This window comes from Cyanobium sp. ATX 6F1, assembly GCF_024346315.1.
Taxonomy (GTDB): Bacteria; Cyanobacteriota; Cyanobacteriia; order PCC-6307; family Cyanobiaceae; genus ATX-6F1.
The window spans coordinates 1-55,722 of record NZ_JAGQCS010000009.1 but is presented as its reverse complement, the minus strand read 5'-3'; the positions used below and the strand labels follow the sequence as shown (position 1 = coordinate 55,722).

General features: G+C 65.6%; 51 protein-coding genes, 1 tRNA gene and 2 pseudogenes (1 of these 54 only partly in view). 23 read left to right on the top strand and 31 right to left on the bottom strand.

Going from position 1 to position 55,722, the window contains the following annotated elements:
- The 3 genes in view from sufC to KBZ13_RS13015 are tightly spaced (at most 2 nt apart) and all read left to right on the top strand, a layout consistent with a single transcriptional unit that may run on beyond the window.
- Window positions 1-271, top strand: the 3' portion of a protein-coding gene (gene sufC / locus KBZ13_RS13025; RefSeq protein ID WP_255009782.1) for a Fe-S cluster assembly ATPase SufC. It extends 548 nt beyond the left edge of the window; the window shows 271 of its 819 coding nt (coding positions 549-819); its start codon lies off the left edge, out of view; its stop codon occupies window positions 269-271.
- Between the two features lie 2 nt (window positions 272-273).
- Window positions 274-1,539, top strand: coding sequence for a Fe-S cluster assembly protein SufD (sufD, locus tag KBZ13_RS13020; RefSeq protein WP_255009780.1), 1,266 nt, complete (start codon window positions 274-276; stop codon window positions 1,537-1,539).
- Entirely contained in the window at window positions 1,536-2,825 is a 1,290-nt protein-coding gene (locus KBZ13_RS13015; RefSeq protein WP_255009779.1) for a SufS family cysteine desulfurase, read from the top strand. The genes sufD and KBZ13_RS13015 overlap by 4 nt, the downstream gene beginning before the upstream one ends.
- 30 nt (window positions 2,826-2,855) lie before the next feature.
- Here the strand turns inward: KBZ13_RS13015 and KBZ13_RS13010 are convergent, their stop codons facing one another.
- Window positions 2,856-3,227: a VOC family protein gene (locus tag KBZ13_RS13010; RefSeq protein WP_255009777.1), complete on the bottom strand. Its 372-nt coding sequence runs from the start codon at window positions 3,225-3,227 to the stop codon at window positions 2,856-2,858.
- A 93-nt stretch (window positions 3,228-3,320) separates the two neighbouring features.
- Here KBZ13_RS13010 and mtnA point away from each other — a divergent pair, with 93 nt between their 5' ends.
- Window positions 3,321-4,394 carry an S-methyl-5-thioribose-1-phosphate isomerase gene (gene mtnA / locus KBZ13_RS13005; RefSeq protein ID WP_255009775.1) on the top strand — a complete coding sequence of 358 codons (1,074 nt, stop codon included), beginning with the start codon at window positions 3,321-3,323 and terminating at the stop codon, window positions 4,392-4,394.
- A gap of 62 nt (window positions 4,395-4,456) precedes the next feature.
- The gene (locus KBZ13_RS13000; RefSeq protein WP_255009773.1) at window positions 4,457-5,635 is read left to right on the top strand and encodes a UDP-2,3-diacylglucosamine diphosphatase; all 1,179 of its coding nucleotides are present in this window, start codon (window positions 4,457-4,459) and stop codon (window positions 5,633-5,635) included.
- A 74-nt stretch (window positions 5,636-5,709) separates the two neighbouring features.
- Here the strand turns inward: KBZ13_RS13000 and KBZ13_RS12995 are convergent, their stop codons facing one another.
- The 11 genes and pseudogenes from KBZ13_RS12995 to KBZ13_RS12950 form a co-directional block, all read right to left on the bottom strand.
- Window positions 5,710-6,132 (bottom strand): cytochrome c oxidase assembly factor Coa1 family protein, encoded by a 423-nt coding sequence (locus KBZ13_RS12995; protein WP_255009772.1) that lies wholly within the window; start codon window positions 6,130-6,132, stop codon window positions 5,710-5,712.
- A gap of 59 nt (window positions 6,133-6,191) precedes the next feature.
- Window positions 6,192-7,061, bottom strand: a complete 870-nt coding sequence (locus KBZ13_RS12990) for a PhzF family phenazine biosynthesis protein (RefSeq protein ID WP_255009770.1) — start codon at window positions 7,059-7,061, stop codon at window positions 6,192-6,194.
- 3 nt (window positions 7,062-7,064) lie between these two features.
- Entirely contained in the window at window positions 7,065-8,432 is a 1,368-nt protein-coding gene (locus KBZ13_RS12985; protein WP_255009768.1) for an APC family permease, read from the bottom strand.
- Between the two features lie 73 nt (window positions 8,433-8,505).
- Complete coding sequence (locus tag KBZ13_RS12980) at window positions 8,506-9,033, bottom strand: gamma-glutamylcyclotransferase family protein (protein ID WP_255009766.1); 528 nt, start codon at window positions 9,031-9,033, stop codon at window positions 8,506-8,508.
- 76 nt (window positions 9,034-9,109) lie between these two features.
- Complete coding sequence (locus tag KBZ13_RS12975) at window positions 9,110-10,267, bottom strand: multicopper oxidase domain-containing protein (protein WP_255009763.1); 1,158 nt, start codon at window positions 10,265-10,267, stop codon at window positions 9,110-9,112.
- Between the two features lie 361 nt (window positions 10,268-10,628).
- Window positions 10,629-10,907 (bottom strand): BrnA antitoxin family protein, encoded by a 279-nt coding sequence (locus KBZ13_RS12970; protein WP_255009761.1) that lies wholly within the window; start codon window positions 10,905-10,907, stop codon window positions 10,629-10,631.
- Window positions 10,894-11,097 (bottom strand): annotated as a pseudogene (locus tag KBZ13_RS15825) (BrnT family toxin); the annotation flags it as partial. The gene KBZ13_RS12970 and the pseudogene KBZ13_RS15825, both read right to left, overlap by 14 nt.
- Before the next feature lie 230 nt (window positions 11,098-11,327).
- Window positions 11,328-11,636, bottom strand: coding sequence for an addiction module antidote protein (locus KBZ13_RS12965; RefSeq protein WP_255009759.1), 309 nt, complete (start codon window positions 11,634-11,636; stop codon window positions 11,328-11,330).
- Window positions 11,636-11,938 (bottom strand): type II toxin-antitoxin system RelE/ParE family toxin, encoded by a 303-nt coding sequence (locus KBZ13_RS12960; protein ID WP_255009757.1) that lies wholly within the window; start codon window positions 11,936-11,938, stop codon window positions 11,636-11,638. Before KBZ13_RS12960 ends, KBZ13_RS12965 begins: the two co-directional genes overlap by 1 nt.
- A gap of 156 nt (window positions 11,939-12,094) precedes the next feature.
- Window positions 12,095-12,697: a PIN domain-containing protein gene (locus KBZ13_RS12955; protein ID WP_255009755.1), complete on the bottom strand. Its 603-nt coding sequence runs from the start codon at window positions 12,695-12,697 to the stop codon at window positions 12,095-12,097.
- A 310-nt stretch (window positions 12,698-13,007) separates the two neighbouring features.
- Window positions 13,008-13,976: an integron integrase gene (locus tag KBZ13_RS12950; RefSeq protein WP_255009754.1), complete on the bottom strand. Its 969-nt coding sequence runs from the start codon at window positions 13,974-13,976 to the stop codon at window positions 13,008-13,010.
- Between the two features lie 116 nt (window positions 13,977-14,092).
- On the opposite strand from KBZ13_RS12950, the gene KBZ13_RS12945 reads away from it, so the two are divergent.
- A complete protein-coding gene (locus KBZ13_RS12945) occupies window positions 14,093-16,189 on the top strand; it encodes a bifunctional aldolase/short-chain dehydrogenase (RefSeq protein ID WP_255009752.1) in 2,097 nt (698 codons plus the stop codon).
- A 2-nt stretch (window positions 16,190-16,191) separates the two neighbouring features.
- Here the strand turns inward: KBZ13_RS12945 and KBZ13_RS12940 are convergent, their stop codons facing one another.
- Together KBZ13_RS12940 and KBZ13_RS12935 are read right to left on the bottom strand one after the other, a co-directional pair.
- A complete protein-coding gene (locus KBZ13_RS12940; protein ID WP_255009750.1) occupies window positions 16,192-17,586 on the bottom strand; it encodes a sodium/glutamate symporter in 1,395 nt (464 codons plus the stop codon).
- A complete protein-coding gene (locus KBZ13_RS12935) occupies window positions 17,583-19,607 on the bottom strand; it encodes a S9 family peptidase (protein ID WP_409995659.1) in 2,025 nt (674 codons plus the stop codon). The genes KBZ13_RS12940 and KBZ13_RS12935 overlap by 4 nt, the downstream gene beginning before the upstream one ends.
- A gap of 51 nt (window positions 19,608-19,658) precedes the next feature.
- Between KBZ13_RS12935 and def the strand changes: the two genes are divergently transcribed.
- The 5 genes from def to KBZ13_RS12910 all read left to right on the top strand — a co-directional run bounded on the left by def (window position 19,659) and on the right by KBZ13_RS12910 (window position 21,857).
- Window positions 19,659-20,264: a peptide deformylase gene (def, locus tag KBZ13_RS12930; protein WP_255009749.1), complete on the top strand. Its 606-nt coding sequence runs from the start codon at window positions 19,659-19,661 to the stop codon at window positions 20,262-20,264.
- 4 nt (window positions 20,265-20,268) lie between these two features.
- Window positions 20,269-20,466 (top strand): hypothetical protein, encoded by a 198-nt coding sequence (locus KBZ13_RS12925; protein ID WP_255009747.1) that lies wholly within the window; start codon window positions 20,269-20,271, stop codon window positions 20,464-20,466.
- A 352-nt stretch (window positions 20,467-20,818) separates the two neighbouring features.
- The gene (locus KBZ13_RS12920) at window positions 20,819-21,421 is read left to right on the top strand and encodes a DUF3747 domain-containing protein (protein ID WP_409995658.1); all 603 of its coding nucleotides are present in this window, start codon (window positions 20,819-20,821) and stop codon (window positions 21,419-21,421) included.
- A gap of 54 nt (window positions 21,422-21,475) precedes the next feature.
- The gene (gene rpsU, locus KBZ13_RS12915) at window positions 21,476-21,646 is read left to right on the top strand and encodes a 30S ribosomal protein S21 (RefSeq protein ID WP_010304532.1); all 171 of its coding nucleotides are present in this window, start codon (window positions 21,476-21,478) and stop codon (window positions 21,644-21,646) included.
- A gap of 70 nt (window positions 21,647-21,716) precedes the next feature.
- Window positions 21,717-21,857, top strand: coding sequence for a hypothetical protein (locus KBZ13_RS12910; protein WP_255009745.1), 141 nt, complete (start codon window positions 21,717-21,719; stop codon window positions 21,855-21,857).
- Window positions 21,858-21,863: 6 nt separating this feature from the next.
- On the opposite strand, the gene KBZ13_RS12905 is transcribed toward KBZ13_RS12910, so the two are convergent.
- Window positions 21,864-23,393: a YifB family Mg chelatase-like AAA ATPase gene (locus KBZ13_RS12905; RefSeq protein WP_255009743.1), complete on the bottom strand. Its 1,530-nt coding sequence runs from the start codon at window positions 23,391-23,393 to the stop codon at window positions 21,864-21,866.
- A gap of 65 nt (window positions 23,394-23,458) precedes the next feature.
- On the opposite strand from KBZ13_RS12905, the gene KBZ13_RS12900 reads away from it, so the two are divergent.
- The 3 genes from KBZ13_RS12900 to KBZ13_RS12890 all read left to right on the top strand — a co-directional run bounded on the left by KBZ13_RS12900 (window position 23,459) and on the right by KBZ13_RS12890 (window position 26,112).
- The gene (locus KBZ13_RS12900; RefSeq protein ID WP_255009879.1) at window positions 23,459-23,830 is read left to right on the top strand and encodes a histidine triad nucleotide-binding protein; all 372 of its coding nucleotides are present in this window, start codon (window positions 23,459-23,461) and stop codon (window positions 23,828-23,830) included.
- A gap of 70 nt (window positions 23,831-23,900) precedes the next feature.
- Complete coding sequence (locus KBZ13_RS12895) at window positions 23,901-25,892, top strand: ABC transporter ATP-binding protein/permease (RefSeq protein ID WP_255009742.1); 1,992 nt, start codon at window positions 23,901-23,903, stop codon at window positions 25,890-25,892.
- A 7-nt stretch (window positions 25,893-25,899) separates the two neighbouring features.
- Window positions 25,900-26,112 carry a chlorophyll a/b-binding protein gene (locus KBZ13_RS12890; protein ID WP_255009739.1) on the top strand — a complete coding sequence of 71 codons (213 nt, stop codon included), beginning with the start codon at window positions 25,900-25,902 and terminating at the stop codon, window positions 26,110-26,112.
- Window positions 26,113-26,145: 33 nt separating this feature from the next.
- On the opposite strand, the gene KBZ13_RS12885 is transcribed toward KBZ13_RS12890, so the two are convergent.
- From KBZ13_RS12885 to psbX, 4 genes are all read right to left on the bottom strand, one after another.
- Window positions 26,146-26,637: a TolB family protein gene (locus tag KBZ13_RS12885; RefSeq protein ID WP_255009737.1), complete on the bottom strand. Its 492-nt coding sequence runs from the start codon at window positions 26,635-26,637 to the stop codon at window positions 26,146-26,148.
- Entirely contained in the window at window positions 26,634-27,191 is a 558-nt protein-coding gene (locus tag KBZ13_RS12880; protein ID WP_315859636.1) for a Tol biopolymer transporter periplasmic protein, read from the bottom strand. The genes KBZ13_RS12885 and KBZ13_RS12880 overlap by 4 nt, the downstream gene beginning before the upstream one ends.
- 2 nt (window positions 27,192-27,193) lie before the next feature.
- Window positions 27,194-28,135, bottom strand: coding sequence for a Ycf66 family protein (locus tag KBZ13_RS12875; protein WP_255009735.1), 942 nt, complete (start codon window positions 28,133-28,135; stop codon window positions 27,194-27,196).
- A 95-nt stretch (window positions 28,136-28,230) separates the two neighbouring features.
- A complete protein-coding gene (gene psbX / locus KBZ13_RS12870) occupies window positions 28,231-28,353 on the bottom strand; it encodes a photosystem II reaction center X protein (protein ID WP_255009733.1) in 123 nt (40 codons plus the stop codon).
- A gap of 76 nt (window positions 28,354-28,429) precedes the next feature.
- On the opposite strand from psbX, the gene KBZ13_RS12865 reads away from it, so the two are divergent.
- The gene (locus tag KBZ13_RS12865) at window positions 28,430-28,780 is read left to right on the top strand and encodes a YggT family protein (protein ID WP_255009731.1); all 351 of its coding nucleotides are present in this window, start codon (window positions 28,430-28,432) and stop codon (window positions 28,778-28,780) included.
- Between the two features lie 29 nt (window positions 28,781-28,809).
- Here the strand turns inward: KBZ13_RS12865 and accC are convergent, their stop codons facing one another.
- Window positions 28,810-30,171 carry an acetyl-CoA carboxylase biotin carboxylase subunit gene (accC, locus tag KBZ13_RS12860; RefSeq protein WP_255009728.1) on the bottom strand — a complete coding sequence of 454 codons (1,362 nt, stop codon included), beginning with the start codon at window positions 30,169-30,171 and terminating at the stop codon, window positions 28,810-28,812.
- A 108-nt stretch (window positions 30,172-30,279) separates the two neighbouring features.
- Here accC and KBZ13_RS12855 point away from each other — a divergent pair.
- From KBZ13_RS12855 to msrB, 3 genes are all read left to right on the top strand, one after another.
- Window positions 30,280-30,361, top strand: a tRNA-Leu gene (locus KBZ13_RS12855).
- Between the two features lie 70 nt (window positions 30,362-30,431).
- Window positions 30,432-31,727: a glycosyl transferase gene (locus tag KBZ13_RS12850; RefSeq protein WP_255009727.1), complete on the top strand. Its 1,296-nt coding sequence runs from the start codon at window positions 30,432-30,434 to the stop codon at window positions 31,725-31,727.
- Window positions 31,728-31,754: 27 nt separating this feature from the next.
- Entirely contained in the window at window positions 31,755-32,225 is a 471-nt protein-coding gene (gene msrB / locus KBZ13_RS12845; RefSeq protein ID WP_255009725.1) for a peptide-methionine (R)-S-oxide reductase MsrB, read from the top strand.
- Between the two features lie 28 nt (window positions 32,226-32,253).
- Here the strand turns inward: msrB and KBZ13_RS12840 are convergent, their stop codons facing one another.
- Together KBZ13_RS12840 and smc are read right to left on the bottom strand one after the other, a co-directional pair.
- Window positions 32,254-33,567, bottom strand: coding sequence for a PRC-barrel domain-containing protein (locus KBZ13_RS12840; protein WP_255009723.1), 1,314 nt, complete (start codon window positions 33,565-33,567; stop codon window positions 32,254-32,256).
- A gap of 28 nt (window positions 33,568-33,595) precedes the next feature.
- Window positions 33,596-37,219 carry a chromosome segregation protein SMC gene (gene smc, locus KBZ13_RS12835; RefSeq protein ID WP_255009722.1) on the bottom strand — a complete coding sequence of 1,208 codons (3,624 nt, stop codon included), beginning with the start codon at window positions 37,217-37,219 and terminating at the stop codon, window positions 33,596-33,598.
- A 101-nt stretch (window positions 37,220-37,320) separates the two neighbouring features.
- Between smc and KBZ13_RS12830 the strand changes: the two genes are divergently transcribed.
- Window positions 37,321-37,737, top strand: a complete 417-nt coding sequence (locus KBZ13_RS12830; protein ID WP_255009720.1) for a glycine zipper domain-containing protein — start codon at window positions 37,321-37,323, stop codon at window positions 37,735-37,737.
- Window positions 37,734-38,093 carry a phage holin family protein gene (locus tag KBZ13_RS12825; protein WP_255009718.1) on the top strand — a complete coding sequence of 120 codons (360 nt, stop codon included), beginning with the start codon at window positions 37,734-37,736 and terminating at the stop codon, window positions 38,091-38,093. Before KBZ13_RS12830 ends, KBZ13_RS12825 begins: the two co-directional genes overlap by 4 nt.
- Here KBZ13_RS12825 and KBZ13_RS12820 read toward each other — a convergent pair.
- The 4 genes from KBZ13_RS12820 to KBZ13_RS12800 all read right to left on the bottom strand — a co-directional run bounded on the left by KBZ13_RS12820 (window position 38,090) and on the right by KBZ13_RS12800 (window position 41,627).
- Entirely contained in the window at window positions 38,090-38,455 is a 366-nt protein-coding gene (locus KBZ13_RS12820) for a type II toxin-antitoxin system VapC family toxin (protein ID WP_255009717.1), read from the bottom strand. The two genes, KBZ13_RS12825 and KBZ13_RS12820, sit on opposite strands and share 4 nt — an antisense overlap.
- Before the next feature lie 7 nt (window positions 38,456-38,462).
- Window positions 38,463-38,660, bottom strand: coding sequence for a type II toxin-antitoxin system VapB family antitoxin (locus KBZ13_RS12815; protein WP_255009715.1), 198 nt, complete (start codon window positions 38,658-38,660; stop codon window positions 38,463-38,465).
- 133 nt (window positions 38,661-38,793) lie between these two features.
- Entirely contained in the window at window positions 38,794-39,969 is a 1,176-nt protein-coding gene (locus KBZ13_RS12810) for a class I SAM-dependent RNA methyltransferase (RefSeq protein WP_255009714.1), read from the bottom strand.
- A gap of 794 nt (window positions 39,970-40,763) precedes the next feature.
- Entirely contained in the window at window positions 40,764-41,627 is an 864-nt protein-coding gene (locus KBZ13_RS12800) for a hypothetical protein (RefSeq protein ID WP_255009712.1), read from the bottom strand.
- Window positions 41,628-42,250: 623 nt separating this feature from the next.
- Between KBZ13_RS12800 and KBZ13_RS12795 the strand changes: the two are divergent.
- Window positions 42,251-42,352, top strand: a pseudogene (locus tag KBZ13_RS12795) (excalibur calcium-binding domain-containing protein); the annotation flags it as partial.
- Between the two features lie 84 nt (window positions 42,353-42,436).
- Window positions 42,437-42,997, top strand: a complete 561-nt coding sequence (locus tag KBZ13_RS12790; protein WP_255009710.1) for a hypothetical protein — start codon at window positions 42,437-42,439, stop codon at window positions 42,995-42,997.
- Window positions 42,998-43,373: 376 nt separating this feature from the next.
- Here the strand turns inward: KBZ13_RS12790 and terL are convergent, their stop codons facing one another.
- From terL to KBZ13_RS12770, 4 genes are all read right to left on the bottom strand, one after another.
- Window positions 43,374-44,900, bottom strand: a complete 1,527-nt coding sequence (gene terL / locus KBZ13_RS12785; RefSeq protein WP_255009708.1) for a phage terminase large subunit — start codon at window positions 44,898-44,900, stop codon at window positions 43,374-43,376.
- Window positions 44,901-44,925: 25 nt separating this feature from the next.
- On the bottom strand, window positions 44,926-45,390 hold the full coding sequence (locus tag KBZ13_RS12780; protein WP_255009706.1) for a hypothetical protein: 465 nt from the start codon (window positions 45,388-45,390) through the stop codon (window positions 44,926-44,928).
- 93 nt (window positions 45,391-45,483) lie between these two features.
- Window positions 45,484-47,982, bottom strand: coding sequence for a virulence-associated E family protein (locus tag KBZ13_RS15750; protein WP_255009703.1), 2,499 nt, complete (start codon window positions 47,980-47,982; stop codon window positions 45,484-45,486).
- Window positions 47,983-48,843: 861 nt separating this feature from the next.
- Window positions 48,844-49,875 (bottom strand): site-specific integrase, encoded by a 1,032-nt coding sequence (locus KBZ13_RS12770; protein ID WP_255009701.1) that lies wholly within the window; start codon window positions 49,873-49,875, stop codon window positions 48,844-48,846.
- Between KBZ13_RS12770 and KBZ13_RS12765 the strand changes: the two genes are divergently transcribed.
- A complete protein-coding gene (locus KBZ13_RS12765) occupies window positions 49,874-50,077 on the top strand; it encodes a hypothetical protein (RefSeq protein ID WP_255009700.1) in 204 nt (67 codons plus the stop codon). The two genes, KBZ13_RS12770 and KBZ13_RS12765, sit on opposite strands and share 2 nt — an antisense overlap.
- A 370-nt stretch (window positions 50,078-50,447) precedes the next feature.
- Here KBZ13_RS12765 and KBZ13_RS12760 read toward each other — a convergent pair whose 3' ends face one another.
- Window positions 50,448-55,355: an autotransporter outer membrane beta-barrel domain-containing protein gene (locus KBZ13_RS12760; protein WP_255009698.1), complete on the bottom strand. Its 4,908-nt coding sequence runs from the start codon at window positions 55,353-55,355 to the stop codon at window positions 50,448-50,450.
- Window positions 55,356-55,722: the final 367 nt, after the last annotated feature.

The window sequence follows — 55,722 nt, the reverse complement described above, 5'->3', positions numbered from 1 at the left end:
CCTCGACATCGATGCCCTGCGCATCGTGGCTGGCGGCGTCAACCACCTGGCCAGTGCCGACAACGCCACCCTGCTGATCACCCACTACCAGCGTCTGCTGGATGTGATCACCCCCGATTATGTGCACGTCATGGCGGCGGGCCGCATCCTGCGCACGGGCGGCAAGGAGCTGGCCCTGGAACTCGAGGAGCGCGGCTACGACTGGGTCGATGAAGAGCTGGCGGCCCTGGAGCTTTCCGAGAACGTCCGCACACCCTTGGAGGTGGCCTGACCATGGCGCTGGCGACCGAGACCTGGAGTGGGCGCCTGCTTCAGGAACTGCCGCCCGCAGCCGGTGCGTTGGCGGAGGTGCAGCGGCGGGGTCGCGCGGCCCTGGCGGCCCTGCCCCTGCCCCGCCGGCAGCAGGAGGATTGGCGCTTCACCGATCTGGGGGCGCTGACGGCCCTGGCTCCCCGTTGGGATGCCGGCGCCACGCCGGTTCCCGTCGACCTGCCCCCGGTGGCCCCTGGGGTCACGCGCCTCTGGCTCGATGGCCGCGGCGATCCCCTCGCTGGGGTTGAACTGCCGCCCGGCCTGCGCCCCCTGGCGCCGTTGGAGCTGAGCCAGGCTCTGGGCCACACCCTGGCGGCCGTCGGCGCCGAGCACCACTGGCCCGTGGCCTTCAACCACGCCAGCGCCGGCGATTGCCTGGCCCTGCGCGTGAGCGGGCGTGAGCCCGTTCAACTGGAACTCGTCAGTGCTGCTTGCAACGAACAGGCGGTGCTCCCCCTGCGCGTGCTGCTGCTGGTGGAGGAGAAGGCCCAGCTGGAGCTCACCCAGGTGCTGCTGGGCTCGGCCGCCAGCCTCACCAGCCTGATTCTTGAGTTGCATCTGGGCCGTAAGGCCGCGGTCAACCACGGTCTGCTGGCCTTCGGGGAGGCCCCGGCCAGCCTGCTGGCCCATCTGGCCGTGGAGCAGGAACCCCAGAGCCGCTATCAGTTCACCAGTGCCTCCCGCGGCTGGGCGCTCTCGCGCCTGGAGCCCCGCATCAGCCAGGTGAGCGGCGCGGCCCACACCCAGCTGGCGGGCCTGCAGCTGGCGGAGCAGCATCAGGTGGCGGACACCCACGCCTGGGTGCGCTTCGAGGGGCCCGATGGCAGCCTCGAGCAGCTGCACAAGGCGATCGCCGATGACCACGGCCGCAGCATTTTCAATGGTGCCGTGCGCGTGCCCCGGGCGGCCCAGCGCACCAACGCCGCCCAGCTGAGCCGCAACCTGCTGCTCTCCAACCTGGCCCGGATCGACACCAAGCCCGAGCTGGAGATCGTCGCCGACGACGTGCGCTGCGCCCATGGCGCCACCGTGAGCCGGCTGCAGCTCGATGAGCTCTTTTATTTGCAGAGCCGAGGCATCGACGCCGAGCTCGCCGCCAGCCTGCTCAAGCGCGGCTTCTGCGCCGAAGTGCTCAAGGGTCTTCCCGCGGCCGCCGCCGTCTGGGAGCCCCTGGCGAGGGTGCTGCAGCCGGGCTCTGCTTTGAGCGCTCCGGAGCGGCGGCCATGACCAGCCTGGCCCTCCCACCGCTGATCCCCGCGATCGAGCCGGCCGAGAACCTGGCCTTGCTGACGCGTCCGGATTTCCCGCTGCTCGATCAGGTGGCCTGCCTGGGGGAGCCGCTGATCTATCTCGATTACGCCGCCACCAGCCAGAAGCCCCGTCAGGTGCTCCAGGCCCTGCAGCACTACTACGGCCATGACAACGCCAACGTGCACCGCGGCGCCCACCAACTGAGTGGCCGTGCCACCGAAGCCTTCGAGGCGGCACGCACCAAGACGGCGGCCTTCATCGGTGCCGCCAGCCCCCACGAGATCGTCTTCACCCGCAACGCCACCGAGGCGATCAACCTGGTGGCCCGCAGCTGGGGCGACGTCAACATCCGCCCCGGCGATGAGATTCTGCTGTCGGTGATGGAGCACCACAGCAACCTGGTGCCCTGGCAGCTGCTGGCGGCCCGCACGGGCGCCGTGCTGCGCCATGTGGGGCTCACCCCCACCGGGGAGCTGGATCTCGACGACTTCAAGGCCCAACTGGGGGAGCGCACGAGGCTGGTGAGCCTGGTGCAGGTGAGCAACACCCTCGGCTGCCTCAACCCGATCGCCGAGATCACCCGCCTGGCCCACGCCGCCGGTGCGTTGGTGCTGGTGGATGCCTGCCAGAGCCTCCCCCACCTGCCGCTGAACGTGGCCGATCTCGGCGCCGATTTCCTGGTGGGCTCCTCCCACAAGCTGTGCGGGCCCACGGGCATGGGCTTTTTGTGGGGACGCGAGGCACTGCTGGAGGCGATGCCCCCTTTCCTGGGGGGCGGCGAGATGATCGAGGAGGTGCAGCTGGGCTCCAGCACCTGGGCGTCGCTGCCGCACAAGTTCGAGGCGGGCACACCGGCCATCGGTGAGGCGATCGGCATGGGTGTGGCCCTCGACTATCTACGCGGCCTGGGGCTCGAGCGCATCCACGCCTGGGAGCAACAGCTCACCCGTCAGCTGTTTGCAAGGTTGCAGGCGATCGAGGGGGTGCGGATCCTCGGCCCCACGCCCGAGCAACAACCGGATCGCGCCGCCCTGGCGGCGTTCACGGTGGAGGGCCTGCACGCCAACGACATCGCCGCCCTGCTGGATTCCGCGGGCATCTGCATTCGCAGCGGCCACCACTGCACCCAGCCCCTGCACCGCCACTACGGCCTGGCCGGATCGGCCCGGGCCAGCCTGGGATTCACCACCAAGCCTGAGGAAATCGACCGCTTCGCCGAGGAACTCCAGGGCACCATCGGCTTTCTGCGGGAGCACAGCTGAAGCTGGAACGGCTCCGAGTCAGGCCAGCCCTCAGGCGAGTGAGTGCAGGCCGATGGGGTTGCCTTCCGTGTCGAGCACCACCGAGATGAAGCCGAACTCGCCGATGGCCATTTTCGCTCGGCACACTTGGCCGCCCGCTGGCACCACGCGACTTTCCTCCACCGCGCAATCCCCACAGCTGAAATACACCATCGTGCCGCCCTTGCCGGGCTCACAGCCCTCCATCTGCATCAGCGCGCCGCCAGCCCCTGCCTTTGTGTCGTCCATCGGGAAGCACCAATAGGCCATGCCCGGATTCGAGAGGTCCTCGAACTCCACCTGGAACACGGCCCCATAGAACGCTTTGGCCCGCTCCATGTCAGACACGTTGATCTCGAACCAGGTGATGGGATTGGTGGCCATGACGGGAAGGTTGGCGCGTTTGGCAGAAGATAGGTCTGCTGAAGTGAGCCCTCCAGCGGCTTGGGATGATCGTCACGCTCCCCTTCTTCCACCATGAACATCGACGGCAAGGCCTGGCGCACGATCTGGCTGGAGCAGGGCGGTTGCTCGGTGGGGGTGATCGATCAGACCCAGCTGCCCCACCGCTTCGAAACCCGTTCGCTCGCCACGCTCGATCAGGCCGCCGAGGCTATTGCCACCATGGTGGTGCGCGGTGCACCGCTGATCGGGGTCACCGGCGCCTATGGCCTGATGCTGGCCCTGCAGGCGGATCCAGGCGATGCCTCGCTCGCCGCTGCCTTCGAGCAGCTCAACGCCACCCGTCCAACGGCCATCAACCTCCTCTGGGCCCTGGAGCGGGTGCGTGATCGGGTGGCGCCGCTCCCGCCTACCCAGCGGGCCGCCGCCGCTGCGCTGGAGGCCGCCACCATCGCTGATGAAGACGTCGCCATGTGCGAGGCGATCGGCGACCACGGGCTCGCGATCTTCCAGGCGATCGCCGCCGCCCGCCCGGCCGAACGCCAGGGGGAACCCCTGAACGTGCTCACCCACTGCAATGCCGGCTGGCTGGCCACGGTGGATTGGGGCACCGCCCTGGCGCCGATCTACAAGGCCCACCGGGCCGGGATCCCGATTCATGTGTGGGTGGATGAAACGCGTCCGCGCAACCAGGGCGCCAGCCTCACCGCCTTTGAGCTGGGCCGCGAGGGTGTGCCCCACACCGTGATCGTCGACAACGCCGGCGGCCACCTGATGCAGCACGGCCTGGTGGATGCGGTGATCGTCGGCACCGACCGCACCACCCGCACGGGGGATGTCTGCAACAAGATCGGCACCTACCTCAAGGCCCTGGCAGCCTTCGATAACGGCGTGCCCTTCTACGTGGCCCTGCCCGCCTCCACCATCGACTGGACGATCGACGACGGCGTGGCCGAGATCCCGATCGAGGCCCGCTCCGCCCGCGAGGTGACCCACATCGGCACTCTTTCGCTCACGCCCGAGGGCAGCGGCGCCTTCAACCCCGCCTTCGATGTCACCCCGGCGCGGCTGGTGACGGCCCTGATCACCGAGCGCGGTGTGGCGCCGGCCAGTGAAGAGGGGTTGCGATCGTTGTACGGCAGGGCCTAAGTTCCGCGCGCCTGAGGCCTTTCAAGGTTAAGGGAAGGTGAACAACCAAGCGGTGATCTGTCGTGCTCGATTGTGCCGCCCTGTTCATCTCCGACCTGCATCTGGGATCGAATCAGTGCGAGGCCAAGGAGCTGAGTCGCTTTCTGGCCTTGATTCGCCCCCAGGTGCTCTATCTGGTGGGCGATGTCATCGACCTGGAGGCGATTCGCATCAATGCCAACGTCAGTGAATCCTTCCTGGCGGCCAGCGTCGATCGGGCTTTTCAAGCCGGCTCTGTTGATCCGCTCGAGAAGGGCGTCTTCGGCAGCCGCAAACTGCTGCGCCACACCCACCTGCAGGTGCTTCGCGATCTCCGTGATCTCAGCCGCTCAGGCGTGAAGGTGGTTTATGTGCCCGGCAACCACGACGCTTATCTGCGCAAGTACACCGGTCTGGAAACTGAGTTCTTCGCCATTCGCCGCGAGGATCTCTACACCACCCCGGATGGCCGGCGCCTGCTGGTGCGCCATGGCGACGAATACGACGGAGTGATCCATTTCCACCAGAGCCTGGCCTCTCAGCTCACACGCCTCACGGAGCACTACAGCCAGTTGATCGGCCTGTTCCGCTCCGCCGCTGAGGCCCTACGGCCCAGTGCGCCTTTGGCCAGCTGGAATCCGGAGGCGATTCTTGAGAGTGCTGTGGAGCTGCTGGCTCAGCCCTGGGACTGGCCGGTACCGGCGGCAAGGGGGCTGGAGTCGTCGGAGTTTTCGCTGGCCTTCGCCCTCGAGCGGGCGATCAAGACCCGCACCGGCCATGACCGCGTGCACAAGCGGCTGATGACCCAGCACCTGTTCCGGGAGAACCGCGCCGGCCAGCAGCTCCATGGGCTGATCAACGGCCACACCCACATCCCCGAGGTCACCGGCTTCGAATCGCCCCCCGCTTCACCGGGTGATCCGGCAGCGCCCTGCCACATCACCACCTACAACGACGGCAGCTGGGCGCGTAGCCAGCGGCAGCTGGGCCGCACCGCCCTGGTGGTGGCCCACGACGGCACGATCGGCATGATTCGCTTCGATCGCGAGCGCGGCATCGTGCCCTTTCTGCCGCCGCGTTTTCCCTTCAACAGTTATCCAATGCGCCCCTGTTCCGTGTGTGGCACACCGGTGGCTGATCTCAACAAAACCGATCAGGGCGGCGATGGCATTCAGCTCTCCATGGAGGAGCCATCACCTGTTGCCGAAAGCGTCGGGGTTTGATCCACGAGCGGACGATCCAGTGGGCCATCGATCAAGCGCCGGAGCATGGCCTTCGGCCCCTGAAACGGCGAGGGTCAGAGCGCATCCCCGATCAACTTGATGGGGGCGCCGGGACCGTCGGGCTGCACTTCCAAGGTGGAGTAGGTCCACTCCCCTCGGGCTTTGCGCGCCTGCACCACCAGCGTGCCCGAGCCCTTCGGGCCGCTGATCGGGATCGCCAGGTTGGCGCTGCCGCCGGCGCCGTTCGTGCTCACCTGGCCGGAGAGGAACAGGCCGCCTTGGAGGGGTGACCCCAGGCGGCTGCGCACCAGCGGATCGGCCTGGGCCCGCCCCAGGGCTTCCTTGTAGGGAGCGGAAGACTTCATCAGGCCGAACACGCCGAAGACCAGCAGGGCGATGAAGCCCAGCACCGACCCCAGGCTGCCGGCGCAGCCCAGGGGCACCACCCAGGGCCAGTTGCGCTGCCACCAGTTCCGGCTCGGGCTGTCACCGGTCATGGCCGTTCCGCTGGGTCGGGCCCAGGCTAAAGACCCCGTCCAGGAGACCTGGAGCCCATCTAAGGCGTGGTCAGCGCCACGGCGGTGCCGCTCACCACGATGCCGCCCGTCGCCGGAATGGTCACCTCCAGACGGCTGGGGCGCCCCATCGCTTCCCCCTGCAGCACCGTGATCCGCCCGCCGGGGGGCACCTGAGCCAGGGCGCGCAGGTAGCCGCCGAGGGCGGCGGCGGCCGATCCGGTGGCGGGGTCCTCGCGTAGGCCGCAGCTGGGGGCGGGGTTGCGGGCCTGGAACAGGGCCGGCTGGGCGCGCCAGATCAGCTGCAGGGTGAGCAGCCCCTCGGCCAGCATCAGCTCCCGCAGCACCTCAAAGGGGTAGTCGAGCCGCGCCAGTCGCCCGGCATGGCGGGCCGCCAGCACCAGGTGCCAGGAGCCGGCGAACGCCTTCAGGGGCGGCAGCTCGGGGTCGAGCTCGCCGGCGCCCCAGCCCAGGCAGGCCAGCACCGCCGCCACCAGCTCGGTGCTGGCGGGCTCCTGGCGGGGCTCGACGGAGGTGAGGGCGGCCACGGGGCGGCCGTTCTCCAGGCGCACGCTCACGGGCACCAGCCCCACGGGGGTCTGCAGCCGGTAGGTGCCCATGCCGCTCGACGTTCCCAGCACGACGCCACTGGCGATGGTGGCGTGGCCGCAGAAGGGCACTTCGCAGCTGGGGCTGAAGTAGCGGATCGTGCGCTCGTCTCCAACCAGCGGCGCCAGGAAAGCGGTTTCCGAGTAGCCCAACTCGGCGGCGAGCTGTTGCATCGCCTCCACGGGCGGCAGGGCCGGCCCGTTCCAGACCCCGGCGGGGTTGCCACCGGCCGGGTCGTCGCTGAAGGCCGTGAGCCGGTGCAGCGTGCCGGCGTCGATGGCTGGGTGGGCGTCGGGCTTCACCGCTCAGGCCCCCTGGCCGGGGGCCGCCGAGCCCCAGCGCCGCTGGGCCCACTGCAGCGGCAGGCTCAGGGCGATCAGTGCCAGGGCCAGCAGGCTGTTGGTGGTGTCGCTCAAGGAGGCGGCCACCAGGAAGGCCATCGAGCCCAGGGCCACGATGGCGGCGGCCCAGATCCCGCCCGGGGCCTTGAAGGGCCGCGGCAGTTCAGGCTCCTTCCAGCGCAGCACCAGCATCGAGACCATGCCGGCCAGATACAGGAGCACGTAGAGCAGCGCCGCCACCCCCAGCAGGCGCTCGAAATCAGCGAACAGCACCAGCAGGCCCGTCAGCAGGGTGGTGGCGATCAGGGCGTTGACGGGGGTGCCGCTGGGGCGCACCTGGGCGAAGGCGCCGAGGAACAGCCCGTCGCGGCTGAGGCCGAACAGGATGCGGGGCGCACACATGATTGAGGTGTTCACCAGGCCCAGGGAGGAGATCAGCGCCAGCACCAGGATCACCCGGCCGCTGAGCGGCCCGAACAGGGTTCTGGCGGCATCGGCCAGGGGCAGATCGGAGCCGGCCAGCTCCGCGATCGGCAACACCTTCAGCAGGGCCAGGTTCACCAGCAGGACCAGAGCGATCACCACCAGCAGCCCGCCGATCACCGAGCGGGGCAGGTCCTGGGCGGGTTCGTTGAATTCTTCAGCGAAGTAAATCGGACTCTGCCAGCCGTCGTAGGTGGTGATCACGGCCTGCAGGGCGAACACCGCCGCCACCACCAGGGCTGTTGCGCCCGCCGGTGGCGACGGCCCACCGGCCCCGGCCAGCTCGGGGCCATGGCCCGGGCTGAGCAGCAGGCAGGCGCTGATCAGGGCCAGGAAGGCGAGGGCCTTCACAAGGCTGAGCAGCTCCTGGCTGAGCCGGCCGGCCTCCAGGCCGATCAGCTGGATCAGGGCAAAGAGCAACAGCACCACCAGGGCGATGCCGGTGCCATGGAGGGGGATGGAGGGGATCAGGGCGGTGGTGTAGGCACCGATGGTGACCACCACCCAGGCCAGGCCAGCGCAATGGCCGATCCAGTCGATCCAGCCAACGGCGAAGCCGGCCTGATCCCCCAGGGCGCGGCGGGCGTAGATCGTCCAGCCACCGGCCCGGGGCATCGCTGCCCCCAGCTCCGCCACGGCCAGGGCCCCGAGCAGCACATAGAGCCCCCCGAGCGCCCAGGCAGCGAGGATCAATGGTCCGTTGCCCAGCTGGGCGGCCACCAGACCGGGGGTGCGCAGGATGCCGGCGCCGATCGAGCCCCCCACCGCCCCGGCGATGCCGAAGCCCACCCCGAGGATCGAGAGCAGTTGGCCCGACGGTGCGGCGTTCGCCGCTGGGCTCGGTTTCATGGCGGGCCTCCCATGGCCGGAGACTAGGGCTCAGGTTTGCCGCAGGTAGGCCGGTGCCTTGGGGTGGTGCCCATCAAGGCAGGTCGGCCTCCAGCCAGGGTTGAGCGGCCCGGATCAGGGCGTCATGGATGGCCTGCCGCTCAGGGTCCGGGTCGTGGATGGCGGCAACGGCCTCAATCCCTTGGATGTAGGCGGGTGGCAGCCTGTGTTCGCGGGCGCCGGCGAGCACGAGCGCTCGATACCAGCTGAATGGTTGGATCGAAGGGTCGATGTGGGTGGGGGTGGCGACATACACCTGGGCCTGGAGGATGTGGCCGTTGCATGTCACCTCGATCACCTGGTCGTCGTAGCCGACGCCAAGCCCCTCGGCGTGATCCAGCCGTGGCTTCTCGGTGGCGGCCAGTTCAAAGAGCACACCATGGACCTGCGCCTCCGCCCGGTCCGTGGCCCACACATCGCACTTCCCGGAGCCGTCCTTGCCGCGCTTGTGCCAGCGCAACTCGTAGCCCCGGAGCACGGCCCGCCCCAGGGGCATCGCCGAGGGGACGCGCTCCCGCAGACGTCGAACGAGCATGTTGGAGCCGTAGGCGAAATTCAACACGGCGGGCTGGGGAATCAGGCAGACCTGATGGCTGAACTGGATCAGGACGCCGGAGAGGCAATGGCTCGGTTCAGCGTCAGCGGGGATCCACTCGGAACAGGGCCTGCATCCCCGCCACCATGTGATCGTTCACATGGCAGTGCATCATCCACACCCCGGGCACATCAGGGACCATGTCCAGGGTTCGGCTCGTGGCGGGGAAGATGTCGGTGGTGTCGATGCGCCGGCCATTCTCCAGCAGTGTTGAGCCATGCCAGTGGGGCGTGTGGAGGTCCGTTTCCGTTCCCATCGCCAGCAGATACCAGCGAACATGCTCGCCCTGCCGCATGGTGAGTCCAGGAAGATCCGCATAGACGAAGCCATTGATGCCATGCATGAGGTTGCTTTCGATGAACTCCTCATCGCTGCGGTCGATGGATTCGTTGTTGATGAACTCAGCAATATTGGAATCTAGGAACAGGCTCTGGTTTTCATCGGTGATGGCGTAAAGCCCCACGAATTCATGATCCACTCCCTTGGGAAGCCTGCGATTCTCATCCAGCTGGCCTTTCCTGTGAATGATGATCGGTCCCACCAATCCGGCGCTGGTGTCGGCCACTTCGTTGACGTGGGAGTGGTAGGGCCACACGATGGAATCTGGATCAGCGGGCCCAGGGCCGGCGCGCTCTGGAACCTGCCATTGGTAGGTGTGGGAAGCACCTGGTGGCACGTCATCATCCGTACGATCTTTTGGCGAAGACCCATCGGCATAGGGCGAACCTTCGCTGGCCTTGTCGTAGAGAACACCGTGGGGATGAAGGCTCACCGGGAAGCGGGTTTGATTCCGCAGATGAACAACGAGGGTGTCCCCAACCTCCGCGCGCAGGATCGGGCCAAGGTTCCCCAGGTGCTCCTCACGGGATCCTGGCCTGCGCAGAGGCGATGCATCAGCACCAGGTTCGGCTTCTTGCACTCCCCTGGGGCCGTCAAGAATTGCGCCGTAGCCAGCGCTGTAGGAGCGGAAGACCGCCTTGCGGTAGACCCGGCCGATCCGCCCGGCTCGTCGCTCAACGAAGGTGTTCTCCTCAGCTCTGAAGGGCATCCCCATCATCCTGTTGATGGGATAGGAGGGGGCGTAGTCCCAGAGGATCTCCTCCGCTTGAATCCAGTACTCGCGCTGGTGTGAACGCCCGTTGACCGCAAGGGCAAGCCCGAGGATCAAGGCAAGCCCCAGAAGCAGCGACAGCAAAGCCAACCATCGACGCGCCATTCTCTGCTGGTTGATCTGCTGATCCGATCGGCACCTTTCCAGCGAAAGCTAGGCGCAGCCATGCCAGACACCGCAGACGAATGACACGGTCCGTTGTGATCGATGTCACACGAGCGGGGCGCTTGCAACGATGGCCTCTGTGGTCCTATGGCGCTTTTGACGGCAAAGTGAGCTTGCATGAGATCAGCCTTTCAGGCATTAATAGGCGGCGATCACTGGTAGTAGGAACAATCCTGGGTGACGGATTGTGATGTGGGGTTGCTGACCGCCTAACGCTCAAGATCAGAAGCGGGCAGTCGCTTTGGCAAAGGAGACAGCCTCCGGTCACGTCTTCTGAATCTTGATGTTAGGCACCCTTCGCATCGACAGTGGCGTGAGCTTCGACATATTCCTTAAGCACAGCATCCATACGGGCTTGCCAGCCAGCTCCAGAAGCTCTGAAATAGTCAATAACTTCAGGACTATATCGGATTGAAACCAGCTGCTTTTTATATGCCAACTTTGGACGGCCGCGCAGCACTCGCATGGGGACCATCGCGCTCATCTGTTCGTCTGTAAGCGGAAGGGCATCAGGATCTGATTCCGCTGCCTCTGTAATCAACTGATCCTCCTCAAGTGTCGGCATCTTCAGGTTGACCTTCCTTAATGGCTCTGACATAGTGATTGACCTCACGGCAATTGGCTCTGCGTAGGCTAATAATTCTCCTTGCTGGCTCGCGTTCTACAAAGGCTACAAATAAGAGTATGTCTCCAATTGGAGCCAAGGCAATCATCGTTACTTCTCCATAGTCAGCCCGGTCATCAATCCAGACGAGTGCTGCATCCCAGCTGAGCTAAGCTGCGGCCGCCAAGGAGAGGCCGTGCTTGCTCAGGTTGGTCGCGTCCTTGCCAGGGTCGAAATCGAACTGCACGCTTTATCGTAGCTACGGAAAGTCCGGCCGTCAACTTCGACTAAACAAGCAGTCTTCAGGTGGGCCTAACGCTTTTTCGAAGGTGTCGCTTCTCAACAGGCAACCATTGCGGACCTTTGCATCGCCAGCAGAGCTCAAGTCAGCTCCTCTTCGCTTCTCACACTCGCGCTCAACTTCAGACCCAGAGCCGTGACCACCTTCAGGATGGTGTCAAAGCTAGGGCTGCGCTCTCCAGACAAAGCCTTGTAGAGGCTCTCCCGGGAAAGTCCTGAGTCTCTGGCCACCTGGGTCATCCCCTGGGCCCGTGCAATATCGCCCAGGGCCTTGGCAATGAAGGCAGCATCTCCATCCGCCTCCTCGATGCAGGCTTCCAGGTAGGCCGCCATCTCCTCAGGTGTTCGGAGTTGCTCGGCAACGTCGTACGGGATGGTCGTGGTTTTCATCAGGTCTCCTCTGTCAGGTTGTCTGCCAACAGAAGAGCCTCATCAATGTCCTTGGCTTGTGAGCTCTTGTCTCCGCCAGCCAAAAGGATGATCAACTCGGTTCCCTTCTGCAGGTAGTAGACCCTGTATCCAGGGCCGTAGTTGATCCGCAATTCCGACACGCCAGCCCCAACGGGCTTGACGTCACCAGGATTGCCGCCGATGAGGCGCTCGATCCTGGCCTGAACCTTCGCCCGGGCTCTCAGATCACGGAGACCCGCAAGCCATCGGACGAACCGCTCTGTCTGGCGGACCTCAACCATCCACCAACTGTAGCCTGTTGGCTACGGCGACGCAACGCTGCCTTGCTGGGGCCCTTCAAGGTCGCCACATCCTTCGAACGTTCGCGATCACCTGGCCGCAAGGAGTAAATGCTGAAACAGGACTTCTGATGGAGGCGACTTAGGTGGATCGCAGTATTAGGAATCCATGATGAGCTTGTATGAAACCTTTTCATCCGTCAGTGTAACGAATCCAGCCTTGACCATCTGGTCAATCACGGCTTGTACGTCTGGCTCCCCAACCTGCTTGAAGAGGATAGCGTCTATTGAAGAGCTTAGAGAAGCCAGCGTCCGAGGTCTTGAGTTTCCGGATTTTAATCGATCAACAACCAGCCCCATGCGTTCCTTCGGGGTCTTTGCCGTTGATGCTCGAATAATGGGAATTTCGCCAATCGTCTCGCTCCGGACCGCAAACACCTTTCGCTCCCTTAAGTGCTCAATTAGCGGATCAAAACCCTTATCCTTAGATATGATATGAAAGAAAGCATCTGCATCGGTTGCGCCAATTTGTCCTATGTAAAATGCAATATGAAAGTCAAGGGCGTTGGGCCCCGCACCGGAGATCTTTATGTACTTTGCGCGCTCACCAAGGTCTTGAATAGCAGACACGGTCTCAAATGAGAGTCTTGTCTGCACCTTTCCCACAAAGACATAGGCGACAAAGCCATCTCTATTTAACAGCTCAAGCTGGCTGGGTTGAACACTCTCGTAATCTATGAGGACATAATTGGTTCTCTTCATTATGGATGGCAAGGGAATTGATCAGCCTTGGACAACATGATCGTACGAACTGCGCTATTGCTCTTGCATTATCGCGATGCTTTGGGGCTTTGCAACCTCACGTGTCGAGCGGGCTTACTGAGGTTTAGAGGAATGCCCAACAATAATTGGGCGGGTCCTTGGTCCCTTCTACATGCTCCCTATTCAACCGCATAAAACCATAGTGCCCTGCCCTGTAGGAGCTTAGATCCCTTTCAGGCCTACCGATCACAGGGGCCTTCGCGGCTTGTTCTGACCTTTAGCCGGGTCTGAGAACCAACTGTTCGTCAGGTTACAGAAGATCAGCCGGGCTTCGAACGCCGAGTGTGCCGTGGTTCAGTACATGGGTGTAGATCATGGTGGTCCTCACGTCGCTGTGACCGAGTAATTCCTGGATCGTGCGGATGTCCTGCCCGCGTTCGAGAAGGTGGGTCGCGAATGAATGGCGGAGGGTGTGGCATGTAGCTGGTTTGCTGATGCCCGCCGCCATTACATCCCGCCGGACTGCTTTCTGGATCAACGAAGGATCCAGGTGATGTCGACCTTCCTGGCCTGTGGCTGGATCGCGCCAGCGCTTGTGCTGCGGGAACACCCAATGCCAGCCCCATTCCACTGGTGCGTTGGGATACTTTCTGGCCAGAGCATGGGGCAGAAGAACTCGGCCCCAGCCTGAGGCAAGATCGGCCTGGTGAATCTGGCGCAAGCCATTCAGGTGCTGCCAAAGGGCAGCAGTCTGGCTTGATGGCAGGAGCGCTCTGCGATCCTTGTCACCCTTGCCGGAGCGCACCATCAGTTCATGGCGCCCAAAATCCAGATCATGAACGCGAAGGCGCAGCGCCTCCTGCAGCCTCAGTCCGCTGCCATACAGGAGTCCCGCTACCAGTGCCTCAGCGCCGCTGAGCCGTCTCAGCACGGCGCGTACTTCTTCCACGGTGAGCACCACCGGTAGACGTTGTTTCGTTCGCGCCCGTGCCACGCCATCAAGTTCCACATCTCTCTCCAGCAGCACGCGGTACAGGAACAACAGTGCTGCCAATGCCTGGTTCTGCGTCGACGCGCTCACCTGCAGATCGACCGCCAGATGGGTGAGGAAGGCTTTCACCTCGGCGCTGCCCATCTCGCGCGGATGGCGCATCTGGTGAAAATGCAGGAAGCGTCTCAGCCATTGCTCGTAGGTCTTCACCGTGCGCCTGGCGTAGTGACGCACCACAAGTTCCTGTCTGTACCGCTCCATCAGCCGGGGCGGCCGGTTTGTCGTCATCCCAAGGGCGTCGTCGTCGCTTCAGTGTTCCCACGGCACGGCTGCGTCTGATTCCCGGCTCTTCATTGCCCCCGCCCCCCGTAGCCTCCAGGCGCCACCACCGCACCCCTGCGCCCATGCCCGCCCGTAACCGCTGGTCGGACGCCGGCGCCGCTGCGGCCGTTGAGCGCTATGGCGCCTCCGGAATTTCCGAGGCCCTGGCGCTGCGCACCTTCACGGCGCGGCTGCTGGGGTCCGATCCGGAGCTGGTGCTGCACGGCGGCGGCAACACCTCGGTGAAAACGAGCGTCTCGGGGCTGCTGGGGGAATCGATTCCGGTGCTGTGCGTCAAAGGCTCCGGCTGGGACCTCGCCACGATCGAGCCCCCCGGCCATCCCGCCGTGCGCCTGGAGCCGTTGCTCGCCCTGCGCGCCTTGGCGGCTTTGAGCGATGAGGACATGGTGGCGGCCCAGCGCCAGAACCTGATCGACCCGGCTGCCCCCAACCCCTCGGTGGAGGCGCTGCTGCACGCCTTCCTGCCCCATCCTTTCGTGGACCACACCCACTCGATCGCCCTGCTGGCGCTGGCGGATCAGCCCGACGCCGAAGCGGTCTGCCGCCGGATCTACGGCGATCGGGTGGCGATCGTGCCCTATGTGATGCCCGGTTTTGCCCTGGCCAAGGCGGCCGCGGAGGCCTATGAGGCGGCCGCGGCCCGGGCTGCTGAGCAGGGCCTGGAGCTGGAGGGGATGGTGCTGCTGCAGCACGGCCTCTTCTCCTTTGGATCCACGGCCAAGCAGAGCTACGAGCGGATGATTGCGCTGGTGGGGGAGGCCGAACGCGCCCTGGGCCAGGTGGAGCGCTCGTTCCAGCCGCTTCCCCTGCTGAGCCCCGCCGCTCCTGCGGCGGCGTTGCTGCCGTTGTTGCGCGGGGCCCTGGGCCGGGCCGCCGGCGCCGCAGGCCTCCGCTCCCACTGGCTGTTGGATCTGCGCGCCGATGGGCCCGCCCTCGCTGTGGTCAACGACCAGCGCCTGGCTGACTGGGCCACCCGGGGCGTTGCCACCCCCGACCACGTGATCCGCACCAAGGCCCGCCCCCTGGTGCTGCCGCCCGCACCGCCCGCCGGCGACGCCGAGGCCTTAACTGCCTGGGCCGCCGCCGCAGAGCGGGCCCTGGCGGCTTACATCCCCGACTACCAGGCCTACTTCGCGCGCCAGAACGCCCGCGTCGGCGGGATCAAAAAGCCCCTTGATCCCCTGCCCCGGGTGCTGGCCCTGCCGGGGCTGGGCCTGATTGGGGTGGGGGCCAGCGCCGCCGCCGCTTCTGTCACCGCCGACATCGCCGGCGCCTGGGCCGCCACCCTGCTGGCCGCCGAAGCCCTTGGCTCCTTTCGGCCCGTGGGCGAAGACGACACCTTCGACATGGAGTACTGGAGCCTGGAGCAGGCCAAGCTAGGCAAGGGCTCCGAAAAACCCTTGGCCCGTCAGGTGGTGCTGGTCACCGGCGGGGCCGGCGGCATCGGCGCCGCCACCGCCCGGGCCTTCGCGGCCCACGGGGCCGATCTGGTGGTGCTCGACCTCGATGGCGAAGGGGCAGGGGCCACGGCGGCCGCCTGCGGGCCGCTGGCCCTGGGCCTGGGGTGTGATGTCACCAATCCGTTGGCGGTGCGCGCCGCCTTCGCCGCCGCCTGCGCCCACTTCGGTGGCCTCGACATCGTCGTTTCCAACGCCGGGGCCGCCTGGAGTGGCCCGATCGCCCAGCTCCCTGACAGCGACCTGCGCGCCAGCTTCGAGCTCAACTTTTTCGCCCACCAGCACGTGGCCCAGGCGGCGGTGGCGGTGTTCGAAGACCAGGGCTTCGGCGGCCAGCTCTTGTTCAATGTCTCCAAGCAGGCCCTCAACCCCGGCCCCGCGTTCGGCGCCTACGGCATCGCCAAGGCGGCCCTGCTGGCCCTCATGCGCCAATACGCCCTCGAGGGTGGCCCCAAGGGGATCCGCGCCAACGGCCTCAACGCCGATCGCATCCGCTCCGGCCTGCTCGACGACACCATGATCCAGGAGCGCGCCGCCGCCAGGGGTCTCACGGAGGCGGACTACATGGGCGGCAATCTGCTCGGCCAGGAGGTGCGCGCCAGCGATGTGGCTGAGGCCTTCGTGGCTTTGGCGCGGATGGAACGCACCACCGGCGCCCTGCTCACGGTCGACGGCGGCAACGTGGCGGCCATGGTGCGTTAGCGCTAGCGGCGGGCCAGCCACAGCCCCAGGCTGATCCAAGTCACCACCAGCACCAGGCAGAGCGCCGTCCAGGCTGGCAGCCCGATGCTCATCACCGCCAGCGGTGCGCCCACCGTGATCACACCGCCGGCGATCAGGGGCTGCAGGATCAGCTGCTTGATCGAGAACGCTGGCAGAGCGTCGGAGTCATCGGCGGGGTCGGCCATGCGCAGCAACAGCAATCCGCTGGCGGCCACCCCCGTGCCCTGGCCGAACTCCACAATCCCGCGCTCAAACCAGGGGGCCGGCAGGATCCTTGGCGCCAGCAGCAGCAGCACCCCCAGATTCCAGGCCAGCCCCACCGTCGCCAGCACGGTCAGAGGTAGCCAGTCGTGCCGCAAGAGTGAAAGATCCAGGCAGGCGGTGGCCGCTGTGATCAGCAGATCCGCCGCCAGGGTGCTCACCAGGCTCTGAATCGGCGCCGAGGTCCAGTGCCCCTTGCCGGTCTTCTCCAGCACCAACCGCACCAGCAGCGAACCCGCCAGGGCCAGCGGGAACACCGGCAGGGCATCGATCACCAGCTTGAACCCACCCCCCAGCTGATCCGCCACCAAGCCCAGGGAGGTCCAGAGCAGGTAGCCCATCACCACCGCCACCCCGGTCAGGGCCAGGTTCACCGCCCAGCGCTCGGCGCTGCCGGGGCTGGACACAGCCTGAGCTGATGGCTTGGCGATCGCAGCAGCCTCTGCCGGTAGGTCGTTCGAGACCGGAACGACCACAGGCTCCTGCCGGTCTGCCAGCAGCCAGCCTCGGGCGCGCCCCAAGACAACCACCAGCCCGCCTACCAACGTGGCCGCCAGGAGCCCCACCGTGGAGAGCGCCAGCCCCAGGGCCTCGCCCCCCGGGAAGCCCAGATCGGCGTAGATCGGCCCCATCGCCGCGGCTGAGCCGTGGCCGCCCTCGTAGGCCACCTCAATGAGGCAGGCCATCAGCGGACTCACCCCCAGCCAGGGTTGCAGCAGCAGCAGAACCACCAGCCCGGCTACCAGGTACTGGCCGAAGGCGAGGGTGAGCGCCATCAGCACCTGCGCCGATAGCGGCCGCCACAACCCCGCCGGGTTCGGCAGCGGCTTGCCCAGCAGCAGGCAGGCGAACACCAGCGTCAGCAGCGCCGTGGGCAGCTCCGACCACAGGGCGATCACCGGTTCGGGCACCAGCGGCACCAGGCCCGTGGGTGCCACCGCCAGTCCGATCGCCCCGGCCAGCAGAGCTTCGGGGATGCCCAGCAGGTGCAGCCCCAGGGCGTTGCCGAGCAGTCGCCCCAGAGCCAGCAGCACGGCCAGGCCCGCCACCGCCACCAGCACGGTGGCTCCCCAGGTCTGCCAGGCCGCCAGGAGCATGGGGGCGAGATCGTTCATGGGAGAGCGGGGAGGCCGAACTGGCGGCGGAAGAAGGCTTCGCTGGCCTCCAGCACCTGGCGTTGCACCGCTCCGCTGCGGAAGCCGTGGCCCTCCCCGGGGAACAGGTGCACCTCCGCCTCGATGCCGTTGGCCCGCAAAGCGGTGGCCATGCGCTCGGTCTGCTCGGGTGGCACCACCTGGTCGTCGAGGCCCTGGAAGAAGATCACCGGGCAGCGGATCCGGCCGGCGTGCTCCAGGGGTGAACGTTGCGCATAGAGCTCCCTGGCCGCGGGCCAGGGTCCCACAAGCCCATCCAGGTAGCGCGCCTCGAAGCGGTGGGTGTCTTCGGCCATCGCCGCCAGATCGGCCACGGCGTAGCGGCAGGCGCCGGCGCGGAACACGTCGGTGAAGCAGAGGGCCGCCAGCACCGTGAAGCCCGCGGCGCTGCCCCCCTCGATCGCGATCCGCTCCGGGTCCGCCTTGCCGGCTGCCACCAGGGCCAAGGCGGCGGCGGCGCAGTCGACCACATCCACCACGCCCCATTGGCCATCGAGCCGCTCGCGGTAGGCGCGCCCGAAGCCCGTGGAGCCGCCGTAGTTTACATCCACCACTCCCCACCCCCGCGACGTCCAGTAGGGGATCACGGGGTTCAGGCCCGTGCGCGCCATGGCCGTGGGGCCGCTGTGCCCCTTCACCAGCAGGGGCGAGCCTGAATGCGCGCCCCCGAGGGGCGGGTGGTACCAGGCGTGGGTGGGCGCGTTGCCGTAGCCCGCGAACCAGAGGGGCTCGGGTGGGCTGATCAGTTCCGCCGGCAGGGGCTTCGCACCGGCAGGCCGATGGCTCCAGCGGCCCGTGGCCAGCTCCAGCGCCAGCAGTCCCTGGCCCGCCGTGGGACCACTGGCGATGCAGGCCAGCCGACCGCCTTCGGCGACCACATGGGCCAGATCGTCGAAGGGCAGCTCCAGGGGCTGCCAGCGGCCGCTGGCTCCAGGGGCTTCAGGAAGGACGATCCGTCCCAGCTCCCAGCGGCCCTGCCTGCAGGCGGCCGCCACCAGCTGCTCCCCGTCCCAGGCGGTGGTGGCCATGCCGTAGACCCACTGGGGCATGGCGAATTCGGCCTCCACCTCCAGCAGCGGCTGCCAGATGGTGGGGACCGTCTCCAGCCGGTCGGCGGCCTTCAGCCCATCAGCCCCCGCCAGGCGCTCCAGGTTCCACCAGCCGCTGCGGTCGTTGGCCACCACCAGATCCCCGTTCGGCAGCCACAGGGGTTGGAACACGGAGATCCCATGGCGGTCTGCTTCCCCCGATCCGGCGATCACCCGGGCCTCCACCAGGGCGCCGCTGGCCTCCAGTCGGCCCAACCACAGCTGGCTGCGCTCCCAGGGCATGAACGGCTGCTGCCACTCCACCCACACCAGGTGCCGGCCGGAGGGGCTGAGGGCGGCGTAGCCGCAGAAATCGGCAGGGGTGTGCAGCCGCACCGGTTCCCCCCCCGCCAGGTCCACCGCCACCAGCTGGTCGCGGCCGCCTTCTTCCATCACCCCGATCCAGCGCCGGCGGGCGCCATCGATCAGGCCATCGGCGAAGGCGCGCGCACCCGGTTGGGTGAGTCGCTGGGGTTCCGGTGGCGCATGGCCCTCGGCCTTGCCTGGGCCGCCGGCGAGGGTTGGGCCCAGGTCAAGACGCCAGAGGCAGCGGTCGCCGTCGTGGACGAACACCGCCAGGGGCTCCGCCAGACGTTCCGGTTCCTTGCTGGCCCCGTGCCACTCACCGAGGGCATAGACCCCGCCGCCGTAGTCATGCACGCGGCTGCGCAGGTTCCAGGGTCCCGGTGTCAGCTCCACCGCCTCGGCATCGGGGCGCTGGCGCACAAGCAGGGTGGTGCGGCCCTGCTCCTGGGGTCGCTGCTCCAGCCAGAACAGCCGGCCCTGGAGCCAGTGGGGTTCCTTCAGCGCCGGGGTCAGGCCCACCGCCAGCTCGATGGGCAGCGGCCGGATCCCGGCGCTGGGGGCCGCCCGTGGCTTGCGCCCGTCGCTCAACTGGCCCTCCGGCACGGCTCCTACAATCGATCCATCGTTTCAGGTGGTGTCGTGGCCAGCCTCTTCGCCCAGATGGCCCGCACCGCGGAGCAGACCAACCGGGGCGTGCAGGTGTCCAAGGAACCCCTCGACAGCCCGCCCCTGCGCATTCACACCCTGGGGGAGCAGTCCCTGCGCGCGCCCGCCAAGCGCATCAGCAAGGTGGATGAGTCGGTGCGGGAGCTGGCCCGGAACATGCTGCTGAGCATGTACGCCGCCCGCGGCATCGGCCTGGCCGCCCCCCAGGTGGGGGTCAACAGGCAGCTGCTGGTGATCGATCTGGATCTGGAGAACGCCGCCACCCCGCCCCTGGTGCTGATCAACCCGGAGATCACGACCACCAGTGGTTCGCTCGAAACCTATGAGGAAGGCTGCCTGAGCATCCCCGGGGTCTACCTCAATGTGGTGCGGCCCAGCGCCGTGGAGCTGAGCTTCCGCGATGAACAGGGCCGCCCCCGCCGCCTCAAGGCCGACGGTCTGCTGGCCCGCTGTGTTCTCCACGAGATGGACCACCTCACCGGTGTGCTGTTCGTGGACCGGGTCACCGATGAACTCAGCCTCAATGAGGAGCTGCAGGAGAGGGGCTTCGACCGCACCCACGTCCGCTCCATCCGCTGAACCGATGCCGATGAAACCCTTGGCCGGCCTGTTCCTGGCCCTGGCCTGCGTACTCGGCATCGCCGCCACCGGATCGGTGTTCGAGCTGGCCTACGGCGACCCTGATCTGGGGGTCACCCTCACCGGGCTGATCCTCGGGCTCAGCCTGCCCGGCACTGCCATAAGCCTGCTGGTCGCAATTCGTCTCAACAACCCGGTCTGAGCCCCCTGGCGCTGGGCGGGAGCACTTCTACGATCTCCCCATCGCCGTCCCTGTTGTCGTGAAACGCACCGTTCCTCCCGTGTTGCTCCCCCTGGCCATGGCCGTTGTGGCGACGGGATTCGTGGGCGCGGAGGCCCCGCGGGCCCTGGCCCAGGCCGTCAAGACGCCGGTTCCTGCCGTTGCGGTGACTCCCCTGGCGGACGCTGGACCGGCGAAGGCTGTTCCCCCAAAGGCTGTTCCCTTAAAGGCTGTTTCCACTGAACCTGTTCCCGTTACAGCTGCTCCTACAAAAGCTCTCCCGCTAACAGCTGTTCCTCTGAAGGCTGCCCCGTCGAGCGCCAATCCGGCAGCCGTGGCACCAGGTGCCGCTGGCCTCCCCTCCCCCGCGGTGGCGAAGACCATGCCGGTGGTGGTCTCCCAGGGGGCCTTGTTCGACGCCCGCGACGTGCTCCAGGAGCGTTTCGTGCTGGTGGCGGCCCCGATCGGCTCGGGCGAGCGGGCCCAGCTCAACATCTATGAGCAGGTCAGCAATCGGCGCCCCTGCTTCGCCACCGCCGGCGCCGCCCCCGCCCAGGTGGATCCGTTGCTGGGGAGCTTCGATTTCACCGGCATCTGCAATCGCTTCATCGATGGCAACGGCTACTCCCTGCGGGTGGGCGGCAGTGATCTGGGCACCGTCTACCGCCTGAGCGTGGTGCGCCAGGCGAATGACACCTTCCTGCTGGCCTCGCCGACCAAATCCAATCCAGGACCCGAGATGGTCGTGGCCCGCACCGGCGGCCCCGGTTCCGGCTTCCTGCAGCTGGTGCCCGAGCCGGGTTGGAAGCTGATGCGCCGGCACTTCGGTGCCCGCGCCCTGGGCCACGTCTACGTCTACCGCGATTCCTGGCCCACCGAGGCCCTCACCCAGCAGCCCCCGGTGCCCCCCACGCCGCCCACCCGTCCCGCCAGTTGAAGTCCCAGGAAGGGCGCTTGCTACCATCGTCCATCTCGGCCTTATCCCTGCTTCATGACCCAGGTCACCGTCGGCGAAAACGAAGGAATTGAATCCGCTCTCCGGCGCTTCAAGCGCCAGGTGTCGAAGGCGGGCATCTTCGCTGACCTCAAGCGCCTGCGTCACCACGAAACCCCGGTCGAGAAGTACAAGCGCAAGGCCCAGCAGCGCCGCCGCCGCCGCTGAACGGGTGTTTTCACCCATCCCCGGCTGAGGCTGGAATGATCAGCATGGAGATGTTCCCCGGAGCATGGCCATGGGCCACCTGATCCGTGATTTCACCCACTGGTTCGCCAGCGCGCTTGGCTACACCTTCGGCCATCCCCACCCGGGCGAAGCACCGCCTCCGCCGTTGGTGGGGGTGCAGCCCTACCGCGACCATCCCCGTCGACGCTGAGTTGGCTTAGGGGCGATCGAAGGAGCGAAAGGTGAGGGCCTCGGCCACCGCTTCGGCGCCGATGGAGCCTTCGCCGTTCAGGTCGGCGATCGTGCGCGCCACCCGCAGAAGCCGCTCGGCGGAGCGGGCGCTCAGGCGCCGCTGACGGATCGCCCCCTCCCAGAGCGCCAGGGCCTTGGGGATCAGATGGCTGTGGCGGCGCAGGTCGGCGCCGCCCAGCAGGCTGTTGGCGCAGCCCCCGGGGTTGCGCTGCGACATCCTTGCGCGGGCCTGCCGCACCCGCTGGGCCACCAGTCGGCTGCTTTCGCTCTGGTGGCCGGGGCTCGCTCGGGGCTCGAAGTCCGCCACCAGCTGCTCCGCCTCCAGCCGGCGCACGATCACCTGCAGATCGATGCGGTCCAGCAGCGGCCCCGACAACCGCGACCAATAGCGTTCGCGTCGCTGCTCGCCGCAGCTGCAGACCCGCTCCGGATCCCCGAACCAGCCGCAGGGGCAGGGGTTGGTGGCGGCCACCAGGGCCACCTGGGCCGGGAAGCGGCTGCGCTGCCGCGTGCGGCTGATCCACACCTCCCCCTCCTCCAGGGGCTGCCGCAGCTGGTCGAGCACGTCCCGGCGGAATTCCGCCAGTTCATCGAGGAACAGCACCCCGCAGTGGGCCAGCGACAGTTCCCCGGGGCGGGGGATGGCGCCGCCGCCGATCAGGGCCGCCCCGGAACAGCCGTGGTGGGGGGCGCGGAAGGGCCGTTGGCTCAGCAGGCTGCCATGGCCGCCCAGCAGCCCCGCCACCGAATAAAGCTGGGTGAGCTCCAGCATTTCGGGTTGCTCCAACGGCGGCAGCAGCCCCGGCAGGCGCCGGGCCAGCATCGTCTTGCCGCTGCCAGGGGGACCCACCAGCAGCAGGTGATGGCCGCCCGCGGCGGCGATCTCCAGGGCACGGCGGCCGTGGGGTTGGCCCTTCACATCGGCGAGATCCAGGGTCGGCGGCACCCCCTGGGCAGGCAAGGGCCTGCAGGGGCTGGCCTGGGCGGGATCCGCCAGCAGCGCCACCACCTGGGCCAGGCTCCCGGCGCACCACACCGTGAGCCCCTTCACCAGGGCGGCCTCGGCCCCGTTGGCGGCCGGAAGCACCAGGGCCCGCGCGCCACAGCGCCGGGCGGCCAGGGCCAGGGCCAGGGCTCCGCGCACGGGCCGCAGGCGGCCATCGAGGCCCAGTTCACCGGCGCACCAGATGCCCGCCAGTTGCTCTGCCGGCAGCTGGGCGCTGGCCACCAGCAGCCCCAGGGCGATCGGGAGGTCGAAGGCGGGGCCCTCCTTGCGCAGGTCCGCCGGTGCCAGGCTCACCACCACCCGGGTGAGGGGCACCCGGAAACCGCCGTTGCGCAGGGCGGCCCGCACCCGCTCCCGCGATTCCTGCACGGCCGCATCCGCCAGTCCCACGATCGACAGCCCCGGCAGCCCCGGGGCGATGTCCACCTCCACGCTCACCTCGACCCCGTCGAGGCCCTGGAGGGCGGCTCCGCTGCACCGTGCCAGCATCGAATCAAGGTCTCACTGCCCTTTCCAGTGCCACCTTCTGTCCCACCGACCGCCTCGCCGGCGCCATGGCCGACCCCAGCCCCACCGCATCGAACGCCCCCAGCGACACGATCTTCGGCCGCATCCTGCGGGGGGAGATCCCCTGCGATCCGGTGCACAGCGATGAGCTCTGCCTGGCCTTCCGCGATGTGAATCCCCAGGCGCCGGTGCACGTGCTGGTGATTCCGCGCCAGCCCCTGGTGAACCTGGCCGATGCCAGCGATGACGACGCACCCCTGCTGGGCCACCTGCTGCGGGTGGCGGCGAAGGTGGCCGCCGCCGAGGGGCTGAGTGGCTGGCGCACGGTGATCAACAACGGCGCCGGGGCGGGCCAGACCGTGTTTCATCTGCATGTGCACGTGATCGGCGGGCGCCCCCTGGCCTGGCCCCCCGGCTAGCCGCCTGGGTAGCCCGTTGGGCCGCAGCCCGCACCTCCAGCGGCGACAATGGCGCCACATGCAGCGGTCCATGGGTCCCCTGAAAGCCTTCCGCGACCAGCTCGGCAAGCTGCAGCGCCTGGCCCAGCCCTATTTCCTCCCCGTTGAGGACACCAGCCCCTGGCAATTCCTGCTGCTGGTGGTCGCCCTGCTGGCGGTGGTGGTGGGCCTCACCCTGCTGCTGCTCACCGGCACCGTGGCCGCCACCGGCGCCCTGATCCCGGAGCTCCGCGGCCGTTTTCTGCCCGGTGTGCCCGAGCAGGTGAGTGCCCTCTGGCGTGGCCCCATCGGTCCAGGGGTCCTGGCGGCCTTCGTGGCCGGTCTTCTGGTGTTCGGCAGTCAGCGCTCCAAGCTGCGTCAGGGCCGCTGGCTGCCCTGGGTGCTGCTGGGGGTCATCGCCCTGCTGATCCTGGTGATCAACGGCATCAACGTCGGCATCAGCTTCATCGCCCGAAACGTCGACAACACCCTGGTCGCCTACGACAGGGATGGGTTCTGGAAGACCGTCGCGATCTATGCCTTCTGCCTGGTGCTCGCCCTGCCGATCCGGGCGATCCAGAGCTATCTGATTCCCAAGCTGGGGCTGCTGTGGCGGGAATGGCTGAGTGGACGCCTGATCACCCGTTACCTCTCGAACCGGGCCTACTACGTTCTCGATCCGAACGATGAATCGTTTTCGGAGATCGACAACCCCGACCAGCGGATCTCCCAGGACACGGCCAGTTTCACCAGCACCAGCTTGAGCGTCACCGTTGAGATCCTCGCGGCGCTGCTCACCTTTTTCAGCTTCATCATCGTGCTCTGGAGCATCAACTCCAAGCTCGCCCTGCTGCTGCTGGCCTATTCCGTGGGCGGCACGGCGCTGATCGTGTTCGCCAGCCGCAAGTTGGTGAAGCTCAACTTCCAGCAGCTCAAGTTGGAGGCCGACTTTCGCTACGGCCTGGTTCACATCCGCGACAACGCCGAGTCGATCGCCTTCTACCGCGGTGAGAAGCAGGAGGCCCAGGAGGCGGAGCGGCGGCTGGGGGGGGCGATCCGCAACTACAACGGCCTGATCATCTGGGAGGCGCTGATCCAGGTGATTCAGCGCTCCTACGACTACTTCTCCCGCTTCCTGCCCTGGCTGGTGATCGCGCCGATCTACTTCGCCAAGGAGGTGGATTTCGGCGTCTTCGGTCAGGCCAGCATCGCCTTCTCCCAGGTGCTGTTTTCGGTCAGCTACATCGTCAACAACATCGATCGACTGGCGGCCTTTTCAGCCAGCATCAGCCGTCTGGAGAGCTTCCAGGGCCGGGTGGAGGAGATCGCCAGCCAGGCCAGCAGCGACGCCGCCATCGCCCTGGAAGCCGCCGGCGACGGCCCCGCTGTCGATGCGATCGTCGTCCAGCACATCGACCTGGTGCCCCCCGGCAGCGGCCGGGTGCTGATCCACGACCTGAGCGTCGAGGTGACCCCCCAGGAGCGGCTGCTGGTGGTGGGGCCGAGCGGCTGCGGCAAGACCTCTTTCCTGCGGCTGGTGAGTGGCCTGTGGGCGCCGGCGGCGGGCAGCATCCAACGGCCGGCCCTGGCCGATCTGCTGTTCATTCCCCAGAAGCCCTACATGATCCTGGGCAGCCTGCGGGAGCAGCTCTGCTACCCGCTGCAGCCCGATCGCTTCAGCGACGACCACCTGCGCAACGTGCTCGAGGAGGTGCGTCTGGGCGAGTTGGTGAACCGCTATCCCAACCTCGACATCAAGCTCGATTGGCCTCGGCTGCTGTCGCTTGGGGAGCAGCAACGGCTGGCCTTCGCCCGCCTGTTGCTCAATTCGCCCCGCTTCGTGGTGCTCGATGAGGCCACCAGCGCCCTCGATGTGAGCACCGAGCGCCACCTCTATGCCCTGCTGCGGGATCGGGAGATGGCCTTCGTGAGCGTGGGCCACCGCCCCACCCTGGCCGATTTCCACACCCGCGTGCTGGCCCTCGATGGCAACGGCAGCTGGCGGCTGGTGCCCGCTGCCGAGCATGACTTCACCCAGAACTGAACCCACCATGAGTCCCTCCCCCAGCGACGATCCCTCCGCGCCAACAAAGGAGACCCCGGCCACCAGCGCCACCACCGGCGATGTGCCGGCCTTCGGCTGGAGCGCCTACGCCGAGCGTGTCAACGGCCGTTTCGCCATGGTCGGTTTCGCCGCCGTGCTCCTGATCGAAGCGCTCAGCCACCAGAGTTTCCTGAGCTGGGCGGGTCTTGTGCCGTCCTGACAGGCGTTGTTGGGCCACTTCAGGGCAGCCCGTTCAGGGCAACTCGATCAGGTCCACCTGCCAGAGGCCGCCCCGGCTCACCTGCACCGCCAGCAGGCGCCCATTGGCGCTGAGTTGCACCTGGCGCGGCACGCCCGGAGGCTCCATCGGCAAGGGCTGCAGGGTCTGCAAACTGCGGCGGTAGAGCACCAGTTCGGTGCGTCCATCCAGTTGGCGCACCAAGGCCAGCCGTTCGCCGCGCCCATCGACGCTCACGCTCAGGGGCTGGGCGTCCGGTCGATTGAGACCCGGCAGGGGCACCGGGGCGCCACGGCTCAGTTCCACCAGCTGCACCTGCTCGCGGCCCGCACGGCCACTGATCCAGGCCAGCCAGCCAAGGCCCAGCGAGGGAGCGCGGCCGTTGCCGGCGCGCTGCAGTTGCTCGTTGAGGCCACCCATGGGCTGGAGCGGCGTGCCGCCGCAGCCCGCGAGCAGCAGCAGCAGCGCCGCGCTCGTCAGGGCCTGTTTCACGGTGTCACCCCTCATGGGGGCGAGCCGCTCAGGCCCTGCCCCGGGGCCAGGTCCGGCTCCAGCAGCGCCCCCAGATCGAACACCTCCACCCGCGAGCGGCCCTGGTCAAGGAGCTCGAGGGCGATGCGGCGACCATCCGGGGCCAGGCTCAAGCGCTCGGGTTCCAGATCACCCGGCAGATAGAGCGGATGGCGTGCCCCGGTGGCCCGGTCTTCGATCAGGGCCAGCCGCTTGGCGCCCTGCTGGACCACCACCGCCAGATAGCGCCCGTTCCAGCTCAACGACGGGGAGCTGTGGGGCTGCTGGCCCCCGAGGTGGCGCAGGGGCAGGATTCGGCCGCTCTGGCGTTCCTGCAGCAGCACCGTGCGGCGGCTACCGCGTTCCACCACGCTGGCCAGGTAGCGGCCATCGCCGCTGAGGGCGGGGTCTTCGCGGCCTTCGATCCCCAGACCCAGCGGCGCCGCCGCCTGGCGTCGCACTCCAGTGAGCAGAGCGCAACTGGAGAGCGTAAGGCCGAGGGCCAGCAGGAGCAGACCGGAGGCGGCCCTATGAGGCCGCGGCGCTGGCACGGTCAGTCGTCGAAGCGGGAGCTGTTGTCACGCAGGCCACCGGCGGGCGGCTCACTGGGGCGGGAGGCGGCTCCACCTGGGCGGGGGCCCTGGGCTTCCGGCCGTGGGGCACCGGGGCGGGAGCTGGGGCGCACCGGGGTGAAATCGGCGTCGCTGATCGGTGAACCCTGGGGCACACCGGAGGCCCCCAGGCCCGTGCCGCGACCGGGGCTGGGCTCGCCGCCAGGGCCCCCTCGGCGGCTGGAGCGGGGCAGGTTGTCGGCACTGGCCACCGGGCGGCTGCCGCGGCGAGGTTCGTCGCGCTCCCGGCGGCGGGTGCCGAAGGCGGATGGGCCCGAGGTTGCCTCAGCGGAGGCTCCCGCGCTGTAGCGGCTGGCGCGGGGTTCGTAGGTGGGCTCGGGGCGAGCGGGGGGCCGGCTGCCGGGGGTGTCCCAGTCATCGGCGGGGCGGGGGCCACGGCTGGCGGCCCGCTCGGGGATGGCGGTGCGGGCCGGCCGCCTGGGCCGGTAGAGGTCGTCATCGGGGAGCTCCTCACCGCGGGAGCGGATGCGGCGGCGCAGGGGCTCCGGCTCATCGAAGCGGTCGTTGTCGGTGCCCCACTGGTCGCGGCCGCCGCCCATGCGCGGCCCGGGACCGGGCTCGTCGTCGTCGAGGAAGGAGGAGCGGCGGGCCTGTTCGGTGGTCACCCCGCGCAGGCGCACGCTCTCATAGGCGAAGAACACCGTGGTGCCCGCCAGCAGGAACTGGCCGAACTGGAGGATCGGATCCAGGCGCCAGCCCTGGAAGAAGAGGATGCCGCCGCAGAGCAGGCCGATGGCGGCGAAGAAGACGTCGTAGTCGCGGGCGAGGGCGGGCTTGAAGCTGCGCATGAAGTACAGCAGCGCTCCCCCCACCGCCAGCACAATGCCGACGATGCTGGCCCAATTCAGGCTGGCATTGACCACGGCTGAAGCTCCTCAGGCAGAACGCTTGATCACGTTCTCCGCAAGGAGAACCCGTTAGGACACTTTAGGGACCCTGGCGGCCGAAGCCAGCGGCTTCAGAGCTTCCGGTCAACCTGATCTTTCTGGCTGATGAACACCAGGGCGACAGCGATGGGCACGACCACGATCACGGCGCCCCAGGCGAGGCTGTTCAGGAAACTGGCGAGGGAAGGGGTCATGGCGCACTCAGCTGTGCTGAAATCCTAGGTAGGCAGGGCCACTTCCTACGATGAAGCCCCCTGCGCTTAGGGCTTTGTGACGGGTGATCGTTCGTTGCCTCTCGAGCGGCTGCTGGCCGTGCTCCCGGCCCTGCAGCTGGTTCTCGGCCTGCTGCTGGCGGCCTGGACGCTGCTGTTCCTGTTTCGGATCGTGCTCACCTGGTACCCCCAGGTGGATCTCAGCCGCGGGCTGATGGCGGTGGTGGGCTGGCCCACCGAACCGCTGCTGGCGCTCACCCGCCGGCTGGTGCCGCCGATCGGCGGCGTCGATGTCACTCCGGTGATCTGGGTGGGGCTGATCAGCCTGCTGCGGGAACTGCTGGTGGGCCAGCAGGGACTGCTCACCCTGGTGCTGATCCGCAGCCAGGACCTGGCCGCTGTCGGCTAGGAACGGGTCAGCGGTCGTTCAGCGGCCGATTAACGGCCAGGAGGGGGCGGCAGCATCTCCTGTTCCACGAACTTGGTGTGCACGTCGCCGCGCTGGAACTCGGGCCGATCCAGCAGAGCCAGGTGGAACTCGATCGTGGTCGGGATGCCGGTGACGGCGCATTCCGAGAGGGCCCGGCGCAGGCGCCGCAGGGCATGGTCCCGATCAGTCCCCCAGACAATGACTTTGCCGATCAAGGAGTCATAGAAGGGCGGAATCTCGTAGCCCGTGTAGACGTGGCTGTCCACGCGCACCCCCGGACCACCGGGGGGGAGCCAGCCGGTGATCCTGCCGGGGGCCGGGCGGAAGTTCTGGCTGGGATCCTCGGCGTTGATGCGGCACTCGATCGCGTGGCCGCAGAGCTTCACATCCTCCTGGCGGAAGCTCAGGGGCTCGCCGGCGGCGATACGGAGTTGTTCGGCGATCAGGTCGATGCCCGTGACCATCTCGGTGACCGGGTGCTCCACCTGGATGCGGGTGTTCATCTCCATGAAATAGAAGTCACCGCCGCGGTCCACCAGGAACTCCACGGTGCCGGCGCCTTCGTAGGTGATGCTGCGGGCGGCGGCCACGGCCGCCTCGCCCATGCGCCGGCGCAACTCAGGGTCGAGGGCGGGGCTGGGGGCCTCCTCCAGGAGCTTCTGGTGGCGGCGCTGGATCGAGCAGTCGCGCTCCCCCAGGTGCACCACGCTGCCGTGGCGGTCCGCCAGGATCTGCACCTCGACGTGGCGGGGCCGGTCGATGAATTTCTCCATGTAGAGGCCCGGATTGCCGAAGGCCGCCTCGGCCTCCCCCTGGGCCGCCTTGAACAGACTTTCGAGCTGCTCGGCTTCGTTCACCAGGCGCATGCCCCGGCCGCCCCCACCGGCGGTGGCCTTGATCATCACCGGGTAGCCCATGGCCCCCGCCAGCCTGGCCGCCTCCTGGGGGCTCTTCAGCAGGCCTTCGCTGCCGGGGATGGTGGGCACGCCCACGCCCTGCATGGTGGCCTTGGCGGTGGATTTGTCGCCCATCGCCCGGATCGCCTCGGGGGAGGGTCCCACGAAGATGAGCCCGTGGGCGGCGCAGATTTCGGCGAAGCGATCGTTCTCCGCCAGGAAGCCATAGCCCGGGTGGATCGCATCGGCGCCGCGGGAGGTGGCGGCGGCAATGATGTTGGGGATGTTCAGGTAGCTCTTGGAGCTGGGGGCTTCGCCCACGCAGACGGCCTCATCGGCCAGTTGCACGTGCAGGGCGTTGCGGTCGACCGTGCTGTAGACGGCAACGGTGGGGATGCCGAGCTCGCGGCAGCTGCGCAGGATCCGGAGAGCGATCTCGCCGCGGTTGGCGATCAGCAATTTGCCGATGGGCATCCGGAGCGGCAGAGCAAGGGCAGGCCGCTGCGGACTGTATCAGCGCTCACTGAGGAAGCTGATGCGTATATTGCTCAGCCGGAGGGCTTCTCGAAGCCAGCCGCCCACGCGGATGTGGTGGAATTGGTAGACACGCACGTTTGAGGGGCGTGTGGCTTCGGCCTTACGAGTTCAAGTCTCGTCATCCGCATTTTTCTTTCTCCACAACCCGGCCCCCCTCCGTGACTGCTGCACAGCCGGGTTCGGGTTCCCGTGAGCCCATGCTCCCTGGCACCGCGCCTGCCGGCGCCGCTCCGGCTGAAGCCGTGATCGTGCTCGTCTGCAACGGTCCCGGCGAGCTGGCCACCTGGGTGCGCCCCCTCGCCCGTCGGCTGCACCGGGACGTGCCCCTGCGCCCGCTGGCCCCAGCGGCAGCGATCGATCTGCAGCTGGTGCTGGTGCCCTGCCCCAACGCCACCGGCTCGGAAGCGCAGGTGGCCCGGCGCATGGGGCTGTTCAGCCGGGTGCTGCCCGCCGAGCGCTTCTGGTGGCTGCTGCTGCGGCCCCGCCGCCATGGCCCCTGGCCGGATCATGGGGTGGTGGTGTTCCTCGGCGGCGATCAGTTCTGGACCGTGCTGCTCTCCTGGCGCCTCGGCTACCGCCACCTCACCTACGCCGAGTGGGTGGTCCGCTGGCCCCGTTGGAACGACCGCATCGCCGCCATGGGCCCCCAGGCCGCCGGCCGGCTGGCCCGGCGCTGGCGGCCCCGCTGCGAGGTGGTGGGGGATCTGATGGCGGATCTCTCGGAGTCGGCGCGCAGCGACGCGCCCCTGCCCCCCGGGGAGTGGGTGGCGCTGATGCCCGGCTCCAAGCGGGCCAAGCTCCAGGTGGGGGTGCCCTTTCTGCTGGACACCGCCGATCGCCTGCGGGCGCAGCGCCCCGGCTGCCGCTTCCTGTTGCCGGTGGCCCCCACCACCAGCGTCGAGGAGCTGCTGCGCTACGGGGGGCCGTCCAACCCGCTGCAGTCGTCCTACAGCCAGGGGGCTCCGGAGCTGCGGGAGGCGGCGGGGGCGCGCTGGCTGGAGACCCCCGCCGGCACCTTGATTCGCCTGGTGGAGGAGCAGCCCGCCCACGGCGCCCTCAGCCAGTGCGTCCTGGCCCTGACCACCGTGGGGGCTAACACCGCCGAGCTGGGGGCCCTGGCGGTGCCGATGCTGGTGCTGGTGCCCACCCAGCATCTGCACGTGATGCAGGCCTGGGACGGCTGGCTGGGGCTGTTGGCCCGCCTGCCGCTGTTGAGCTGGCTGCTGGGGGTGGCGCTCACCGCCTGGCGCATGCGGAACCGGGGCTATCTGGCCTGGCCCAACATCTCTGCCGGACGGCTGGTGGTGCCCGAGCGGGTGGGGGCGATCACGCCGGCTGAGATCGCCGCGGAGGCGTTGGACTGGCTGGAGCACCCCCAGCGCCTTGAGGGCGTGCGCGAGGACCTGCGCAGCCTGCGGGGCCAGCCCGGGGCCGTGGCGGCCCTGTCGCGGCTGGTGCGAGAGCTGCTGCCGGCGCCCCGAACCGCTCCCTAGCCTGGAGACACGCTCTTCTCAGCCCCGATGTCGGTTTCCGGCCCTGACCCGCTCAACACTGCCCCCTCCGGCTGTGCCCTGCCCTCGGGCTTGGCGCGCGATGAGCGCTCCGAGGAGGCCTGGCGCGAGCGGCTGACGCCGGAACAGTTCCAGGTGGCCCGCCGGGGCGGCACCGAACGGGCCTTCAGCGGCCGTTACTGGAACCACAAGGGCGAAGGGATGTACCGCTGCGTCTGTTGCGGGGCGGAGCTGTTCGCTTCGGCGACCAAGTTCGAGTCGGGCACCGGCTGGCCCAGCTTCTGGGACGGGGCGGCCCCCGGCGCCATCACCCGCATCGTGGACCGCAGCCACGGCATGAGTCGCACGGAGATCCGCTGCGCCCGCTGCGAGGCCCATCTGGGGCACGTGTTCCCCGATGGACCCCGGCCCACGGGTGAGCGCTACTGCGTCAATTCAGCCTCGCTGACGTTCGAGGATCGGCCGGCGGCAGGCGGCTGAGGGCGGCATGGGCCTGCCCCTCGCTCGCTCACCAGGGGTCGTCGATCGGGGCGCTCCGGCCTTCGCCGCGGGGGGGGGCGGCGAGCACATCCTCGTCATCGAAGGGCTCAGGCTCGACGTCCAGGGGTTCCTGCAGGGGCGAGCGACGGCTGGGGGGACGCGGTTGGATCGGCAGCTCCCGCGGGGCGGCTTCGGCTAACAAGGGATCCAGACGCTCATCAAGGCTGCGACTAGGTTCCGGGCGGCTGCCCTGGGAACGATTGGAGGCTGTTCGGTTTGAATTGGACCAACTGTCATCTGAGCCGCTGGAATCGGTGCGATTGAAGCGCGTGCGAGAGGGTTCGTCGTAGCGCTCGCTGGGAGCCAGCCGTTCGCGGTCGTAGCGGTCATCACGACCTGCTTCGTTGTCGTTGCCAAAGCGTTCGCTTCGGAAGCGCTCGTCGCGGTAGGGCTCCTGGTCGCGGCCAGTGGCGCGGGGGCGGCCATCACGGTCGCGCTCATCACGGTTGCTGGCGCTGTAGTTGCTGTCGCCGTAGCGCTCCTCGTCGTCGAGGTAGCGGCGCTGGCGCAGGGGTTCCTGCTGGCGCCCCTCCAGCTCCACGTATTCGAGCTCCTCCTCGGGCTCGAAGGCGCGGGTGGTGGCGGGCTGGATGCGGCGCTGGGCCTGTTCGCTGGCCTGACCAGCCGCCAGCTGATTCTCCACCGGCACCATGTTCAGCCGGTAGCGGTCGCGCTCCTCCTGCTCCCAGCCCGGGCCGCCGATGCCCAGCTTCTCCAGCAGGCCGGTGCCCAGTTGCTTGAGCTTCTCCTCGGCGCCCTCGTAAACAATGATCCGATCGGGGCCGCTGCTGACGATTTCCTCCACCTGCAGCTCCCAGGTGCTCAGCACGCCTTCGCCCAGCAGCGGTAAGCCGAGGGCTCCGAGCACCAGGGTGGCGAGATCGCCTGTTTCGATGTCGAAGCTGAAACCCAGCACCCGCCCCAGCTGCTCCCCGGATTCGGTGATCACCTGGCAATTGATCACCTTGCTGTAGCGCTCCGGGTTGAAACCTTCGGTGAGCGAATCAGCGGAATCCACCAGAATCACATCGCCCACCTGGCGGATGCGATCCAGGGGCATCCAGCGGGGCAGGCCGGGCAGGAAGCGGGTGAGGGGGTTGTCGCGCAGCCCCAGGGCCACCACCTCGCGGCGGTCGATGTCGACGACCACCTCGCCCACCACGCCCAGACGCCGCCCGGTGTCGCGGGTGATCACCTGGGTGCCCATCAGCTCGGAGCGCAGCCAGAGGCGGTCGCTGGGGGCGGCGCCTGCGGTGTCGGCGGAGGGGGGAAGGCTTGCCATCCGATTCATTGTGGCCCACCAGTGCTGGTCACGCCGCCGGGGGTAACCCGACCACCTGGGTGTGGGCGCCTCGGGCCTGGGTGACACCGATCGTGCGGGTGGCGGCGGCGATCATCGGCCGCCGGTGGCTCACCACCATGAACTGGGCCTGGTCCGCCTGTTGGGCGATCAACGCCGCCAGTCGCTCCACGTTCACCCCATCGAGAAAACTGTCCACCTCATCGAGGGCATAGAAGGGTGAGGGGCGGAAGCGCTGCAGGGCGAACAGGAAGCTGAGGGCTGTCAGCGATTTTTCTCCCCCCGACATCGAGGCCAACCGCCGCACCGCTTTGCCCTTGGGATGGGCCACCAGGGTGAGTCCTCCATCCAATGGCGCCTCGGGGTTCTCCAGTTGCAGGTGGCCTTCGCCCTCGGAGAGGCCGGCGAAGATCTCGCGGAAATGGCGGTCCACCGCCGTGAACGCCTCCATGAAGGCCTCCTGGCGCAGGGTGCCCACGGTTTCGATCCGCAGCAGCAGCTCTTCGCGCTCCTTGCAGAGCACCTCCAGCCGCGCCTCCAGCTCCGCCAGCCGCTGCTCCAGCTGCTCCAGTTCCTCCAGGGCCAGCATGTTCACCGGCTCCAGCGCCTCCATGCGCACCTGCAGCTGGCGCAGCTCCTGTTGCAGGGCCTCGAGCCCGGCTGCGCGCAACTCCTCGCTCAGCTCCGGCAGGGGATCGGGCAGGTCCCGCTCCAGTTGCTCCAGCCGCAGGGCCCCGGAGCGCTCCTGTTCGGCCAGGGCCAGCAGTTCTTCGCCCAGGCGCTGCAGTTCCCACTGGCGCTGCTGCAGGGCCTGGCGCTGGGCCGCCACCTGGGCCTCGGCCCCGTCCCGGGCCCGGCGGCGCTCCCCGAAGCGTTGCTGCAGCTCCTGCTGCTGGGCCTCCAGAGCCGTGCGGCGCTCCTGCTCCTGCTTGAGCTGCTCCCGCCAGCGGCCGTGCTCCTGGGCCAGGGCCTGCACCTCCTGGCTGAGCCGCTGTTCATCGGCCACGAGGCTTTCGAGCTGGTTGCCCAGCCGCTCGAGCGCCAGACCGCGCTCCCGGCGGGCCGCCAGCCTTTCGTCGCGGGCCGCTCGGGCTAGGGCCAGGGCGCTGTCGGCGGCGCTGAGCTCCTGCTCCAGCCCCTGCCAGCGGCCGCTGTCGCCGGAACCCTGGGCGGCCGCCTCGGCCGCTTCCAGGGCCGCCAGGCGCTCCAGCAGCGGCGCCAGCTCCGCTTCCAGCGCGGCCAGTCGCTGGCTGTGCTCCGCCTGGGCCGCACCGGCCTGCTGCCGGCGGTCGCTGAGGTTCTGCTGCCGTTGGAGCAGCGGTCCATGGGCCCTGCGGGCCGCCTGGCGCTCGGCCTCCAGGGCGGCCTGGCGCTGCTGTTTGCGCTGCAACTCGGGGCGCAGGGTCTCGAGTCGCTGGCCCAGCTGGCTCTCCTGGCGGCGGCTGGCCACCAGCGTTTCACCGACCTCCAGCAGGCGCCGACGCAGGGGTTCGGCCTCATCGTGGTCGCTGGCGCTGCCGAAGCTGAGCCGGTCGGCGCGCAGCTGCAGGCTGCCGCCGGTCATGGCGCCGCTCTTTTCGAGCAGCTCGCCTTCGAGGGTCACGGCCCGGCAGCGGCCCAGCTCAGCGCGGGCGCTGGCCAGGTCGCTGAACACCAGGGTGTCACCGAAGACGTAGCGGAACACTTCGGCGTAGACCGGCTCGTAGCGCACCAGCTCCACGGCCCGGCCCACCAGGCCGCCGGTGTTCCCCGAGGCGCCTGAGGGGCCGCGGCCGCGCTCGAAGGCGGCCCCACCAGCACTGCCACTGCCGCCGCCTGTGCCGCGGATCTTGTTCAGGGGCAGAAAGGTGAGCCGGCCCGCCTTGCGGCTCTTGAGCAGCTGGATCGCCCTGGCGGCGATGCGGTCGTCATCCACCACCACCTGGCCGAGCCGGGCGCCGGCGGCCACTTCCAGGGCCAGCCGGTGGCGCTCATCCACCTCCGCCAGCTGGGCCACGGGTCCGTGCAGCCCCTCCAGCCCCGACTCCAGCAGCAGCCGCAGGGCGCCGGTCCCGCGGCTCTCCTGCAGGGCCTCGCGGCGGCTCTCCAGCCGGGCGATCTCCCGCTCCAGCTGGGTCTGCTCCTGCTCCAGCCGGGCGCGGGTGCGCTGCTGCAGGGCCAGGGCCTCGGCGAGCTCCTGGGCTTGGCTCTGGTCAGTTTTGAGCGCCTCCAGCAGTTGCTGCCACTCCGTTTCGAGCTCCGCCAGACCCTGCTGCACGCTGTCGCTGCTGCCGGCCTCCTGCTGCAGTTCGCTCTCCAGTTCCCCCAGGCGCTCCTGCTCCTGGCGCAGCCGCTCGACCAGCTGCTGCTGCTCGGCCTGGAGGGGGCCGCTGCGGGCCTGGAGCTCCTGGCGCTCGCGGCTGCGCTGCTGCTGCTCCTGCAGCCAGGTGCCCGAGCGCCCCGCCACTTCCCCGAGACGGCGGCGGGAGAGTTCCACGGCCGCCTCGCCGGCGCGGCAGGCCTCCTCCGCCTGCTCAAGGGCACTCAGGTCGTCGCTTTCGCTGAGGCTGCGCTGTTGGTTGCGCAGCTCCACCTGCTGCTCGGCCAGCTGGCGACGCTGGCGCTGGAAGCCCTCGGCGCTCTGCTGGTGCTTCTCCCCCTGGCGGGCCAGCTCGCGGCCGCTGGCCTCCAGGCCCGCCAGCTCCGCCTGCACCGCCAGCAGGGCGTCTTCGCCGAGGGCCTTCACCTCCGCTTGCAGCGCCTCCAGCTTCGCGGAGGCCCCCTGCAGCTCCAGCTCGGCCACCGCCAGGGCCTCGCGCTCGCTCCCTTGCTGCTGAGTCAGGGCGCTCTGGCGGCTTTGCAGCTCCTGCAGCTGGCTGCGGGCCGCCTCCACCACCAGCACCTGTTCCTGCAGGCGGCCCAGGTGCTGGCGCTGGCGCAGGTCTTGATACAGGCGTGCCTTGGCGCAGTCGCGCTCCAGCTTCTGGCGGTTGGCGAGCAGCTCCTGTTCAACGATGCGGCAGCGTTCCTCGCGCTCCTGCACCTCCTCGAGTTTGGCGCGGCTCTGCTCGATGCGGCTGTCGAACAGGGCCACGCCAGCGAGCTCATCGATCAGGCCGCGGCGGTCCCGGGCGCCCATCGAAACGATGCGGGTCACGTCCCCCTGCATCACCACGTTGCTGCCCTCCGGGTCCACCCGCAGGCGCCGCAGTTGGGTCTGCAGTTGCTGCAGGTTGCAGGGGACGCCATCGGCGGCGTAGCTGCTGCTGTAGGTGCCTCCGGGGGCCACCCGTAGCCGCCGGGTCACCGTCCATTCCGTCTGCCCGGGTTGGATCCAGGGACCTTCGCCGCTGCGCTCCAGCCCCGCTTCGGCCTCGTCGGGCTGCCAGTCGCTCAGATCGAAGCGCACGCTCACCACCGTCTCGGCGGCCTTGCCCTCGCGCAGCATGGCGCTGTTGATCAGGTCGGGGAGCCGCTCGGCGCGCATGCCGCGGCTGTTGGCCAGGCCCAGGCAGAACAGGACCCCATCAAGGATGTTGCTCTTGCCCGAGCCGTTGGGGCCCGTGACCACCGTGAATCCCTCGTCCAACGGGATCGTCAGGGATCCGCCGAAGGACTTGAAGTGGGTAAGCCCGACCTGATTGATGTGAACCAACAGGCCCGTGCGCCGAGCGAGGCAAATGTAGCGGCTGTCCTCACAATCTCAAGGGTGCTGCCTACGTTGAGAGCACATGGCGCCAAAGCGCTCCCCATCCCATGACCTCCGATTCCCCATCGGGCAGCCACGACCGCTTCCGCGAGCGCTTCGAAACCCTGCTGCCCACGATTCAGAAGGAATGGCCCCAGGTGGCCCGCGACACCCTTGAGGCCACCCGGGGCAGCTTCGATGAGGTGGTCTCGGTGATCACCGAAAAGACCGGCCGCACCGCCCACGGGGTGCAGGAGCAGCTGCTGGAGCTGCTGCACAGGGCCGGCGATCAGACCCGTCAGCTGGCCGACAGCCTCGAGCCCCTGGAGCGGCAGCTGGAGAACCTGCTCGATGAGCTCAACACCAGCCTGCGGCCCAAGATCGAGAAGCCCGTGCGGGAGAAGCCCCTGCTGGCCCTGGGCATCGCCGCCGGCGTCGGCCTGCTCACCGGTCTGCTGCTGGCCTCGGGCCGCCGCTCCCGATGAGCACCACCAACCGGGTCACGGCGATCGTCGCCTCGGTGATGGATCTGCACGTGCGCATCGCCCTGCAGGAAGTCGACCGGGAGAAGCGGCGATTGATCGCGGGCGCTCTGCTGCTCAGCGGCGGTCTGGTGCTGGTGCTGCTGTCGCTGATCGCCGCCGAAACCGCCCTGTTGCTCTGGTTCCACAGCGCCAAGGGCCTGGATTGGACCACGGCGGCCCTGGTGGTGGGGGCGATCAATCTGGTGGCTGCGGGCCTGTTCCTGCGCATCGGCGGCCAGCTCACCAAAGGGCCCTACCTGCCCGATACGATCGCCGGCCTCAGCAAGACCACCCGGGCTGTGCTGGGGCGGGATTAAGGGGCCTGGAAACGGATCCCCAGCGCTTCGGCCACCGCGGCCAGACGCCGGTCCTGGGTCCAGAGGCTGGCCCGGCTCAGCATGGTTGAGCTGATCAGGTGGGCCTCGATGTAGCCGATGCCCCGCCCCATCAGCTGGTGCGTATCGATCACCTGCATCACTTCCAGGTCACTGGCCACGGCCGCGGCCGGGAGGGCTTGCAGCAGGCGCAGGATCGAGGCCCGATGGCGCAGGTTTCCGCAGGCCAGCTCGCCAAGCACGAAGGGGTGGATCAGCACCTGTTGATCGCTGAGCGCCACGGAGAGCGGCCCATGGGCGCCGCGCAGGTGATCCACCCAGAGCGAGGTGTCCGCAAGGATCACGGCAGGGTCACGGCCGGGCCGGGCGGCGCCTCGGGATCGGCTTCAGCTCGGGCTCCGTGCCGCCGAGCAAGGCCAGACGCCGGGCACTCTCCCGCTCGATCAGGGCCTGGAGGGCCTGCTTGAGCAGCTGGGTGCGTTCGGGAATTCCCGAGAGTTCACTGGCCTGGGCCAGCAACTGATCGTCCAGGGTGACGGTGGTGCGCATGGTCTGCTTGGACTGGTGGCGCCGAGGTGTTGACTGGCATCAGATTAGGCATCAATTGATGCGCTGATCGAGTTGGATCAGCGACCCTCCAGCAAGCGCAGCACCGCCTGGGTGCGGTTGTCGAGCGCGGCGCTCAGCGGATCTCGTAGTGCAGCCAGCGGCAATCGAGGCCGCCGTTGCTCACGGGAATCTTGCGGCGCGCCTTCATGCGCAGGGCGCCCGTGAGGGTGGGGTTGCCGCTCAGCAGCCACAAATTCCAGCCGGAGCAGCGTTCCTTGAGCACCTGGCCCAGGTCGGCGTAGAGGGCTTCAAGATCCTCATCGGCGCCAAGGCGCTCGCCGTAGGGCGGGTTGCAGACCAGCACGCCGGGTCGCTCCGGTGGCACGAAATCGCGGGCATCCCCCTGGCTCAGCTGCAGCCAGGGGGCCACCCCGGCGGCCTGGGCGTTGGTGCGGGCCTGCTCCAGCACGGCGGGGTCCCGCTCCCAGCCCACGATCGGCGCCAGCGCCGAGCCATCTGAGAGGGTGTCGCGGCGCAGGGCGATTGCGGCGGCCAGTTCATCGCGCCAGCTGACGGGATCGAATTCCGGCCAGCGCTCGAAGGCAAATGTGCGGGCCCGCGGAACTCCGCCCGCCTGCTCCAGCAGCCCGGGCGCGCGCCCCAGCGCCCAGCAGGCCGCCTCGATCAGCAAGGTGCCGGAGCCGCAGAGGGGGTCGGCCAGGGGCACCGTGCCATCCCAGCCGCTGAGGGCGATCAGACCGGCGGCCAGGTTCTCCTTGAGCGGCGCCAGGCCCAGGGCGGCGCGGTAGCCGCGGCGGTGCAGGCTGGAGCTGGAGCCCTCCACGCTCAGGGCGGCCCGGCCGCCGCCCAGGTGCAGATGCAGGGCGAGGTCGGGGTTGTCCAGGTCGATGCTGGAGCGCTCGCCCCAGCGCTGGCGTTGCAGGTCCACCAGGGCATTTTTCACTTGCAGAGCGCTGTAGTGGCTGTGGCTCAGGCCCGGCGCCGAGCCGCTCACCTCCACACGGAAGCTGGCCGAGGGGGGCAGCCACAGGTCCCAGTCGGCGGCGGCCTGCACGCCCGCGTAGAGCTCCCGGGGGCTGGTGCAGGGGAAGGAGGCCAGCTGGCGCAGCAGCCGAAAGGGCAGGCGGGCGCGCAGGTGCAGGCGCATGAAGCCCGCGGCATCGCTGCGAAAGCTGGCGGCCCGCCGCAAGGGCCGCACGTCCGCTCCCCCCAGGGCAACGAGTTCGGCGGCCCCCTCGGCCTCCAGCCCCTGGGGCAGCACCGCCACAGCCTCGAACGGTTCGGTCATGCCCACCCGTGTTGCCCCACCCTGGATCCCTGTTCAGCTGCCACAATGACAAGGTCCGTCCTTGGGCGGACTAGGTGGCTCACACCAATGCTTCGGACAGCGGTTCGATTCCGCTCAGCTCCATTTCTCCCGCTCCCGTGGCGGGACCTTCCCGGGGCTGCAATGGTTTCGACGGGGTATCAGGAGGGTGACTGAAGCCTGCTCGGTAAGAGCACACACGTAACAGCGAACAACATCGTTGCTTTCTCCCGTCAGACCGCCCCTGTGGCCGCCTGACTCCTTAGGGAGATGGGGTAGATCAGCCTTATCACCCAAATGATCCGTGGGGGCTGGAAGGCCCCTTTTTAGTAGTTATACCAAGACTTCTCAGGGTTTCAGCTTTCGTCCGCAAGGCAAGCGCGGAAAAAGCGCGGAAGAATATGAGTCTGGGTAGCCACCAGTAGTGCCTTGGACGCTGTGAGCACTAGGGGGTAGCTGTGCCCACCAAGTGTTCCCACTGGTGGCCGAGGGCTCAGGTAAGTGGCCAGGGCGGTGCTGCTGCGGCTTTCGCTTGGGCAGGGTCACTTGCGAAGTTGGTCCGCCCCGAACGGCGGCGGCGATGGGGTGGCTTGCGAATCGCTGCGCTGAAAAACCAATGGGTCGCTGGTGCCCGCTGACAATGGCCCCGGACAAGATCCGGGCAGAGTTGATCGAACGCTCACCTGAAAGTGACCCCTGGCCGCGACCTGCCGGAGCGGATCACGCACCAAGGCAGACGGCGCCTGTTCGGGGTGCGCTGAAAGGGCGAAGCTGGACTACTCGGACATCATGACCTCTGCGGTTACTGATTGAGTGGCACTGTCTACAACACAGGAAGCGACGCTTACATTCATGCCGCCAAATCCATTGCGTGCGCGGAACTTCCATGTCCACGTGGCCTTCCCTCCACCAGAGGCGAGGCCATCGCCCCCGTTCGCCCATTCACCGGTGGGCTCATAGGAGGCTGGGTCGCGTAATTTCTGCTTCAGGTTCGCTTCACAGTCCGCCCGGGCGCTGCCATCGTTGAGAATGTCGCTAGGTCGCGATAGAAAGACGATCGCACTGAACAGCACGAAAGATGCAGCGATACCCGCTCCTGCCATTGCTGTGGCCTTGCCAATCGCTTTGATGAAGCCTCCCTTGGCTCCGCCCTTCACCCAGTCAGACAAAAGAAGTCCCATGATGGGAGGGAATACAATTCCAATAAGGCCCGCGATCACTTTTGTTGAAGCTCCTTCTGGAAAGAATCCTGCAGCAAAGAATCCGACTGGTAAGGCGAGAAGGAAGCCGGTTAACTTGATGGCGCAGGGTGCTGTTTTGCCGAAGGGTGCTGTAGATGCAGCAAGTGCTCCGCTCTCCCTCCTAGCCCTCTGGCGTGCAATCCTTTCATCTGCTGTTTCATTCCTCCTGACAGCTAGCTCCTGGGGAAGGTTTGTCAACCTGGCAGCCTCTTTTCTGACCAAAGCCAATGGAATCCGGTCGATCACCCGTCCATCAGCGGCAGCCAATACGAACGACTGGCCGGTTGGTCGAGATCGCTCCGAATCAACGTCACCCTCAGCCTTCATCTTACCCTTCCTGAGGGAATAGCTGACAGCCGCCTTGAATAGATTATCCTCAGCCAGTTCAGCCTCTGTCATGCCTCTAGCCATCTGACATCTCGCCTGAACAATAAGGGAATCTGCGAAGTTTTGACGACATCCAGCCGACCTTCCAGCTCTTCCGCGCCATGCGGAAGCGGGGATAACTTCAGCCTGTCACAGCAGGACGGAGCCTTCCGATCAGGTGGAGGCGGTAGTCGGGAACGCTCAAGGCCAGCAGCAGCAGGCTCTCCAGGGTGGGGGCAGGCATCAAAGGGGCAGCGGTGCCCGCTCACTGTTCCCACACCCGTTCAAGCGCAGTAAAACCAGAGAGGATGGGCTAATTCGACGCGAACTAATGCGCCTCTCTCTCATAGCGCCTGCTGCCCTGGCCTGCCTTGCCTTTGTTCCGCTGTCAGCTGGTGCCAAGGTGCTTGCCGAGGGCAAGCCCAGTCCAGGCGGCTTCTACTGGCAGAAGGTTGAGATGAGTAACAAGAGCTGAATGGGCGGCTGAGACTGCTCGGCTGGGAGTGTGGTCAGTTCCCGGTTGCATCACAAGACCATGGGACTGGCGGCACAGCGGGAGTCAGGGGAACTTCTCCAGCGGCAGATAAACTGGTCGAGCCCGAGGGGGTGCACTACAACCGAGCCCCGCACAGTCGGGAGGTCGTTACCGCTGCAAGGAAATCGGCAGCTTCGCCAAGGCCCAGGAGTTGCTGAAGCAGGGGCACAGCTACCTCGATAAGAACGGCGATGGGGTGGCTTGCGAATCGCTGCGCAGATAAATGCACGTCTCGGCTCGGGTCACGGAGATCAGCCAAAACGAGAAGCACAGCCGCTTAGTGAAGACCAAGTCATTGGCTCGACAAATGAATGAAGATCTCTTAAAGTTCGGAGCCTACTCTTTATGTGACTATATGGAAGGGACAAGCGAAGGCGATGCATCACTTTTTAGGGCTGCAGTAGCAATAGCAAATCGTGACCGGAAGATCAAGGATGATATGACGCCATCGGCGGAAAGATCTCGTAGATCGGAGAAGACATATGTATTGGCCGCCGAGGATGGCCGGATCATTGGACGATTGCCCATAGATCAAGTTCTTGAAGAAGTCTTCAATCATGCAACTTCTGTTAAGAGAAGAGAGAAAGGAATAAGACAAGACGAAAGCCTGGAATCTTTTGCATCAAGGGCAGAAAATTCTCCTTTAGTGCCGCTGCCTCCTGCCGTGTTGGAGTTGCGCGGTCTTGGCAAGCACTTTTCTTTAACAGCAGCCTTCGGCTTTCTCGCTGGGACCATTATGCTTTTTAATGGGATTTCCATGAAGACTGAGAGCTCAATTCATCAGATATATCAGATCCTCAATATAGGAGGTGGCGTCATTGCCATCTGTTTGGGAGGAATTTGTTCGCACACAAAGCGCCAGTCGTAGCAGTAGCCACAGAGGTTTTTGGCTTCTTGAGTATGTTGTCCATGGTTGCGCTGTTATGCACTCAGAGGATTGGCTCCTAACTAATTGCGAGGGTTGCAGGGATTTCTTGTAGGCTGTCGTATCGCCCAGTCGGTTGGTGTTAGCCCGTTGGCGATGGCCGCCAGGTCACCCATGCCAGCTGAGCACCTGTCCGCTTGAACACCTGTTGGCCAGACAGGTGCTCAGCGGAGGCTGTGCCAGTCGGGCTTTATCTGGCCCGGGATTCTCAACAAGCAACATGCCAATCCGACCGGTCGGCGTGTGATGCGCTGTCCATTGACGGGGTTCGGCTGTGTCCAATCGACTCGAAGCCTGGCGGGTGTGCCGACTGGCACTATTACGAATGAAAAACGCCACGAAACCCCACCGCTCCCTTGCGGGCGGCCTGCTTCGCCGTCTCTAGTTGACTCCTGCGCTTCCAATCCTCATCCGGCAGAGGCGAGAACGGCTCACGCGTGGGGGTGCCATTGCCACGGCCATAAATGGCGGTGCTCACCCGCATGGGTCCGGTGCCTGCGATGTAGTTGAGCGCCTGGGTCATGGCGTCCACCTGATCGTCATGTGCGCCGCTGGGGAAGCTCAGCAGCTCATCCACGAAACCCTGTAACCATGGCGCCGACCGTGGGAACCACACCTGGCCCTGTTCGAGCTGCACAGCCGCAGCGTTCGCCCGTGCCACCTTCCCGCCCAACGGCCTGACCGCCCTCACAGAAAAGCCCTGCGCCTGGCGAATTAGCGTGTCGATCACCGCAGGCCCGTTGGCCGCGTCTTCGATCAGCAGTTCGCCCCAATGCCACCGCTGGTGGCTGGCGGTGATGGCCGAAAGAGTTCCGGTGAAGCCCAGTCGGCGGGTGTCGTTATCCAGCAGCCAGATGCCGGTGCTGTGCTGACCCCAGACCTGCAAGGAGACAAAATCAGAGCCATCGGTGCCCTTGAACGTGCAGTCGATCGAAGCCACTAGGCGGACAAAGTTTCTTGGCACCTCTGGCGGTTCGTAGAACTTGAACCACTCCCGAACGAACACCGACCCGGCAGCAATGCTGGGCCGTTGTTGATAGAGCGCCTCCCACCATCGGGCCGACATTCCTGCCCGGATCTTGGCCAATGCATCGGAGTCGAACCTTTCAGGACACAGCGGCTCACCAGGCTCCCGAAAGTCCGGTTCCTGCGACCAGGCAGTGGGCTCGTTCTGCTGTTCAGCAATGGCAGGCAGGTTCACAACATGCCAACCCTCCGGTGCCTCCGCTTCCTTCGCCAATAGGTGCCCAGCAAGGTCGGAGATGTGCCATCGGGTTTGTACAACCACTAGGGCCGCTCCAGGCTCTGCACGGGTTGCGAACGTTGATTCCCACCAGCTCACCATCCTTTCCCGGTAGGTGGGGCTGTCGGCCTGCTGCGCGTCTTTGGTCGGGTCGTCAACGATCCCCAGCGAGAATCCCCTGCCGGTCGTCGCACCACCGACACCCGTCGCCCAGCACCCGCCACCAGCACCCGTCACCCATTGGCCCACAGACTTGCTCGAACGGTCCAGGGTTCCCCCATCAGCGGTGTAGAACCCTCGCGCCTCGCGGCTGAAGCCCTCGGCAAGGTCGGCGCCATAGCTGCTCATCCCAACCCACAGGCCAGGGTGACGGCGAAGGTAGTAAGCAGACAGCAACCGCGAGGACAAGAGGCTTTTCCCAGACCGTGGTGGCAGCAGAATCAGCACCCGGCGGTGCCCACCATCAGCAACCCGCTGGAGCACGTCGGCCAACAGCTCGACATGGCGGTAGAAGGCGACTTGAGGGGCCACGCGGGAAACGAACTCCTTGAACGTGCCCGCGGGCCTTTCAGCCAGTTGCGCCTCAAGCTCCGCCAGGTCCATCCGGGCCAGGGCCTGTCGGATCGGATCACTCCGCATTGTCTGGCGCGGCGATTATGCCAGCAGCAGCAAGACGCAGCAGTAGATCCTGGCGCTGGTCGGCCCTGAGCCCTGCGGATTCGATCGCACTTACCACCTGCCCCATGGCGCGGTTCACTTCACGGGTGACGGCGCTGTTATCGCTCCAGCCAGTGCGCCATGCGTTGCTGTGGCTCAGTAGCCACCGGGCGTCGGCGGTGTCCTGACTAGCCAACAGCTTTGCCACAAGGGCCTTCTCACCCGCCTGGCGGCCTTCATGGAGCGCAGCAAGTAGGTCGGCTTCAAGCTCGGTACAGACCCCCTCACGGGCGTTCTTAAGCCAAGCCTTGAGGCCGCCATAGGAAATGCTCACGGCTGCTGCGATGGATTCCAGGCGAAGGCCGAGGGCGGCCAGCTCGCGCACCTTGGCTACCATCTCGGGGTCGAGCTTACGGTGGGGCAGGCGGTTGGACATGCCCTCATCTTTCCTGCGTGGCCCCGGAAGCACCAGAGAATTGCACATCGGGGCTGATGTCAGTTGGGCCTCGCCGCCCGGGTGGATCAAGCCTTAACGGGTCAATGCTGTCGGGTCGTCGGCGCGCTCCTCATCCCGCAGGGCTTCGATTGCCGCCGTCACCGCCAGGCGCCCATATCCCGCGCCCAGGTGCCCCAGCACTTGGCGGGTAACGCTGGGGTGGGTCGCGGCCAGCTTCAACGCCCGCAGCGCCTCGGCCACGGCCTCCCGCGTAGTCAGCAGCCCGCCGGGGGGTGGGCCGTCCTCTGGCGCAACCGTCGGAGGCCCCCCCGGGGTGGTGCGGCATCCCAGATCGGCTGTTTCACAGCCGGTTTGGGGCGTTGGCGCAACCGGCGCAGCCTTTTCCCCCTCCTTGTTACTAGGAAGGGTATGCACCCCCTCTAGGGGTGACCCCTTATGTCTTTCTTCCTCGAAGTAATCCAAAAAAGGTTGCGTAGGTTGCGTCAAGGGGGGCAGGTCGCTTGCGCTGCTATGGGTTTCGGCTGGTGCAACCTCCTCGAAAAAGTTGCGCCAAGGTTGCGCCGGTTGCGCCAAGGACGGCCCTCCCGGCTGGCTGTGACGGTCCATGTCACCCCCGCCCGGCAGCCAGACCCGCGCCTTCGGTTTGCCGGGCCGGTGGACTTCGTGCTTCCTTCGCACGAAACCCGCTCGCTTGAGCGCGTCGGAGGCTCGCATTTCATCGGCCCTGGTGATCGACTCAAGCAGCCGCAGGTTCGCGCCAACGATTGCCTCTCGGGTGTCGAATCCACCGGGCGTCCGTGAGGTCTGAGCCCAACTCGCCAGGGCCGGCTCCCATTCGTCAACCGCCTCCCAATTGCTGTTGCGGACGTTGCTGGCAGCCTGCTCCGCTGGCGTCAGCCGCCACGGTGCCCCGTCCCGGTATGCCTCCACCGCCGCCTTCCAGATCGCGTCCCTGTCGCGTTTCGCGCCGGGGCCATCAATGAAGGCCCCGCTGTCCTTGCGATGCGGGCAGTCGATCACCAAGAACCGCCGATTGCCTTCCTTGTCGGTTAGGAATCCGTCGCCATTGACGGCTGCCACCATCACGAACTGCCGGGGGAAGGTTTCTTCCCGCCGGGCATAGGGCGGGCGGAACGTGTCGCAGTTGGTTGAAACTGTGGAGCGCACCGATGCCGCCTGTTTGGCGGTCGTCATTTTGTCCAGCTCGTCGAAGTCGTAGAACCAGGCGCGGTGCATCGACATCGCCTGATCCTTGCCGTTGTCGGTGTCGCGGCTGGTGACATAGAACGCTCCGGCCAGGGCTTGCCAGAACTCGGTCTTGCCGATGCCTTGTGCCCCCCGCAGCACAACTACCCCCACCGATGGGCAGCCGGGCTCATAGATGCGAGCAACTGCTTCGATCAGCTTGCAGCGGATCATTGCGGCGCTCAGCGAATCATCAACGCTCAGGTAACGGGCGGCGATGGCATCCAGGTCGATCGTGGGCAGCGTTGGATCGGCAGCCACCCGCTCCAGGTACTCCCGCACCGGATGAAAGCTATGGGCGCGGGCCACTTGGCGGGTGCCGTCGAAGCAATCAACCTTGTTGACCTTCCAGGTCGCCTGCTGAGCGCAGACGTACAACAGTTCCTCGGTGTCGGCCCGCAGGTCGCGGCCATCGAACTCGATGCGGGAACTCAGCAGGTTCATGCGCAGACGATCGCCAACGCCAGCCCCTAGGGCATTGGCCCACGAGCCTGCGTTGGCGCTCCACTCCGGCACCGCCCCGGCGCAGGTAACAAGCTGCGCCTCTGGTGGGGCATCAGCCGGTAGCGGCTTCGGCGGCGGGGCTTGCTTGTGCTGCTCGACGGTGACAATCCGCCTGGCGGAGTCCACAGGGAACCCGATGCCCTTTGCTGCGCCAGCCACCAACTGGCGCACCGCATCGCGGTTAAACCCCGCCAGCACGGCCAGCCGCGCCAGGTGACGCATGGCCAGCGGCTGCCAATCCACCCGTAGGTTGCGGTCCCATTGCTGTGACAGCAGGCGGATCAGCTCACGGGCCTTGAACCGCTCGATGGATTCGAACGCCCCATAGGTCGCGGCCTTGAAGAACTCACAAGCGCCCCCCTTCGGCCCGGCCAGGTCAACGGGGAAGAACGCCAATCGCAGCCTGCTGCGATTCAGTCCTGCAGCGATCAACTGGGACCAGACTGCCGGGTTATCGCGGGCGTCGGCGTCATAGATCAACAGCTCCACCGATGGCGCCAGGAGTTTGTGGGCCGTGACCCCAGCGATGCCCTGCACCGCCTGACAGGTGGCCAGGTGCAGTCGCAGGGCATCCTTCCAGCCTTCGGTGGCGATCTTCGGGTCACCGCTGCCGAAGGTGACGGCGCTCTGCGGCTTCCCGACCCGGTTGAGGTACTTGAGGCGTTCGCCGTTGGGTGCGACAGGTGGATCGTCGCAACGCAGTTGCCCGAAGTCACCACCGAAGGGCAGCAGGAGGCCCCCGGTCACGTGGCCCTGGTAGCGGTAGCCCAGGGCCGCGGCCTCAGTTGGGGTGACGCTGCGGGCGCCGTAGTCGATGGCCACCTGCACGGCGTCATCGCTGCCCAGTTCATCCAGCAGTTGTTGGCGATGGGCGGGAGATAGCGCAGCGGCAGGGCTGACCCCGGTGGGGCAGGTGGGGGCGACCGTGGCACCGTAAAAATGGGCGGAGGTTTCTGGTTTTAATTCCCCCGGTTGCTCTGGCGAGAGCAGTTGGGCGATTTTCATTCGCCATCCCCCGCGACGATGACAGCGGGCAGCCGATCGCCTGGGCAGACTTCAGCCAGGGCCTGCATCCCCGGGTTGTGGATCGGCTGGCGGCACAAGGACAAAGTGACGAGGGACATGGCTCAAGACCTCGAACCTGAGAAGGTTTCGACCGCTGCCGGGTCGATCCGCCGGAAGCTGGTGAAGGCCGACTCAGTGGCTTCCGGGTGCCACTGGAGCGGAGCTGCCGTGGTCAGGCCCCCACGGCGATAGTGCATCCCCTCACTGAATGGTGCGAACGATTGGCGACGAAGCCGAAGGAGGGTTTTTGGATGAATCCCTAGACGGACGGCCATCTCAGGGGTTGGGATCCACTGGGCGGATACGGAGGAAGTCATGGAAGTTACCGGGTGCCTCACTCCCAGCTTTCCAACTTTCAATTCCCCCCTTTTTCAGGCCGTCCAGCCTCAGGCCCGCTTGCTCTGCCAGAGCTGCGCATCGCTTGGGGTGGTCAGATGCACCTGCTTGGCTGGGTGGAGCGCCTCCTGATCGTTGAGGCTCCTAGCTGTGCAGTGCCATCAGGTCGTTCGGGCTGATAAAGGGCGTGAGATCGACAGAGTCAGGGATGGCTGACCACAGATTCAGGGGGCTGATCCTGAATCAACATCCATCGCGGTTCCCCGGGGCTTGTCCATGCCCTCAGGCAGGGAAGGCCGCTTCAAACGCCGCAGCAGTGGTTGCCTCTGATGCCCACCTGTAGCTGCTGGCATGGACCGCCAGGCTGTGGCCCATGGCGGAGGCGATCGCTCCCACTTCCACCCCTCGCTGGTGGCACCGCAGGCTGTAACTGTCCCGGAAGGTGTAAGGCCGCAACCATTCCCCCCTGGCGGTGTAGATCGCCTTCAGTTCCTTCCATTCCGGTTGGATTCGAAGGAACTGCTCCACGTAGTGGCCATTCAGCACCCTGAATCCACCATCACGCCCCTCTGGGATTTCCAGCAAGCCCGCCACCATCGCCCCGGTGATGTTCCAATCCTGACGCTCTCCAGAGGCCATGTGCAGCGGCGCAGGCAGCAGCCAGCGGGGCGCCGTGAGCTGGCCGCCGCAGTTCTTCCGGTAGCTGCACCACATCCTCAACACCCCTTGGTCGTCAGGTTTTGGGACCAGATGCTGCAACTCGATGGGCCGCAGCCCGAACAGGGCCAGGGCACGGAGCACGTTCGCCCAACCAGGATTCCGGCGATCCACTCCCTCAATGAGGTAGAGCATTTCCGAATCAGAAAGGGTGGCCTTGGTCCGCTTCTCTGATGTCTTCCCTCGAAGGTTCTTCACGATCGGCGCCGTGATGGTCCAACAGGCCGCCGCGTGATGCCTGGCCATAGCGTGATCGGTCAGGTTGCGGATGGCGATGCAGCAGGCCGCACGGCTGGCCGCTTTGCCCTTCCACCGCTCAAGAGTGCGCTGGAGGAGCCCATGCCCATCGTGAGGTGGGTTCGGGCCATCCAAGATCCGCAGGGCTTCCTCCATGTACTGCTGGTAGTTGGACTTCCACGTCGCCGGGAGGATTTCATTCCGCCCATTCATCAGTTCCGCCCGCAGGCCATCCACGGCGGAGCTCCAGTTGGTGCCCGTCTTCATGGTGTCGCTGCCATCCACGACCGTTTGCAGGGCACCCTTCACCGTCTGCTGGCCGGTTGCCACGATCTGGTAGATCCTGCCGATCAGTTGCATGGCCGCAGCCTGGCTGGCTGGTGACCATTCCAGAGGCAGCGATGCCGACTCGACCTTGCCGTTGGCTGATCGCACCCTGAGCTGGATTCGGCCACGGTTGTTCGAAACGGTCCATCCGGCCCTGCCGGTGCGGATGGCGGAACGGAATCCGGCCTCCCATACGTTGGCTGCTTTGGTGGTCGCCATTGGTCATTTCCTCTGAGGCCAGTTTTCCGCAAGCGCGGAAAAAACGCGGAAATTTCCGCACCTTCAGCTTACTTCGTGCTCCCGGCTGTTCCTTGCAATTCCTTGCCGTCACAGAGAAGCGTAGTTGTCGCAATGGCCCGTAGGGGTCTATCACCCAAATGATCCGTGGGGGCTGGAAGGCCCCTTTAAAGTATTCAGAAACATTGGGGTTTTTGCGAGCCGCTTTGCACCCGTGCGTATGTCCCGTGACGATAGGTTGACAACATTAGGCATCAGCGAAATCCCGCGACAACGCTTCAGTTAGCTCATCTAGGTCAGGCTTTAATCATCTGAGTCCCTAGGCTTCCTCCGCTTGCAGGCGTGGCCGATATCGCTCAGTTAACGAGTTAGAAGCGAACACGCAAGCCACCGCCGTATCCATACTGGGAAGCGTTGGTGAATGTCTCGTAAGAGGCATTAACGTAGAGAGATGTTGAATCGTTAAATTGCAAGTCAACACCAGCGGTTATATTTAAGCCATTGGTCCCCAGGTTCTGGCCCTCTGTCTTACATGATTCGCAGGCGCTGGAGGCTTCAGAGAACGTCGACATCATTGACTTGTTAGAGCTATTGTTCGCAAGTGCGTCCACCTGATAGGCCACCAATAGTGAGGGCCGAATGCTCATTGTTTTTGATGTGTTCAGAGGGATTGGGCTGGTGCTGAACTCAACGCCTGCAGTCGTTACAAGGCTATTAGATGTATTGCCATTTACGGAGAGTGCGAGAGCATTGCCTGATTCGGAGAATCCTGATTGTGCATAACTGCCCCAGGCAAGTCCTAGAAGCGGCTTGATTACTGCCTGGGTGGGCGAGGACGGTTTGGTGAGTGGGAATGCGTAGTCAGTTTCGATGGCAGCAGTAAACCCATTGCCGTTTGTGTTGGAGGTGAGGGAGGAGTCATTGCCGATAAAAGCGATGGATCTGCTTGCATCGATATTAAAGCTGCTGTAGCCCAGCAGTCCGCGCACATGCCATTGCTCTGAAGGCCTGTACTGGGAAAAAAGGTTGAGGCTATTCACGCCTGCGTTGATTGAGGCGGATGATGTTGAGAAATTGTTGGCATATGAGGTACCGTAGCCGTAACTCACACCCACACTCCATTGGTTGGAGGGGTAGTACTCCAGGCCAATACCACTTGAAAATACCCCAGCATTGTAAGAGGCCAAGTCGGCGTTGCCGCGAACGGAACTGCTGTTGTTCTGGGCCAAGGCAAAGGCACAGAGTGGATTCTTCGCCTTCTTGCCGTTGATGATCCAGCCGTTGTTCAGGCATTGCCCAGCCTGGGCAAGCACCGTTTCGCGCTGCTGCTTAAGGGTTTCAAGTCCCACAGATTGGAAGGCCGCATAGGGCTGGGCGGAAAGCGAGTTCACGGCCGACACCAGTTGGTTGCTGGATGGCAGCAACACCAAGTTGTTGAGGGCTTCCACAAAGCCAGAGCTCATTCCCGCTGCTTTGGCCTGGCCTGAGGTGAAGCCAGTGGCACCGATGGCATTACCACTGTTGTTCTTGTTGTTGGTGGCGACGTCCGTAAGGGCGTTAAAGGCTCTGTCCAGAGATCCTGCCAGGCAGAGGGCATTATTGCTGCCGTTGCCCAGTGCCTGCATCGCGGCAGTGGTGGCTCCGGTAGTGCTATTGGGTTTCCACTGCACTGCGAAGGTTTGAGGATTATTTAGGGGGTTCTGACGCAGGGTTGTGCCGAACCGCAGCAAAGCACTGCTCACAGACGACTGATCCAGATTCAGGCTTGAGGATGAGGCGAAGTTGGTACTGTTGGACGCGTCAACGACAGTGTAGACAAAGCCCGGAAAAGGTGAACCACCCCCGAAGGGGATCAGCGCAGCTGTGCCGGTGAAGTCGGTCACATTGCCAGTTACATTGATGCGGTCGTTCTGCGGCCCCCGGATTTCTGCTGCAATCGTGCCGCCGTTCAGGGTGAGATTCGCAGCGGTTAGGGTGCCGATCGAATTGCCAGGAGCAATTATTGCACCAGGATTCAACGCCGTGCTAGGCAGAAGACCGTTGCCTCCGACTAATCCGCCAGACTGAACTGTCAGTGAAGCGGACGGTGCAATCGAGCCGTTGATGAAGACTCTGGCACCAGTGCGTATGGTGGTAAGCCCTGTGTAGGTGCTGTCGCCGCTGAGCGTCATTGATCCATTGAAGGTCTGACCAGTATTCTCTAATGTCAAATCTCCTTCTCCGCTGAAAACCCCAGTGAAGTTTGAGTTGCCAGAATAGCCAGCAAGATCGATGCGGTTCGTGCCGGCGCCTGATACCTTTTCTAGTAGCCAGTTATCATTAGACGAGTTGGTGTTAATTATCAGCCTGCCTCCACAGAAGGTGGTGGCATAGGGATTTGCATCGTTGGCGGGATTGCCAGGGTCTATGCAATCACCTGTTGGAATGGGTGTATCTCCGTTGTAATGCAGAAAGACCCCGGGGCGGCTCCCTGATGTTCGGTAGACGATGGTTCGGTTTTCGCTAAGGCCAAAGATGCGACTGAAAGCCCCACTCACCGAGCTGTCACTGCCTGCGGTTATCAATGGGATCCAATAGGAGGCTGTAGTGCCAGTAACTGAGCCGATCGAGAGAGTGCTGTTTTGAGGGGAAATCGTGAGAATGCCGGCAGCACTTATCAAGTCGCTGCTGGCAGGATTTACGGAGAGATTGTGAAGAATGGCACCGCCGCCATAGCCAATGTTTAGATCACCTGTGAAGGCCAGTCGGCCGATCGGTGAATCCATATCGCCAGGAACCAACATACCTTGAATGGAGCTCTTTCCCGTGCCCGGCAGGGTACCTGAACCTTCGATCACCGTAGATAGGGCAGAGCCGATGCCGGCATAATTGGAAATGTTGCTGTTGTTTTTAAGAGAAAGAGTACCGCCGGCGATGGAGATCCGGCCGGTGCTCTCAGTGCCTTTGCTGAGCCCATCCAGGGAGAGCAGCCCACTTCCAGCTTTCCGCCAGCCCTGGGCAGAGGTTAAGCCGCCGGTGAGGGTGAGGCTGGAGTCTTCCGTCACGTTGAGGCTCAGGCGCGAGCTGCCGGTCAGAGTCAGCGGCGCCGAAATAGTCTGAGTAGTGCCGCTCTCGTTGCTGATGGCGAACCCATTGCGGCCGGTGAGTGTGATGGGGGCTCCATCGATTGTGTAAGATCCAGTCCCAACCCCATATTCAATTCCCTGGGCCTTGAAGTTGGTGATGTTATTGGTAGCCGTTCCACCAGTAATGGCATAAGGAGCCTGGAAACTGATCAGGCTAAAGGGAGTGCCTGGGTTAGGAAGTTGAGAGGATGTCCAGTTTGTGTTTAGGCTGAATGGGCCTGAGGCTGCGTTCCAGCACACCACGTCATCAACCGCGCTGCAGGGGTCTGGCGGTGGAGTGCTGCCCCACTCCTGCAAGGTGATCGTCACGGGATTGCCGGCTTGAAGGGTTCCGTCCCACTTGGATGGAACCTGTAAGGTCGGAAGCGACGAACTACCAGGAAAGCCGGTGTACGGATTCTCATCTACGGAGAATCCGTAGGCAGCGGCAAAAGATTTGTAAGGATCTTGGTTAGTGTCAAATGCTGTAGCAACATCCTGCGTGTGCCAGAACGCCGAATAGATGTTGTAAGCAGGATTCCCGTTTTCATCGGTATTGGTGTACCAATTAGCAGGGTTCGCCCAAACGGTATTGATCAAAGTGTCGCCAGTAGGCAGCGTGGAGGCCAGCGAACCCCAGTTGATTGCTTGATTGAGCTGGGTTTTGATTTGCCCGACCCATTTTGAAACGGGACAGTCCATTGTGGAGTTGCAATATACCTGGTTGTCTAGAGTCTGGTTGGAATCCAGCGGCCACTTGTTTGCAAGCCAGACAGCAGCCGGTGAGTTGGCCTGCGAACGATCGTTGATATTGGAAAAAAGTACGACAGCGTTGTTTTCATTTTTGGGTGCTGTGGTCTGTAGATTGCCCCCTGGCGAGTACAGCGTAAGGGTTACGCTGTTGTTGCTGCCGCTGTTGGGCGTGATGGCCATGATCATCACATCAGACGTAGTGCCACCTGAGAGATTGGTGAAGTAATTATTGCTGCTAACCAGGAACATCCCAGGCTGCAACTTGGCAGCATCACTGGCAGACACCTCCATCGTTGCTGCGTTTTGGGTGTTCGGGATGATAATATTGTGGTTTTTTTGTTTGGTTTTCCAGAGAAGTTGAGCCGAAATATCGCTTGGTGTTGGGATATAGGCTGTTGTTGTTGTGCTCGGGCCGGTTGGAACGCCTGTGAATTGAAGGCCCGTGAATCTAGCGGATCCGTTGTAGTAAATTTTTGAAGGGTCTAGTGTTGTGGTGGCGGCGTAGTTGTTCGCGACTGCTAAGTTGCCAAAGATGCTTGCTGCAGGGATATTATTGATGGTAGAGCCCGTCACGGTTGCTGCTGGTAAATCCGATTTGTACGGTGGGGAATATAGTTTAAAGCTGCTCTTCGCTTGAACGCGTCTCAGAAAATCTCCCCATATGTTATCAAAAGAGGATGTATTTATGTCCGCTGCCACTGCATTGGAAATGAGGTTGATGGCTCCCGGGATCACAGCCTGACCGGGATTTAGGATGAACTGGTAAGCCTGAGGATTGCTGGTCGGAGCGGTGCCAGGTGGGAGGCTGAATGGGCTTCTGACGTTATTAGAGAAAGCTGAGGTTAAGAACTGATTGCTAATGACTAGGTCTCCGTAGCCCAGCTCCTTTGCAAAGGTGGTGTATTTGCTGTAAATTGCGCTCCGCGTTAGGGTCGGTTTAATTCCAATCGAGTTCAGCCCTGGCGCTGCAACGGTTGAGGGAAAGCTAAAATTATTTACCCAGCTAATGTCAAGTGTGTAAGGGTTGGTTGCTGTTGCAAATTCATACAACTGACTGTAGCCTGGGCCAATTAAAACGGTGCCAGGTGATTGGCCGGTTTTGATGCCGGTCGGGTCTGCCAAAATGATCTGCAAGGTTCCGCCTTTTCCCCCCGTTGGCAATGGGAAGGAAGTAGAGCCAGTGAAGGGTAGGGAATTCCAATTGATATTGCCGCCTTGATTGAATCCGTAGAACCATCCCAGGTTGCCACTAGTAGAGGATGTGAGGCCAGATTTATTATCAACGGTGATTGTTGTTTGCGCATAGGCATTCAGTTGCGAGCCGCAGGCCAAAAGACAGACTGAGCCCAGGGCGCCAATGGCTGCTGCCCTTGACCCTTTCAATAGGGGCTTGAGTGCGTTTTTGATTGGGCTGCTCATTTTTCTAAGCAATTTTTGCAGGGCGCGTAAATATGGACGCCGTTGCGAGGGTGTTTATGTCCGTCGAGTCAAGCTGAGGAATACCTCAAGTCAACCCCTTTGCTCCTTTGGCTTGAGGCGTGCTCGATTCATGGTCGTGCGGTTGCTTTTGTGGGCTTTGTTGGTATGGGACCCAGGGTGGGCTCCCATTGGCTACCAGGCCATTTCAGGCGCTCGCCTTCTCAGACGCGTGCGCAGGTCGCGCTAGGAGCCTGTTGCGCGTAGATCAGCGGCCGAGCTCTCCACAGACGCCCATAAATCTGCCCAGATCCCAGTGACAGCAATGGGTCTGGCCACCAGAATGGGGCATGCAGAAGCCCAAGTCCTT

Bases quoted from the DNA above. Each gene is read 5' to 3' on its own strand.
- msrB (WP_255009725.1), top strand. From the start codon at position 31,755: ATGTCGGTTTCCGGCCCTGACCCGCTCAACACTGCCCCCTCCGGCTGT.
- KBZ13_RS12985 (WP_255009768.1), bottom strand. From the start codon at position 8,432: ATGAAACCGAGCCCAGCGGCGAACGCCGCACCGTCGGGCCAACTGCTC.
- KBZ13_RS12825 (WP_255009718.1), top strand. From the start codon at position 37,734: ATGAGCACCACCAACCGGGTCACGGCGATCGTCGCCTCGGTGATGGAT.
- KBZ13_RS12900 (WP_255009879.1), top strand. From the start codon at position 23,459: ATGGCCGACCCCAGCCCCACCGCATCGAACGCCCCCAGCGACACGATC.
- KBZ13_RS13015 (WP_255009779.1), top strand. From the start codon at position 1,536: ATGACCAGCCTGGCCCTCCCACCGCTGATCCCCGCGATCGAGCCGGCC.
- KBZ13_RS12910 (WP_255009745.1), top strand. From the start codon at position 21,717: ATGGGCCACCTGATCCGTGATTTCACCCACTGGTTCGCCAGCGCGCTT.
- sufD (WP_255009780.1), top strand. From the start codon at position 274: ATGGCGCTGGCGACCGAGACCTGGAGTGGGCGCCTGCTTCAGGAACTG.
- KBZ13_RS12955 (WP_255009755.1), bottom strand. From the start codon at position 12,697: ATGAAGAGAACCAATTATGTCCTCATAGATTACGAGAGTGTTCAACCC.
- rpsU (WP_010304532.1), top strand. From the start codon at position 21,476: ATGACCCAGGTCACCGTCGGCGAAAACGAAGGAATTGAATCCGCTCTC.
- KBZ13_RS12840 (WP_255009723.1), bottom strand. From the start codon at position 33,567: ATGGCAAGCCTTCCCCCCTCCGCCGACACCGCAGGCGCCGCCCCCAGC.
- KBZ13_RS12850 (WP_255009727.1), top strand. From the start codon at position 30,432: ATGCTCCCTGGCACCGCGCCTGCCGGCGCCGCTCCGGCTGAAGCCGTG.
- KBZ13_RS12895 (WP_255009742.1), top strand. From the start codon at position 23,901: ATGGGTCCCCTGAAAGCCTTCCGCGACCAGCTCGGCAAGCTGCAGCGC.
- KBZ13_RS12970 (WP_255009761.1), bottom strand. From the start codon at position 10,907: ATGCCGACACTTGAGGAGGATCAGTTGATTACAGAGGCAGCGGAATCA.
- KBZ13_RS12765 (WP_255009700.1), top strand. From the start codon at position 49,874: ATGGCCGCAGCCTGGCTGGCTGGTGACCATTCCAGAGGCAGCGATGCC.
- KBZ13_RS12885 (WP_255009737.1), bottom strand. From the start codon at position 26,637: ATGAGGGGTGACACCGTGAAACAGGCCCTGACGAGCGCGGCGCTGCTG.
- accC (WP_255009728.1), bottom strand. From the start codon at position 30,171: ATGCCCATCGGCAAATTGCTGATCGCCAACCGCGGCGAGATCGCTCTC.
- KBZ13_RS12815 (WP_255009715.1), bottom strand. From the start codon at position 38,660: ATGCGCACCACCGTCACCCTGGACGATCAGTTGCTGGCCCAGGCCAGT.
- KBZ13_RS12945 (WP_255009752.1), top strand. From the start codon at position 14,093: ATGCCCGCCCGTAACCGCTGGTCGGACGCCGGCGCCGCTGCGGCCGTT.
- KBZ13_RS12770 (WP_255009701.1), bottom strand. From the start codon at position 49,875: ATGCAACTGATCGGCAGGATCTACCAGATCGTGGCAACCGGCCAGCAG.
- KBZ13_RS12925 (WP_255009747.1), top strand. From the start codon at position 20,269: ATGCCGATGAAACCCTTGGCCGGCCTGTTCCTGGCCCTGGCCTGCGTA.
- KBZ13_RS12780 (WP_255009706.1), bottom strand. From the start codon at position 45,390: ATGTCCAACCGCCTGCCCCACCGTAAGCTCGACCCCGAGATGGTAGCC.
- mtnA (WP_255009775.1), top strand. From the start codon at position 3,321: ATGAACATCGACGGCAAGGCCTGGCGCACGATCTGGCTGGAGCAGGGC.
- KBZ13_RS12950 (WP_255009754.1), bottom strand. From the start codon at position 13,976: ATGACGACAAACCGGCCGCCCCGGCTGATGGAGCGGTACAGACAGGAA.
- psbX (WP_255009733.1), bottom strand. From the start codon at position 28,353: ATGACCCCTTCCCTCGCCAGTTTCCTGAACAGCCTCGCCTGGGGCGCC.
- KBZ13_RS12830 (WP_255009720.1), top strand. From the start codon at position 37,321: ATGACCTCCGATTCCCCATCGGGCAGCCACGACCGCTTCCGCGAGCGC.
- KBZ13_RS12760 (WP_255009698.1), bottom strand. From the start codon at position 55,355: ATGAGCAGCCCAATCAAAAACGCACTCAAGCCCCTATTGAAAGGGTCA.
- KBZ13_RS12960 (WP_255009757.1), bottom strand. From the start codon at position 11,938: ATGGTTGAGGTCCGCCAGACAGAGCGGTTCGTCCGATGGCTTGCGGGT.
- KBZ13_RS12790 (WP_255009710.1), top strand. From the start codon at position 42,437: ATGAATGAAGATCTCTTAAAGTTCGGAGCCTACTCTTTATGTGACTAT.
- KBZ13_RS12940 (WP_255009750.1), bottom strand. From the start codon at position 17,586: ATGAACGATCTCGCCCCCATGCTCCTGGCGGCCTGGCAGACCTGGGGA.
- terL (WP_255009708.1), bottom strand. From the start codon at position 44,900: ATGGACCTGGCGGAGCTTGAGGCGCAACTGGCTGAAAGGCCCGCGGGC.
- KBZ13_RS12905 (WP_255009743.1), bottom strand. From the start codon at position 23,393: ATGCTGGCACGGTGCAGCGGAGCCGCCCTCCAGGGCCTCGACGGGGTC.
- KBZ13_RS12890 (WP_255009739.1), top strand. From the start codon at position 25,900: ATGAGTCCCTCCCCCAGCGACGATCCCTCCGCGCCAACAAAGGAGACC.
- KBZ13_RS12800 (WP_255009712.1), bottom strand. From the start codon at position 41,627: ATGACAGAGGCTGAACTGGCTGAGGATAATCTATTCAAGGCGGCTGTC.
- KBZ13_RS13010 (WP_255009777.1), bottom strand. From the start codon at position 3,227: ATGGCCACCAATCCCATCACCTGGTTCGAGATCAACGTGTCTGACATG.
- KBZ13_RS12995 (WP_255009772.1), bottom strand. From the start codon at position 6,132: ATGACCGGTGACAGCCCGAGCCGGAACTGGTGGCAGCGCAACTGGCCC.
- KBZ13_RS12965 (WP_255009759.1), bottom strand. From the start codon at position 11,636: ATGAAAACCACGACCATCCCGTACGACGTTGCCGAGCAACTCCGAACA.
- KBZ13_RS12810 (WP_255009714.1), bottom strand. From the start codon at position 39,969: ATGACCGAACCGTTCGAGGCTGTGGCGGTGCTGCCCCAGGGGCTGGAG.